38 protein-coding genes are annotated in these 49584 nt (G+C 66.8%); 29 read left to right on the top strand and 9 right to left on the bottom strand.

Annotated elements, in window-relative coordinates:
• The first annotated feature begins 182 nt into the window (after nt 1–182).
• The 8 genes from HNP98_RS17585 to HNP98_RS17550 all read left to right on the top strand — a co-directional run bounded on the left by HNP98_RS17585 (nt 183) and on the right by HNP98_RS17550 (nt 15218).
• Nucleotides 183–2177 carry a hypothetical protein gene (locus HNP98_RS17585; RefSeq protein ID WP_173811482.1) on the top strand — a complete coding sequence of 665 codons (1995 nt, stop codon included), beginning with the start codon at nt 183–185 and terminating at the stop codon, nt 2175–2177.
• 208 nt (nt 2178–2385) lie between these two features.
• Nucleotides 2386–5481: a T9SS-dependent choice-of-anchor J family protein gene (locus HNP98_RS17580; RefSeq protein ID WP_173811481.1), complete on the top strand. Its 3096-nt coding sequence runs from the start codon at nt 2386–2388 to the stop codon at nt 5479–5481.
• Between the two features lie 275 nt (nt 5482–5756).
• Entirely contained in the window at nt 5757–7409 is a 1653-nt protein-coding gene (locus tag HNP98_RS17575; protein WP_173811480.1) for a TldD/PmbA family protein, read from the top strand.
• A 100-nt stretch (nt 7410–7509) separates the two neighbouring features.
• Nucleotides 7510–8829: a TldD/PmbA family protein gene (locus HNP98_RS17570; protein WP_173811489.1), complete on the top strand. Its 1320-nt coding sequence runs from the start codon at nt 7510–7512 to the stop codon at nt 8827–8829.
• A 58-nt stretch (nt 8830–8887) separates the two neighbouring features.
• A complete protein-coding gene (locus tag HNP98_RS17565; RefSeq protein ID WP_173811479.1) occupies nt 8888–10540 on the top strand; it encodes a TldD/PmbA family protein in 1653 nt (550 codons plus the stop codon).
• Nucleotides 10541–10648: 108 nt separating this feature from the next.
• A complete protein-coding gene (locus tag HNP98_RS17560; protein ID WP_173811488.1) occupies nt 10649–11983 on the top strand; it encodes a TldD/PmbA family protein in 1335 nt (444 codons plus the stop codon).
• Nucleotides 11984–12136: 153 nt separating this feature from the next.
• Complete coding sequence (locus HNP98_RS17555; RefSeq protein ID WP_173811478.1) at nt 12137–13786, top strand: TldD/PmbA family protein; 1650 nt, start codon at nt 12137–12139, stop codon at nt 13784–13786.
• 106 nt (nt 13787–13892) lie between these two features.
• A complete protein-coding gene (locus HNP98_RS17550) occupies nt 13893–15218 on the top strand; it encodes a TldD/PmbA family protein (RefSeq protein WP_173811477.1) in 1326 nt (441 codons plus the stop codon).
• A gap of 164 nt (nt 15219–15382) precedes the next feature.
• Here HNP98_RS17550 and HNP98_RS17545 read toward each other — a convergent pair whose 3' ends face one another.
• Nucleotides 15383–16009: a porin family protein gene (locus HNP98_RS17545; RefSeq protein WP_173811476.1), complete on the bottom strand. Its 627-nt coding sequence runs from the start codon at nt 16007–16009 to the stop codon at nt 15383–15385.
• A gap of 137 nt (nt 16010–16146) precedes the next feature.
• Here HNP98_RS17545 and HNP98_RS17540 point away from each other — a divergent pair, with 137 nt between their 5' ends.
• From HNP98_RS17540 to HNP98_RS17515, 6 genes are all read left to right on the top strand, one after another.
• Nucleotides 16147–16767, top strand: coding sequence for a DUF4159 domain-containing protein (locus HNP98_RS17540; protein WP_173811475.1), 621 nt, complete (start codon nt 16147–16149; stop codon nt 16765–16767).
• Nucleotides 16768–16956: 189 nt separating this feature from the next.
• Complete coding sequence (locus HNP98_RS17535) at nt 16957–17934, top strand: AAA family ATPase (RefSeq protein ID WP_173811474.1); 978 nt, start codon at nt 16957–16959, stop codon at nt 17932–17934.
• A 122-nt stretch (nt 17935–18056) separates the two neighbouring features.
• Complete coding sequence (locus HNP98_RS17530) at nt 18057–18929, top strand: DUF58 domain-containing protein (protein ID WP_173811473.1); 873 nt, start codon at nt 18057–18059, stop codon at nt 18927–18929.
• Nucleotides 18930–19053: 124 nt separating this feature from the next.
• On the top strand, nt 19054–20583 hold the full coding sequence (locus HNP98_RS17525; protein WP_173811472.1) for a BatA domain-containing protein: 1530 nt from the start codon (nt 19054–19056) through the stop codon (nt 20581–20583).
• The gene (locus HNP98_RS17520; protein WP_173811471.1) at nt 20580–22874 is read left to right on the top strand and encodes a DUF4175 family protein; all 2295 of its coding nucleotides are present in this window, start codon (nt 20580–20582) and stop codon (nt 22872–22874) included. The genes HNP98_RS17525 and HNP98_RS17520 overlap by 4 nt, the downstream gene beginning before the upstream one ends.
• A gap of 4 nt (nt 22875–22878) precedes the next feature.
• Nucleotides 22879–24675, top strand: a complete 1797-nt coding sequence (locus HNP98_RS17515; RefSeq protein ID WP_173811470.1) for a hypothetical protein — start codon at nt 22879–22881, stop codon at nt 24673–24675.
• Between the two features lie 69 nt (nt 24676–24744).
• Here the strand turns inward: HNP98_RS17515 and HNP98_RS17510 are convergent, their stop codons facing one another.
• Complete coding sequence (locus tag HNP98_RS17510; RefSeq protein ID WP_173811469.1) at nt 24745–25992, bottom strand: hypothetical protein; 1248 nt, start codon at nt 25990–25992, stop codon at nt 24745–24747.
• Between the two features lie 301 nt (nt 25993–26293).
• On the opposite strand from HNP98_RS17510, the gene HNP98_RS17505 reads away from it, so the two are divergent.
• Both HNP98_RS17505 and HNP98_RS17500 read left to right on the top strand, forming a co-directional pair.
• Nucleotides 26294–26440: a hypothetical protein gene (locus HNP98_RS17505; RefSeq protein ID WP_173811468.1), complete on the top strand. Its 147-nt coding sequence runs from the start codon at nt 26294–26296 to the stop codon at nt 26438–26440.
• Complete coding sequence (locus tag HNP98_RS17500; protein WP_173811467.1) at nt 26437–27021, top strand: head GIN domain-containing protein; 585 nt, start codon at nt 26437–26439, stop codon at nt 27019–27021. The genes HNP98_RS17505 and HNP98_RS17500 overlap by 4 nt, the downstream gene beginning before the upstream one ends.
• A gap of 140 nt (nt 27022–27161) precedes the next feature.
• On the opposite strand, the gene HNP98_RS17495 is transcribed toward HNP98_RS17500, so the two are convergent.
• Nucleotides 27162–27557 (bottom strand): nuclear transport factor 2 family protein, encoded by a 396-nt coding sequence (locus tag HNP98_RS17495; RefSeq protein WP_173811466.1) that lies wholly within the window; start codon nt 27555–27557, stop codon nt 27162–27164.
• 90 nt (nt 27558–27647) lie between these two features.
• Here HNP98_RS17495 and purU point away from each other — a divergent pair, with 90 nt between their 5' ends.
• The 3 genes from purU (at nt 27648) to HNP98_RS17480 (ending at nt 30569) form a co-directional block, all read left to right on the top strand.
• Nucleotides 27648–28481: a formyltetrahydrofolate deformylase gene (purU, locus tag HNP98_RS17490; RefSeq protein ID WP_173811465.1), complete on the top strand. Its 834-nt coding sequence runs from the start codon at nt 27648–27650 to the stop codon at nt 28479–28481.
• A gap of 145 nt (nt 28482–28626) precedes the next feature.
• Nucleotides 28627–29967: a phenylacetate--CoA ligase family protein gene (locus HNP98_RS17485; RefSeq protein WP_173811464.1), complete on the top strand. Its 1341-nt coding sequence runs from the start codon at nt 28627–28629 to the stop codon at nt 29965–29967.
• Nucleotides 29964–30569: a TetR/AcrR family transcriptional regulator gene (locus HNP98_RS17480; protein WP_173811463.1), complete on the top strand. Its 606-nt coding sequence runs from the start codon at nt 29964–29966 to the stop codon at nt 30567–30569. Before HNP98_RS17485 ends, HNP98_RS17480 begins: the two co-directional genes overlap by 4 nt.
• Nucleotides 30570–30626: 57 nt before the next feature.
• On the opposite strand, the gene HNP98_RS17475 is transcribed toward HNP98_RS17480, so the two are convergent.
• The 3 genes from HNP98_RS17475 to HNP98_RS17465 all read right to left on the bottom strand — a co-directional run bounded on the left by HNP98_RS17475 (nt 30627) and on the right by HNP98_RS17465 (nt 35025).
• A complete protein-coding gene (locus HNP98_RS17475) occupies nt 30627–31919 on the bottom strand; it encodes an NCS2 family permease (protein WP_173811462.1) in 1293 nt (430 codons plus the stop codon).
• A gap of 151 nt (nt 31920–32070) precedes the next feature.
• Nucleotides 32071–33135, bottom strand: coding sequence for a purine nucleoside permease (locus HNP98_RS17470; protein ID WP_246275194.1), 1065 nt, complete (start codon nt 33133–33135; stop codon nt 32071–32073).
• Nucleotides 33136–33396: 261 nt separating this feature from the next.
• Nucleotides 33397–35025 carry a hypothetical protein gene (locus HNP98_RS17465; RefSeq protein WP_173811461.1) on the bottom strand — a complete coding sequence of 543 codons (1629 nt, stop codon included), beginning with the start codon at nt 35023–35025 and terminating at the stop codon, nt 33397–33399.
• Nucleotides 35026–35258: 233 nt separating this feature from the next.
• On the opposite strand from HNP98_RS17465, the gene paaE reads away from it, so the two are divergent.
• Both paaE and HNP98_RS17455 read left to right on the top strand, forming a co-directional pair.
• Nucleotides 35259–36338, top strand: a complete 1080-nt coding sequence (gene paaE / locus HNP98_RS17460) for a 1,2-phenylacetyl-CoA epoxidase subunit PaaE (RefSeq protein WP_173811460.1) — start codon at nt 35259–35261, stop codon at nt 36336–36338.
• Between the two features lie 68 nt (nt 36339–36406).
• Entirely contained in the window at nt 36407–38038 is a 1632-nt protein-coding gene (locus HNP98_RS17455) for a Na+/H+ antiporter (RefSeq protein WP_173811459.1), read from the top strand.
• 207 nt (nt 38039–38245) lie between these two features.
• On the opposite strand, the gene HNP98_RS17450 is transcribed toward HNP98_RS17455, so the two are convergent.
• Nucleotides 38246–39346 (bottom strand): alpha/beta fold hydrolase, encoded by a 1101-nt coding sequence (locus HNP98_RS17450; protein WP_173811458.1) that lies wholly within the window; start codon nt 39344–39346, stop codon nt 38246–38248.
• A 197-nt stretch (nt 39347–39543) separates the two neighbouring features.
• Here HNP98_RS17450 and HNP98_RS17445 point away from each other — a divergent pair, with 197 nt between their 5' ends.
• Entirely contained in the window at nt 39544–40611 is a 1068-nt protein-coding gene (locus HNP98_RS17445; RefSeq protein ID WP_173811457.1) for an AI-2E family transporter, read from the top strand.
• A 31-nt stretch (nt 40612–40642) separates the two neighbouring features.
• On the opposite strand, the gene HNP98_RS17440 is transcribed toward HNP98_RS17445, so the two are convergent.
• Nucleotides 40643–41296 (bottom strand): hypothetical protein, encoded by a 654-nt coding sequence (locus HNP98_RS17440; RefSeq protein WP_173811456.1) that lies wholly within the window; start codon nt 41294–41296, stop codon nt 40643–40645.
• Between the two features lie 131 nt (nt 41297–41427).
• Entirely contained in the window at nt 41428–42417 is a 990-nt protein-coding gene (locus HNP98_RS17435) for a DUF1028 domain-containing protein (RefSeq protein WP_173811455.1), read from the bottom strand.
• A gap of 130 nt (nt 42418–42547) precedes the next feature.
• Here HNP98_RS17435 and paaA point away from each other — a divergent pair, with 130 nt between their 5' ends.
• From paaA to paaZ, 7 genes are all read left to right on the top strand, one after another.
• On the top strand, nt 42548–43504 hold the full coding sequence (gene paaA / locus HNP98_RS17430; RefSeq protein WP_173811454.1) for a 1,2-phenylacetyl-CoA epoxidase subunit PaaA: 957 nt from the start codon (nt 42548–42550) through the stop codon (nt 43502–43504).
• A 156-nt stretch (nt 43505–43660) separates the two neighbouring features.
• Nucleotides 43661–43948 carry a 1,2-phenylacetyl-CoA epoxidase subunit PaaB gene (paaB, locus tag HNP98_RS17425; protein WP_173811453.1) on the top strand — a complete coding sequence of 96 codons (288 nt, stop codon included), beginning with the start codon at nt 43661–43663 and terminating at the stop codon, nt 43946–43948.
• A gap of 11 nt (nt 43949–43959) precedes the next feature.
• The gene (gene paaC / locus HNP98_RS17420) at nt 43960–44772 is read left to right on the top strand and encodes a 1,2-phenylacetyl-CoA epoxidase subunit PaaC (RefSeq protein WP_173811452.1); all 813 of its coding nucleotides are present in this window, start codon (nt 43960–43962) and stop codon (nt 44770–44772) included.
• A gap of 59 nt (nt 44773–44831) precedes the next feature.
• Complete coding sequence (gene paaD, locus HNP98_RS17415) at nt 44832–45368, top strand: 1,2-phenylacetyl-CoA epoxidase subunit PaaD (protein WP_173811451.1); 537 nt, start codon at nt 44832–44834, stop codon at nt 45366–45368.
• Between the two features lie 111 nt (nt 45369–45479).
• On the top strand, nt 45480–46670 hold the full coding sequence (locus HNP98_RS17410) for a 3-hydroxyacyl-CoA dehydrogenase NAD-binding domain-containing protein (protein ID WP_217425821.1): 1191 nt from the start codon (nt 45480–45482) through the stop codon (nt 46668–46670).
• Nucleotides 46648–47091 (top strand): hydroxyphenylacetyl-CoA thioesterase PaaI, encoded by a 444-nt coding sequence (gene paaI / locus HNP98_RS17405; RefSeq protein WP_173811450.1) that lies wholly within the window; start codon nt 46648–46650, stop codon nt 47089–47091. Before HNP98_RS17410 ends, paaI begins: the two co-directional genes overlap by 23 nt.
• 255 nt (nt 47092–47346) lie before the next feature.
• The gene (gene paaZ, locus HNP98_RS17400; protein ID WP_173811449.1) at nt 47347–49413 is read left to right on the top strand and encodes a phenylacetic acid degradation bifunctional protein PaaZ; all 2067 of its coding nucleotides are present in this window, start codon (nt 47347–47349) and stop codon (nt 49411–49413) included.
• Nucleotides 49414–49584 lie beyond the last annotated feature (171 nt).

The following is a 49584-nucleotide window of genomic DNA, read 5'->3' as shown; positions in this document are numbered from 1 at the left end:
TTACGCCGTTTATCCGGCGTCTTCTTGGTCTTTTCTGCACTCATGACTCAGGAAATATACGTCCTGCTTCTGTGCGCCTTGACTAGACCACCTCACAGCAAGGCATCTGCCACAACAGCAAACTGTACGTGTCGTTTGATTCACCCAATCGCGGGGCCAACGTGTCGCTGGGAATCCAAGATATGTTTGACCGCTTGCAAAATATTTGGATTGGAGCTGGCAGCGCACAAGATGTTATCAATAACAAACTGTTGCGCGAAGCCACTATGCAAATGACTATCTTCCACTACAACGAAAGGGCCAACGGCTATAGGCAGCAGTGGCAAGGTTGGCAGGCTTCAACCAATAGCTATCCATCTTTATTACGAAAGGTGGCTGTAGCTAATGGAAGCGGAAATGCTATTCCGCAAGCAGGCATGTCCCCGGGCATGCAATTACTTCACTCTGACAACGGATTATTTAGCGGCTATTTCCCTAGGCTTGTAACTGGTCTAAATTACGCTTATGCACTCCCTGGCGTTAGCAGCCGTGGGCATGACAATGTCATTATGCGCTATCGAAAGCCATATTCTATAACAAATAATTGGCACTATTACTATGCTGACCCAAGCTGGGGATACTACGATACGGCTCCTGGCTCAAGTACCCGGGTGGCGGGTGATGCACGTGACGAAAGCGATGGTGCTTTACGGGCCGATTGGGATACCAATACATTCATGGCTACCATCAGTGCATTAGATATCCAAGATGCTGGCTCTATTAATAGCCCAAATCTTGGTTATAATGTTAAGCAGCAAATTCCAGTAAATGACCGCCCAAACCGGGCAAAATATGCATTTGATGCTTATTTTGCAGCAGACAACGTGAATGAACCGCACGTACAAATTACCAATGCGCAAGGCTCTACGCAGGGCAATAATTCTTACAGTACCGACAACGGCAGTTGGATTCAAAACGAATTGCGCGAGTCGGCGCACCACATGCCCGCGGTGCTTGCCAACCAACGATACAACTACGGTAGTCCCTACCGGCACCTGCTGCCTTCTGTGCAAGTCAACAGCTGGGGCGAGCTTGACGTCAACATCTGGGCATTTCCGGTGAATGGGGGTACCGCGGCCACCCAGGGCAGTCCGTCCCAGGCCAACTTCGATGTATACACCTCCAACTGCGCCACGGTCGTTCAGGTCAACGACAACGGCGGCATGTACCTAGGCGACACGTCAGGGCACACCGCTTCGTTGGACATGTCGGCCAACAGCTTGCTAGACATCGGGGCCGGCGGGTATGTTGGTATTAACACGGGCTCGGTGATGCGCATCAAAAAGGGGGCGACTCTGGTGGTGCGCGACGGCGCGGAACTCTACGTGGGTGGCCAACTCATTGTGGAAGCCGGGGCCTACATCTGCGCGGCCAACCAATCCGGCAGTGGCTATGGTATCGTTGTCGGCAGCAACGGCACCTTCACCGTTGATCCATCGGCCAATTACGGGACAAACCCCGCGCTCAACCTCACGAATACGGATTGTACCGTACCGGCCCAGGACCCGCTGTACGTTAACATCACTAACCTTTCTTACCTCAACTACTGCACTTCTCCTTCCGGCCAAAGCAACTACGCGCAGTGGACGGCCGCCGCCACCGGCAGCACCGGCGTGTACGCGTACCAGTGGTACTTCGACGCCAGCGGCACGGGCAATAACTACGGAGGAGTGGTCAGCAACGGTACCACCTTTGGCACGTGCCTGAACGGTTACTCATTTTACGTACGAGTCAAAGTCGTTGTCACAAGCGGCACGCAAACGGCCAGCGCTGAGTACTACGCCCAGCCGCAGACCCGGACGGCCATGTACCCCAATCCCGCAGATACCTACGTGGACGTAGCCAACGAAGACCCCGATGCTTCGGCCAGCAAGGCAAATGCTTCAAACCAGTCACAAAGCTTTGCAACCAGTTCCGCCGTTGAGCCAACTAAAAGTTCTGCTTCTCCGCCGGTTACCGCTGCTATGCCGATGCAGGTGACGGTGTATAACGGGCAGGCGCAGATGGTATTCGATGCTGCGAACGTCACGGCACCAAGCGTACACCTGAACACGCAGGCCTGGCCAGAAGGGCTATATCAAGTGGTCGTCCGGCGCGGGCAAACCACGACGCGGCGTCAGCTCAGCATCCAGCATTAACCCGCCACAGGTAAAAGAATGGCTTCCAGAATCAATCCCCGCCTGCGCATTGCGGGCGGGTTTTTTGTGTTCCGGTCTAGCCGTCGCTTTGCAATCCGCCGGGCAATGTCCAATCTTTGGTCGGTATCGCAACACTGGCGTAACACTGCCCGGGTTTTAATTTGGTAATTTTGCTCCGCGAAAACTATTTTCTACCTCATTTTCTCTGATGAAGCACATTTTACTTTCCGGACTGGCCGCTTGCCTGGCCCTGCTCGCGCCCAGGGCCCACGCGCAGGCCACGCTGGGCACCAGCCCCTACACCGAGAGCTTCGACGGCCTCGCCACGGGCCTGCCCACGGGCTTCAGCGTGTACACCGGGGCCACGGCCACGGCCCTGGGCACGGCGGCCCCCGCGCCGGTGCTCACGCCCAGCGCTGAGGCTTCCACCGTGGCCACGTCCACCATCTGGACGGCTACGAACGGCAACTTTAAAAACTACGCCTCGGCCACGGGCCTGCACAGCAAGGCCACGGCCGCCGCACAGGCCGCCGCTCCCAACCGCGCCTTGGGCGTGCGCCAGACGGGCGCTTTTGGCGACGGCACCACCGCCACGGGCGCAGGCCCGGCCTTTGTGTTTCGAGTGGCCAACACCACCGGCAAAACTGATTTTGCCCTGAGCTTCAAGCTGCAATCGCTCGACAGCACCTCGGGCCGCACCACCACCTGGCGCGTGGACTACGGCACGGGCACCACGCCCACGGCCTTCACGCAGGTGGGCACCACCAGCACCACGGGCCCCGTGTTCTCCAGCACCACCGTGACGGCCAGCTTCGGCGGGGCCCTCGACAACCTGGCCGGGCCGGTCTGGATTCGCATCGTGGCCCCAACGGCCACCACGGGGGCGCAGAACCGCCCCAGCTCGGCCATCGACGACTTTGCGCTGAGCTGGAGCGCCAACGCCGCGGCCCCCTCGCTGGCCGTGGCCCCCGCCGCGCTGGATTTTGGCAAGCAGACCATCAACCAGCCCTCGGCCCCCCAGACCTACACCCTGACCGGGGCCAACCTGACGGGCCCGGTGATGGTGCGGGGCGGTAGCGTATCGAAAGATGGTATCACTTTCAGCGACAGCCTGACCTACACGGTGGCCGAACTGGCGCAGCCCCGGCAGGTGTACGTGCGCGTAACGCCCAACCGGCTGGGCCAGGTGGCCGGCGCTTCTACCAGTGAGATTACTAACCGCAGCGTGGGAGCCACCTCCCGGACCGTAACCGTAACGGTAACCGGCAACGACCCCACCCAGACGGTGTACGACTTCAACGCCTGCACGGGCAGCACCACGCTTTCGGACGGCTTCACGCAGTACAGCGTGGTGGGGGCCCAGGCCTGGGCCTGCACCACCTTCGGCCGTGACCCCGGCAACCCCGCCGGTACGGCGGCCTACCCCAACGCCGTGCAGATGAACGGCTACGCCAACGGGGCCAACGTTACCAACGAGGACTGGCTCATCTCGCCCGCCCTGAGCCTGAGCGGCACCACTTACCCGCTGCTCTCGTACTGGACGCGCACTGCCTTCAACGGCCCGCCGCTGCGGCTGCTGGTTTCGACCAACTACGCCGGCACGGGCAGCCCCAACGCCGCGGGCGTCACCTGGACCGACCTCAACGCCAGCTTCCCCGCCCAGGGCTCCGACGTGTGGACCCTCACCCCGAGCATCGACCTGAGCGCCTACAAAGCGGGCCCCGTGTACGTGGCCTTCGTGTACAATTCGACCACCGACGAAGGGGCCCGCTGGACCGTGGACGATGTGGTGCTGACCAACTCGGCCACGCCCTCGCCGCCCGCCGTGCGCCTCAGCGCTCAGAACCTGAGCTTCGGCTACCAGGCCGTGAACACCCCCGCCTACGCGGTGCTGAACCTGACCACCACTAACCTGACCGGCCCGCTCACCATCACCTCGCCCGGCCCCGCGTTTCAGCTCTCGAAGGACAGCGTGGCTTACAGCCCTTCGCTGACCTACAGCCAGGCCGAGGCCAGCAACCGCACGCTGGCCGTCCGGGTGCGCTTCCTGCCCACCCAGGCCGCCACTACTTACACCGCCGCGCCCACCGTGGCCACTTCCGGCGTGCCCACGCTGACGTTAAACCTGAGCGGTAATACTTACGACGTGGCCAATACCTTGGAAGTGGTGAACTGGAACATGGAGTGGTTCGGCTCCTCGGCCGCCGGCTTGGGCCCCAACGACAAAGATTTACAGTACACCAACGCCAGCAAAGTGCTTAAAGGCCTAAACGCCGACGTGTACGCCCTGCTGGAAGTAGTGGATACCGTGCGCCTGCGCAACTTGGTGGCTGCCATGCCCGGCTACGCCTACCGCGTGTCGTACTTCGGCTCCTACGCCGACGACAGCCTCGACGCCGACTACGCCGGGGCCCAGAAGCTGGCCTTCGTGTACCGCACCAGCGTGGTGCACAACGCCAAGTTCTCGTCGTTCTTCCGCTCGAAGGAGGCCCAGGCCCGCCCCGATTTCAGCTACTGGTCGTCGGGCCGCTTTCCCTACGTGATGCAGGCCGACGTGACGCTGAACGGCGTAACCAAGCCCGTGACGTTCGTGGCCATCCACGGCAAGGCCAACACCAGCCCCACGGCCACGTCCTACGCCCGCCGCAAAAGTGCCTCCGACGAGCTCAAGGCCAAGCTCGACGCCGACTACGCGGGCAAGGACTTCATGGTGCTCGGCGACATCAACGACGACCTTGACCAGACCATTACCGCCGGCATCACACCGCCCGTCACCTCGTACAGTGCCTTCACCAACGACTCCCTCAACTACCCCTCGCCCACCCTCCAAGAGCTGAGTTTGAAAGGCAAAAAATCGACGGTGTCCTACAACGACGTGATTGACCACGTGATTACTTCAAAGTCGCTCTACTCCTACTTCATCAAGGGCACGGCCGAGGTGCAAACCGGCATCGCCGGCACCATCGCCAACTACGGCAGCACCACCTCCGACCACTACCCGGTGCTGACGCGCTACGCCTTTGCGAGCACCGTGACGGGCACCAAGGCCCGCAGCACCGCCGCCCTGGCCCTCTACCCCAACCCCGCCGGCCAGACCGTGCGCCTCGACGTGCCCGAGGCCGGCTCCGGGCTGCGCCTGCTGGTGCACACCGCCACCGGCCAGCTCGTGCTCGACGGCCGCGGCACCGCCGCCCAGCTCAACCAGCAGCTCAACCAGCGCCTGGGCAGCCTGCAAGCCGGCGTGTACCTGCTGCAAGTAATCGGCGCCCAGCAGACTTACGTGAACCGCCTGCTGAAGCAGTAGCCGGCGGCGCAAGCCCTGCGCTTCTGTTAACCAAAATGCCCCGGCCAGCACTGGCCGGGGCATTTTTGTGTGGGCAAAGGCCGGCGGTGGCAGGCCCTGGGCGGCCCCGGGCAGGGCGGGCCACGGCGCTGGTTTTGCCCCCGCGGCCCGGCCGCCGTGCAACCCCGCCGCACCGGCCCGCACCTTTCAGGTGCTGCTGCCGAAAAAAAGCGGCAAGAAAATCGTATTTCCGTCCTACTTTGCGGCGGCGGCCTTCCTCACTCCTGCTTCATCCCGTGAAACGACGCAACTTTGTGGGCCTCACCGGCCTGGCCGCCGGGGCCCTGTTCCTCCCCGCTTTTCCTTCCCTGGGCGGCACGCCCGTGGACCCCGCCCGCCTGCTGGAGCCGGGCCTGGACGTGGCCCAGAAAAAGCGCCTGGCCGACGCCGGCCTGAACGCCGCCAGGGCCGCCGGCGCCAGCTACGCCGATGTACGCATCGGCCGCTACCTCAACCAAAGCATTTTTACGCGCGAAAAGCAGGTGCAAAACCTGGCCAGCGGCGAGAGCTTTGGGGCCGGCGTGCGGGTGCTGGCCGGCGGCACCTGGGGCTTCGCGGCCACCAACAACGTGAGCGAAGCCGGCCTGGCCAAAGCCGCCCAGCTGGCCGTGCAAACGGCCAAGGCCAACAGCAAAGTGCAGAAGGAACAGGTGCGCCTGGCCCCGCAAAAAGGCTACGGCGAGGTGAGCTGGAAAACACCCATCCAGCAAAACGCCTTCGAGGTGCCCATTGCCCAAAAAGTGGAACTGCTGCTGGCAGCCAACGCCGCGGCCCTGGCCAACGGCGCGTCGTTCGTGAACTCGTCGCTGTTCCAAATTAATGAGCAGAAGTATTTTGCGAGCACCGACGGCTCGTACATCGACCAGGACGTGCACCGCATCTGGCCCACGTTCTCGGTCACGGCCATCGACAAGGCCACCGGCAAGTTCCGCTCGCGCGACGCGCTGAGCGCCCCGATGGGCCTGGGCTACGAGTACCTCACGCCCAAGGCCGCCGACCAGGTGGCCGGGGCCGCCGGCACGGGCCTCGTCGGCTACCGCAACAGCTACGACATCCTCGCCGACGCGGCGTTGGCGGCCAAGCAGGTGAAGGAAAAGCTGACCGCCAAATCGGTGGTGCCCGGCAAGTACGACCTCGTACTCGAACCCAACCACCTGGGCCTCACCATCCACGAGAGCGTGGGCCACCCGCTGGAACTCGACCGCGTGCTGGGCTACGAGGCCAACTACGCCGGCACTAGCTTCGCCACCTTGGAGTGGAAAGCCAAGGGCCTGCCCTACGGCTCGAAAGTGGTGAACATTGTGGCCGACAAGCTGCAACCCGGTTCGCTCGGGGCCGTGGGCTACGACGACGAAGGCGTGAAAACCAAGCGCTGGGACCTCATCAAAGAAGGCCGGCTGGTGGACTACGAAAAGATTCGCGACCAAGCCCACATCGTCGGGCAAACCGAATCGGATGGCTGCTGCTACGCCGATTCCTGGGATTCGGTGCAGTTCCAGCGCATGCCCAACGTGAGCTTGCAGCCCGGCAAGGCCAAGCTGAGCGTGGACGAGCTCATCAAGAACGTGGACAAGGGCATCTACATCGCCGGGCGCGGCTCCTATTCCATCGACCAGCAGCGCTACAACTTCCAGTTCGGCGGCCAGGTGTTTTACGCCATCGAGAAGGGCAAAATCACCGAAATGCTGGAGGATGTGGCCTACCAGGCCAACACCCAGGAATTCTGGAACTCCTGCGCCGCCACCTGCGACGAATCCGACTACCGCCTGTTCGGCTCCTTTTTCGACGGCAAGGGCCAGCCGAGCCAGGCTTCAGCCGTGAGCCACGGCTCGGCCACCACGCGCTTTAACGGCGTGAACGTGATTAACACGGCCCGGAAAATTGGGTAATTTTTTTAGCTGTTAGCTTACAGCTGTTGGCTCTTAGCTTCTTCCCAGAGGCCTGGTCACCACCAAAAGCTAACCGCGATAAGCTAACCGCTCCAACGAAATAGCCATGCTCTCCAAAGACGACGCCCAAACCATCCTCAAGAAAGTCCTCAGCTTCAGCACCACCGACGAGTGCGAGGCCACGCTCAACGGCAGCACGGGCGGCAACGTGCGCTCGGCGCGCAACTCCATCAGCACCGCCGGCGCGGCCGAAAACGTGTCGTTGTCGGTGCAGGCACGCTTTGGCAAGCGCAGCGGCCTGGCCACCTGCAACGAGTTCGACGAGGCCAGCCTGCGCCGCTGCGTGCAGCGGGCCGAGGAAATTGCCCGCCTCGCCCCCGAGAGCCCCGAGTACGTACCTCTTCTAGGGCCCCAAACCTACCTCACGTCGCCCGGCTCGTTTGCGGCGCGCACGGCCGCCATCACCCCCGACTACCGGGCCGAGCAAATCGGGGCTAGCATGGCGCTCTGCGACCAGAAGAAACTCAGCTCCGCCGGCTTTTTCAACGACTCGGCCGGCTTCGTGGCCAAGCGCAACTCGAAGGGCCTGGAGGCTTACCAGCAGCGCAGCAGCGTGGATTTCTCCATTACCGTGCGCACGGCCGACGGCACCGGTTCGGGCTACGCCATTGCCAACTACACCGATTTGGCGAAGTTTGACGCCGCCCGCCTCACGCGGGTAGCGGCCGATAAAGCGGCCTCCTCGGTGAACGCCAAGGCCATCGAGCCGGGCAAGTACACCGTGATTTTGGAGCCCGCCGCGGCCGTTGATTTGCTGAGCAACATGATGGGCGCCATGGACGCCCGCAACGCCGACGAAGGCCGCAGCTTCCTCAGCAAGAAAGGCGGCGGCAACAAGAAGGGCGAAAAAGTCTTCGACGAGCGGGTCACCATCTTCTCCGACCCCACGAACCCCGACGTGCCCGACCTGACGTTCAGCGGCGACGGCCGGCCGCAGCAGCAGGTGACGTGGGTGGAAAAAGGCGTGGTGAAAAACCTCTACACCTCGCGCTTCTGGGCCCAGAAATCGGGCGTGCCCGACATCCCGCCGCCCGGTGGCTGGATAATGGCAGGCGGCACCCAAAGCACCGCCGACCTCATCAAAAGCACCGCCAAGGGCATCCTCGTCACGCGCCTCTACTACATCCGGGCCGTGGACCCGCAGACGCTGCTTTACACGGGCCTGACGCGCGACGGCACGTTTTACATCGAAAACGGGGCCATCAAGTTTCCGGTGAAAAACTTCCGCTTCAACGAGAGCCCGGTCATCATGCTCAACAACCTGGAGGCGCTGGGCAAGCCGGTCCGGTTGGGCGGCAACTTGGTGCCGCCCCTCAAAATCCGGGACTTCACCTTCACGAGTTTATCGGACGCAGTGTAATCGAAGCACCGAGCATAACAGCCTATAAAATAACTAAATACCCCCTTCTCTGCATACCATGAAAAGACGCAACTTTGTGGGACTGACCGGCCTGGCGGCCGGGGCCCTGTTTCTTCCCAGCTTCCCCAGCCTCGGCGGCGCCCTGGTGGACCCCGCCCGCCTGCTGGAGCCCGGTGCCGACACCGCCCAGAAAAAGCGCCTCGCTGATGCCGGCCTTAACGCTGCCAAAGCTGCCGGCGCCAGCTACGCCGACGTGCGCATTGGCCGCTACCTCAACCAGAGCGTGTTCACCCGCGAAAAGCAGGTACAGGGCATCGCCAGCACCGAGAGCTACGGCGTGGGCGTGCGCGTGATTGCCAACGGCACCTGGGGCTTCGCCTCCACCAACACCGTGACCGAGGCGGGCATTGCGAAGGCCGCGCAGCTGGCCGTGCAAATTGCCAAGGCCAATAGCAAAGTGCAGAAGGAAAAGGTGCAGCTGGCCCCGCAGGCCGGCTTCGGCGAGGTGAGCTGGAAGGCTCCGATTCAGCAGAACGCGTTTGAGGTGCCCATCAAGGACAAGGTGGATTTGCTGCTGGGCGTGAACGCGAAGGCCCTGGATTTGGGCGTGTCGTTCGTGAATTCGATTTTGTCGCAGGTGAACGAGCAGAAGTACTTTGCCAGCACCGACGGCTCGTACATCGACCAGGACATTCACCGCATTTACCCCTCGTTCAACGTCACGGCCATCGACCGGGCCAGCGGCAAGTTCCGCTCGCGGCAGGCCCTGAGCTCGCCCGTGGGCATGGGCTACGAGTACCTCACGCCCAAAGCGGCCGACAAAGTGGCCGGCCCCACGGGCTCCGACGTTGTGGGCTACAAGTACAGCTACGACATGTTGGAAGACGTGGCCGCCGCCGCCAAGCAGGTGAAGCAGAAACTGACCGCCAAGAGCGTGGTACCCGGCAAGTACGACCTTGTGCTCGACCCGCACCACCTGGGCCTCACCATCCACGAGAGCGTGGGCCACCCGCTGGAGCTGGACCGCGTGCTGGGCTACGAGGCCAACTACGCCGGCACCAGTTTCGCTACCCTGGAGTGGAAAGCCAAGGGCCTGCCCTACGGCTCGAAAGTGGTGAACATTGTGGCCGACAAAACGCAGCCGGGCACGCTGGGCGCGGTGGGCTACGACGACGAAGGCGTGAAAACCAAGCGCTGGGACCTCATCAAAGAAGGCCGGCTGGTGGACTACGAAAAGATTCGCGACCAGGCCCACATGGTGGGCCAGAAGGAATCGGACGGCTGCTGCTACTCGCAGTCGTGGCAGGACGTGCAGTTTCAGCGCATGCCCAACGTGAGCCTGCAGCCCGGCAAGGCCAAGCTGAGCGTGGACGAGCTGGTGAGCAAGGTGGACAAGGGCATCTACATTGCCGGCAACGGCTCCTTTTCCATCGACCAGCAGCGCTTCAACTTCCAGTTCGGCGGGCAGGTGTTTTACGCTATCGAGAAGGGCAAAATCACCGAAATGCTGGAGGACGTGGCCTACCAGGCCAACACCCAGGAATTCTGGAACTCCTGCGCCGCCACCTGCGACGAGAGCGACTTCCGCTTCTTCGGGGCTTTCAACGACGGCAAAGGGCAGCCCTCGCAAAGCTCGGCCGTGAGCCACGGCTCGGCCACCACGCGCTTTAACGGCGTGAACGTGATTAATACGGCCCGGAAAATTGGGTAATTTTTTTTAGCTGTTAGCTTACAGCTGTTGGCTCTTAGCTTCTTCCCAGGGGCCCGGCCACCACAACAAGCTAACAGCTAACCGCTATAAGCTAACCGCTCCAATAAAATAGCCATGCTCTCCAAAGACGACGCCCAAACCATCCTCAAGAAAGTCCTCAGCTTCAGCACCGCCGACGAGTGCGATGCCACGCTCAACGGCAACACGGGCGGCAACGTGCGCTCGGCGCGCAACTCCATCAGCACCGCCGGCGCGAACGATAATATTTCTCTCGCTGTGGAAAGCCGCTTCGGCAAGCGCAGCGGCGTGGCCACCTGCAACGAATTCGACGAGGCCACCCTGCGCCGCTGCGTGCAGCGGGCCGAGGAAATTGCCCGCCTCGCCCCCGAAAGCCCCGAGTACATGCCCCTGCTGGGGCCCCAAACCTACCTCGACGGCGGCCGCGCCTTTGCCGCCGCCACGGCCGCCATCACCCCCGACTACCGGGCCGCGCAAATCGGGGCCAGCATGGCCCTCTGCGACCAGAAAAAGCTCAGCTCCGCCGCATTCTTGAACGACTCGGTGGGCTTCGTGGCCAAGCGCAACTCCAAAGGGCTGGAGGCTTACCAGCAGGTTTCCAACGTCACGTTCTCGGTGACGGTGCGCACGCCGGACGGCACCGGCTCGGGCTACGCCTCGGGCGACTACATCGACGCGGCGAAGATGGACGCGGCCCGCTTCACGAAGATTGCCGCCGACAAAGCCGCGTCGTCTGTGAAAGCCCGCGCCATTGAGCCCGGCAAGTACACCGTGATTCTGGAGCCCAACGCGCTGCTGTCCAACGTGGATACTTCGCTGCTCGGCGCGCTCATGCAGAGCCTCGATGCCCGCAACGCCGACGAAGGCCGCAGCTTCCTCAGCAAAAAAGGCGGCGGCAACCGCAAGGGCGAAAAGCTGTTTGACGAGCGGGTAACCATTTATTCCGACCCGCTGAACCCGGACATCAGCGACCTGACGTTCAGCGGCGACGGGCGCCCGCAGCAGCGCACCACCTGGATTGAAAAGGGCGTGGTGAAGAACCTCTACTCCACCCGCTTCTGGGCCCAGAAGGCCGGTATTCCCGACCTGCCCCGCCCCAACGGCTGGGTGATGGAAGGCGGCACCCAAAGCACCGCCGACCTCATCAAAAGCACCGCCAAGGGCATCCTCGTCACCCGCCTGTGGTACATCCGCCCCGTCGATCCGCAAACGCTGCTGTTCACCGGCCTGACGCGCGACGGAACCTTCTACATCGAAAACGGGGCCATCAAGTTTCCGGTGAAAAACTTCCGCTTCAACGAGAGCCCGGTCATCATGCTGAATAACCTGGAGGCCATCGGCAAGCCCGTGCGCCTGAACGGCAACCTGGTGCCGCCGCTGAAAATCCGCGACTTCACCTTCACCAGTTTGTCCGACGCGGTGTAGCGGCGCGACGTCGATTTCGCACCGAGTTAAAACAAACTTGGCAGATTTTCAAAGAGTTAGAACCTTCTCTGTGAAAATCTGCCAAGCTCGTTTTAACTCGGTGCGAAATTTTTATTTATGAAATAGTACATTTTCTATCTTTTCTTTACCGACATGAAAAGACGTGACTTTGTGGGCCTCACCGGCCTCGCCGCCGGGGCCCTGTTTTTGCCCAGCTTGCCCGGCTTCGGCCACCCGCTGGTGGACCCCGCCCGCCTGCTGGAACCGGGGGCCGACGTGGCCCTGAAAAAGCGCCTGGCCGACGCGGCCCTGAACGCCGCCAAAACCGCCGGGGCCGACTACGCCGACGTGCGCATCGGCCGCTCGCTGAACCAGTACGTGTTTGCCCGCGAGAAGCAGGTGCAGAACATCGTGAGCACCGAGAGCTACGGCGTGGGCATCCGGGTGCTGGTGGCGGGCTGCTGGGGCTTCGCCTCCACCAGCGTGGTGACGGAGGCCAACCTGGCCGCCACCGCCCGCGAGGCCGTGAGCATAGCAAAGGCCAACAAAATGGTATCGAAGGAGCCCGTGCAGCTGGCCGCGCAGACGGGCTACGGGGAGGTGAGCTGGAAAACGCCCATCCAGCAGAGCGCCTTCGAGGTGCCCATCAAGCAGAAGGTGGACCTGCTGCTGGCCGCCAACGCCGCCGCCCTCGACGCCGGGGCCAGCTACATCAGCTCGGCCCTGTTTCAGGTGAACGAGCAGAAGTACTTCGCCAGCACCGACGGCTCGTACATCGACCAAGACATCCACCGCCTGTGGCCCACGTTCTCGGCCACGGCCGTGGACACGAAGACCGGCAAGTTCCGCAGCCGCGAGGCGCTGAGCGCGCCGGTCGGGCTGGGGTTCGAGTACCTCACGCCCAGCGCGGCCGAGCAGGTGCGGGGGCCCCAGGGCACCGACACGGTGGGCTACAAGCTGCGCTACGACATGCTGGCCGATGCCGCAATGGCCGGCAAGCAGGCCAAGGCCAAACTGACCATGAAATCGGTGACCCCGGGCAAGTACGATTTGGTGCTCGACCCCGGCCACCTGGGCCTCACGATTCACGAGTCCGTGGGCCACCCCACGGAGCTGGACCGCGTGCTGGGCTACGAGGCCAACTTCGCGGGCACCAGCTTCGCCACGCTGGAGTGGAAGGCCAAAAACCTGCCCTACGGCTCGAAGGTGGTCAACATCGTGGCTGACAAGCTCCAGCCCGGCTCGGTGGGCAACGTGGGCTACGACGACGAGGGCGTGAAAACCCGCGAGTGGGACCTCATCAAGGAAGGCAAGCTGGTGAACTACCAGAAAATCCGGGACCAGGCCCACATCGTGGGCCAGAAGGAGTCGGACGGCTGCGCCTACGCGCAGTCGTGGGAAGACGTGCAGTTCCAGCGCATGCCCAACGTGAGTCTGAAGCCCGGCACCGCCAAAATGAGCCCCGACGAGCTGGTGAAGGGCGTGGAAAAAGGCATTTACATCGCCGGGGCCGGCTCGTTTTCCATCGACCAGCAGCGGTTCAACTTCCAGTTTGGCGGGCAGCTGTTTTTCGCCATCGAGAAGGGCAAAATCACGGAGCCGCTGGAAGACGTGGCCTACCAGTCGAACACCCAGGAGTTTTGGGGGGCCTGCGCGGGCTCGTGCGATGCCTCGGACTACCGCTTGTTCGGGACGTTTTTCGACGGCAAGGGCCAGCCCAGCCAGGTGTCGTCGGTGAGCCACGGCTCGGCCACCACGCGCTTCAACGGCGCAAACGTGATTAATACAGCGCGGAAAGTTTGATTTCTTAAGCTGTTAGCTATTAGCCGTTAGCTGTTAGCTTCCGTTGAGGAGGCACGACAGCAAAAAAGCTAACAGCCAACAGCTAACCGCTAACAGCTCAAAAAAAATGGCTATTCTCTCCCAACCCGAGGCCCAGGCCTTGCTGAAAAAAGTGCTCGGCTACAGCACCGCCGACGAGTGCGCCGCGTCGCTGGACGGGCGCACCACGGGCAACATCCGCTACGCCCGCAACAGCGTGAGCACGGCGGGCTCGCAGAATTCCGTGTCGCTGGCCGTGGAAAGCCGTTTCGGCAAGCGCAGCGGCGTGGCCACCTGCAACGAGTTCGACGAGGCCACCCTGCGCCGCTGCGTGCAGCGGGCCGAGGAAATTGCCCGCCTTGCCCCCGAAAGCCCCGAGTACGTGCCCCTGCTGGGGCCCCAAACGTACCTGAGTCCGCCTTCGGCGGCCCCCACGGTGCTCACCGCCGCCGCCCGCGCCCAGGCCGCCGCCGACAGCATGGCCGTGTGCGCCGCCCGCAACCTCACCGCCGCCGGCTTTCTCGACGGCGGCACCCGCTTCACGGCGCTGCGCAACTCCAAGGGCCTCGAAGCCTACCAGCAGTCCACCAACACCGACTTCTCGGTGACGGTGCGCACCGCCGACGGGCGCGGCTCGGGCTACGCCATTGCCGACGTGACGGACCCCACCAAGCTCAACGCCAAAGCCCTGACGCAGCGCGCCGCCGACAAAGCCGCCGCCTCGGTGAACGCCAAGGCCATCGAGCCCGGCAAGTACACCGTGATTCTGGAGCCCGCCGCGCTCGTGGACAGCGGCGACCTCTCGCTGCTCGGCGGCCTGATGTACGGGCTGGACGCCCGCTCGGCCGACGAGGGCCGCAGCTTCATGACCAAGAAGGGCGGCGGCAACCGCAAGGGCGAGAAGCTCTTCGACGAGCGCATCACCATCTACTCCGACCCCCTGAACGCCGAGGTGCCCGGCAACGCCTTCGACGGCAACGGCCTGCCCACCCAGCGCCTGGGCTGGATCGAAAAGGGCGTGGTGAAGCAGCTGTACTACTCGCGCTTCTGGGCCGAGAAAAACAAGGTGACCGCCACGCCCTTCCCCAGCGGCTTCGTGATGAGCGGCGGCACCCAAAGCACCGCCGACCTCATCAAGAGCACCGCCAAGGGCATCCTCATCACCCGCCTCTGGTACATCCGCGAAGTGGACCCGCAAACGCTGCTCTACACCGGCCTGACGCGCGACGGCACGTTCTACATCGAGAACGGGGCCATCAAGTTCCCCATCAAGAACATGCGCTTCAACGAGAGCCCCATCATCATGCTGAATAACCTGGAAGCCATCGGCCGGCCCGTGCGCCTGGCCGGCTGCCTGGTGCCCCCGCTCAAAATCCGCGACTTCACCTTCACCAGCCTCTCGGACGCTATTTAGGTGAAGGGGGTGAATAAGGGTGTCCCAGAACGTCATGCCGAGCGCAGCCGGGGCATCTCGCGTGCAACAGTAAATCAATTGATTTGATCAGTTCAGCACGCGAGATGCCCCGGCTGCGCTCGGCATGACCGCCCGGGACGCACCCGCTCATCCCCCACATGCACTCATTTTCCGAACTGGATGGCGGCGTAGGCCTGGAATACACGGTTTTGCAGGCGCGGGTCGTTCGTGCCGGTCAGGGTTTTGGCGTCGTTGATGTCGTTGAGGCCGGCCACGAAGCGGCCCCCCAGCGTGAGGCTGCCAAACTTGAGGCCCGCCCCGGCGGCGAGGCTGAAGTCGGCCCGCTTGTACTGGTCGGTGGCAGTCTGGTTGTCGGCCTGGCCGGTGCTGGGGTTGCCGTTGGTGCCGGTCACTTGCACCTTGCCGTTCTGGGTGGCGTTGACGAGCACCCCGAACTGCGGGCCGGCCTCCACGAACACGGGGCCCAGGGTGACCTTGGCCAGCACCGGCAGCGCGAAGTAGTGCAGCTTGGTGTCGTAGTCGGAATAGGCGTCTTTCAGGTTGCCGCCCTGGAGCGAGTACTGGATTTCGGGCTGGATGGACAGGGGCCCGACGAGCTTGATTTGGTAAAAGACGCCGACGTGGTAGAACGTTTTGTAGGACGACGACTGGCCGTCGGAGCCCGAGATTTCGGCCGCGTTCACGCCGGCTTTCACGCCGAACTGGGCCTGGGCTTTGGGGGCAAAAGCTACCGCCAGCGCGGCGGCGAGGGGAAAGGCTAGTAGTTTCATGGCGAAGGATATAAAAATAATTTGGGGTGATTACGTAAACGAAGCGTCGCGGGCGGTCTAAAATTGTCCTTCTGAGCGGTGCCGTTTCAAAAAGTTTAAGTCCCCGACCCCGGTTGGCCCGTTCTTTACCCGCGTTTATGCCCGTTCCCTTCACGTTTGTGCGCCTCAGCTACCACTCCGGCGACTGGGACGCGGTGGACGAGCGGATGCCCGCCAACCTGCTGCACTCGCTGGTGCAGTACACCAAAGTGCCCGTCGAGCCCAAGGAAAAAGTAGTGGCCCTCGACAGCCCCGCGCTGTTCGGCTACCCGTTCTGCTACCTGAGCGGGCACCGGCTGGTGCAGTTTTCGGCGGCCGAGAAGAAGAACTTCACGCAGTACGTGCGCAACGGCGGCTTCGTGTTCGTGGACGACTGCAACCACGACATCGACGGCCTGTTTGCCCGCTCGTTTGAGGAGCAGATGCGCGGGTGCTTCGGGCCCCAGGCCCTGAAGAAAATTCCCAAAACCCATCCCATCTACTCGCAGTTTTTCCAGTTCAAGGAAGGGCCCCCGAACACGGGCTTCGAGCTGAACGGCTGGGGCGACGACCTGGTGCACGACTATCTAAAGGGCATCGAAATTAAGGGCCGGCTGGGGGTGCTGTATTCCAATAAAGACTACGGCTGCGAGTGGGACTACGACTTCCGCAACAAGCGCTTTTTGGCGGAGGATAACACCAAGTTTGGGGTCAACATTTTGCTGTACGCCTTGTCCTGAGCTTTTTAGACTTGTTCCCGAAGAAAACGCCTCACAAAAGGCCGTCATGCCAAGCGCAGCCGAGGCATCTCGCCCGCTGACTAATCATGATTACTGCTGCACGCGAGATGCCTCGGCTGCGCTCGGCATGACGGCCTGACTGATTCCAACACTAAAAGCTAATAGCTAATAGCCAACAGCTCAAAAAAAATGACCGAACAAGACGTTAACACGTTGCTGGCCAAGCTGCCGGTATTGAAAGCCGAAATTGGCAAAGTCATCGTGGGGCAGTCGGCGGTGCTCGACGAGGTGCTGGTGGCGCTGCTGGCCGGCGGCCACGCCCTGCTGGAAGGGGTGCCCGGCCTGGCCAAAACCCTGCTCGTGCGCACGCTGGCGTCGGCCACCGATTTGCCGTTCCGCCGCATCCAGTTCACGCCCGATTTGATGCCCACCGACATCCTCGGCACCGAGGTGCTGGAGGAAGACCACGGCACGGGCCACCGCTCGTTCAAGTTCAACCCGGGGCCCATTTTCGCCAGCCTGGTGCTGGCCGACGAAATCAACCGCACGCCGCCCAAAACCCAGGCCGCCCTGCTAGAGGCCATGCAGGAGGGCCACGTGACCTACGCCGGCCAGGAGCACGCGCTGCCCAAGCCGTTTTTCCTGCTGGCCACCCAAAACCCCATCGAGCAGAGCGGCACCTACCCGCTGCCCGAGGCCCAGCTCGACCGCTTCCTGCTGTACGTGCGCATCGGCTACCCCACCGAGCAGGAGGAAATGGCCGTGCTCAGCGGCACCACCGGCACCGCCGGGGCCCAGGTACGGCCCGTGCTGGGCGGCGACGACGTGCGCCAGCTCCAGCAGCTGGTGCGCCAGGTGGGCCTCAGCCCCGAGCTGCTCAGCTTCGTGAACCGGCTGGTGCGGGCCACCCGCCCGGCCACGTCGGCGGTGAAGTTCATTCAGGACTACGGCCGCTGGGGCGCGGGGCCCCGGGCGGGCCAGGCGCTCATCCTCTGCGCCAAGGCGCGGGCCCTGCTGCAAGGCCGCTTCGCCGCCACCCTGGACGATATCAGGGCCCTGGCCCCGCCCGTGCTGCGCCACCGGGTGCTGCTGAACTTCAACGCCGAAGCCGAGAACCTGACGCCCGACGACGCGGTGGCGGCGCTGCTGCAAGCGGTGCAGGTGTAGCGCAAGGTTTGCGTGCTGTGTAGGCAATACAGGCCGTCATGCTGAGCTTGCCGAAGCATGACGGCCTGAGGGCTCTAAATCCAACAACTAGTAACTGACAACTAGCAACGAACAACTAGAAAATGCTCAGCCCCGAACTCCTGCACGCCCTGCGCAACCTGCCGCTGGCCGCCAAGCGGGCAGCCGAGGGGTTCCTCGCGGGGGCCCACGCCAGCCGGCGGCACGGCGTGGGCATGGAGTTCAGCCAGTACCGGCCCTACCAGCCCGGCGACGACCTACGGCGGCTCGACTGGCGCCTGGCGGCCCGCTCGGACCGCTACTACCTGCGCGAATCGGAGGTGGACACCAGCCTGACCGTGCACCTGCTGCTGGACGCCAGCGCCAGCATGAACCACCGCGACGCCAACGGCCTCACCAAGCTCGACTACGGCCGGCTGCTGCTGGGGGCCCTGGCCTACCTGGCCCAAAACCAGGGCGACGCCGTGGGCCTGACCATCCTCCGCCCCAGCGGCTTGCGCCACCTGCCGCCCCGGGCCGACAGCCGCCAGCTGCCGCGCCTCTACCACGCCCTCGAAACGGCCGAAGCCGCCGGCACCTTCCCCGACGCGGCCGCGCTGGCCCCCCTCACCGCCCGCCGCCAGCGGGCCCTGACGGTGTGCGTGAGCGACTTGTACGAGGACGACGGCGAAATAAACCGCCTGCTCAAGCGCCTGCGGGCCGTGAGCGGCGACGTGCTGCTGCTGCACCTGGTGGCCGATAATGAACTGAATTTCAACTACCGTGGCGCCGTGACGCTGCGCGACCTCGAAACCGGCCAAACCCTGCAAATCGACGCCGACCAGCAGCGCGCCGCCTACCAAGCCCAGCTGCAAGCCTGGCTGACGAATACCGCCCAAGCCGCCCGCCGCCAGGGCTTCGACTACCACTTGCTGAACACCGCCGCACCGCTCGATGGGGCCCTGCGCGAGTTTTTGCGAAAACGCGCCAGCTCGTGAAGCCTTGGCGAAACTTACTTTTCACTTGGCGAAACCTTGCGCGAAATGCATTTCGCGCAGGGTTTCGCCAAGTGAAAAGTAAGTTTCGCCAAGGAAATTTTTGACCGAAATTCATCCCTGCCTTTTGCTCACCCTCACCTCTCCTTCTGCGCTGCTGGCTTTGCTGGGCCTCCTGGTGCCGCTGGCCATCTACCTCTGGAACCGGCGGCCGGGGCCCGAGGTGGCGGTGGGCAGCCTGCGCTGGCTGGCCGCCGGGGCCAACCGCCGCCTGCGCAACCTGAAGCCCGAGCAGCTGGCGCTGCTGCTGCTGCGGGCCGCCGTGCTGGGGGCCCTGGCGGTAGCGGTGGCCGGGCCAGCGTGGCGGCAGGTGCGGCCCGCCGGCCGCGGCCAGGTGCTGGTGGGCCCCGAGCTGGCGGGCACCCCGGCGCTGGCGGCGGCGCGGCCGGGGCTCGACTCGCTGCGCCGCCGCGGTTATGCATTTCGCTGGCTGGCCCCGGGCCTGCCGGCGGCGAGCCCCGATTCGCTGGGCCGCTACGGGGGCCCGGCGGCAGGTAATTTTGCCTGGGCGCGGGTGCGGCAAGCGGCCGACTCATTTCCCGGGCAGCCGCTGCGCGTGGTAGTGGCCAGCACGTTGCGTGGGTTGCAGGGCCCCCACCCGCCGCTGCCGGCCGCGGTGCGCTGGCAGCTGCTGCCCCCCGGGACCCCGGCAGCGGCGTGGCTGGCCGAAGCCGCGGCTTCGGCCGATAGCCTGCGCCTGCTGGTGGGCCGCAGCACCGCCACCCAAACCACTTTCCGGCCCGTGGCCGTGGCCGTGGCCCGGCCGGCTGGCGGCGGGCCGCTGCGCGTGCCCGGCCTGGGGCCCCTGCGCTACCTCACCGCCGCCGACGGCACCGATCGGCTACGGCCGGACTCCGCTGCGCCGGGCCCCGGCCTTGCCGTGGCGGGGCCCCTGCGCGCCGTGCTGTACGCCACGCCCGGCCACGCCGAGGAGGCCCGCTACCTGCGGGCGGCGCTGCAGGCGGCCGCCCTGGGGCTGGCCGCGCCGTTGCAGCTGACTACCGCTACGGTCGCGCCGGCTTCAGCGACGGGCGTCAATTGGCTGTTTTGGCTGTCTGATGCGCCCGTACCGGCCGCCTGGCGGGCCGCGGCGGCGCGGGGCGCGCACGTATGGCAAGCCGCTGCGGGCCCCGGCGCGGCCGATACCGCGCAGCTGGTGGCTCCGGCCGCCGAAGCCGCCGCGGTGGCGCTGTTTCGGCGCACCAGGCTGCCCGCAACGGTGGGCGCGCCGCTGTGGACCGATGCGCGGGGGCGGGCCGTGCTGACTCGGCAGGCCGTGGGGCAAGGCGCTTTTTACTACTTGGCCACCCGCCTGCAACCCGCCTGGAGCGAGCTGGCCGACAGCCCGGCCCTGCCCGCCCTGCTGCTGGAAGTGCTGCGGCCCGCCCGGGCCGCCGCTGCGTTTGACGCCCACGACCAGCGGGCTTTTGATGCGGCCCAGCTTCCGGCGGGGCCCGCGGCGGCCGTGCGGGCGCGGCCCGCCACGGCCTACACTTTCGCTGATTTGCGGCCGTGGCTGGTACTGCTGGCACTGCTGTTGTTTGCCGCGGAGCGCGGGCTGGCCCGGCGCACCGCCGCCTTATCCCCTACTGTATGATGCCAGCCGTTCTCCCTTCCGACGCGCCCCCCCGGGCCGGGGCCCCGCGGCAGCTGGCCGCCGTGGGCCGCCGCTACGCGCTGCGCCGGGCGGCGGCGGCGCTGCTGCCGGTGCTGGCCGGGGCCCTGTTGCTGGCAGGCCTGGCCCGGCACTGGCCCGGGGCCATCCCGGCGCTAGTAGGACTGGGTATCATGGCGTTGGGTCTAGCCGCGTGGCGCGGTTGGCCGCTGGGGGCCCTGCCCGCCCCCGCCGTGGCCCGCCGGCTCGACCGCCGCTTTCCGCAACTCGAAGACAGCACCGGCCTGCTCCTGCTTTCGCCCTCCGGCCTGAGCTTACTTGAACGGTTCCAGCAGCAGCGCGTAGCCAGCCGGCTGGCGCAATTGGTTGACGGCGAGGCGGAACTACTACCCGTAGATTTCCGCCGACCGGGCTTGCTGGCCCTGGCGCTGCTGGCGGCCGGGGCGGGCGCCTGGGCCTGGCCGGCGGCGGGGCCCCGGGCGGTGGCCCCGGCGGCTGTGGCGGTGCACTTCAACGCGCGGCCCACCAAATCGGGGGCCCCCGCCCCGGCCCGCATCCTCGAAACCCGGCTGCTGGTGACGCCCCCGGCCTACACCCGGCGGGCGGCGTTTGCGCCGGCGCAGGCCTCGTTTCAGTGCCCGCAGGGGGCGCGGGTGCGCTGGGTGGTGCGCGTGAGCCGGCCCGCGGCGGCCGGGGCTCCGCAGCTGGAAATCGGCGGGCGGCGGGTGGCCTTCCGGCCGGTGGCGGGCGCGGCCAACACGTTTGCCACGGAGCAGGTTTTGAACGCTTCGGCGCTGTACCGGCTGCGGTTTGCGGGCACCGTGTCCGACGACTATGCCATTGACGTGCTGGCCGACCAGGCCCCGGCGGTGCGCATCCTCACGCCCAGGGCCTACACGCTGGTGCCCGCCCACGGGGCCCGGGCCGAGGTGCCGGTGCGGGCCCTGCTGCGCGACGACTACGGGTTGAGCAACGCCGAGCTGGTCGTCACGGTGGCCCAGGGCGCGGGCGAAGCGGTAAAATTCCGCGAGGTGCGGCGCGACCTCGGCGGGGCCCTGGGGGCCCAGCCGGCGCAGGCCACGGTGGGCAGCCTGCTCAACTTAAAGCAGTTGGGCCTGACGTATGGCGACGAGCTGTACTTCTACATTTCGGCCCGCGACAACGCCGGCCACGCCGCCCGCTCCGACGCCTACCTCGTGCAGTGGCAGGACACCGCCCGCGCCGCCGGCGTGTCGGGCCTGATGGGGGGCCCCAAGGTGGCCCCGGCGTACTTCCGCAGCCAGCGCCAGCTCATCATCGACACCGAGAAGCTGTTGGCCGAACGCAAAAAACTTACCCCCAGCGAATTAACCGCCCGTGCCAACGAGCTCGGGGCCGACCAGCAGGCGCTGCGCCTGCGCTACGGCAAGTTTATGGGCGAGGAACTGGAGCCCGGCATAGGCGTGACGGCGGGGCCCGAAACCGAAGCTCGGCCCGCGCCCCGCGCCGAGTCGCACTCACCCATCGCGGAAGACGACGAGGCGCCCGTGCCCGCCGCCACGCCCGCGGGCCACGACGACCACGACCACGAGGCCAGCGCGTCGACCGACCGCAACGCCTCGCCCACGGCCGAAACCGATGCCCTGATGCAGCCCTACATCCACAAGCACGACGACGCCGAAACCGCGGATTTCCTGGAGCCGGCTGTGAAAACCAAGCTGCGCGCCGTGCTCGACCAGATGTGGGCCGCCGAGCTGCGCCTGCGCACCGGCCAGCCCGCCGCCGCCCTGCCCTACGAGTACCGGGCCCTGCGCCTGCTCAAGCAGGTGCAGCAGCAAACCCGGGCTTTCGTCAAGAAAGCCGGCTTTGCGCCCCCGGCCGCGCCCGAGCCCGGCCTGCGCCTCAGCGGCGACCTGAAGGGGGCCGCCGCGCCGCGCTTGCTGGCGCAGGTGGCCGCCCCCGCCGCCCAGCCCGCCGTGCGCGGGGCCCTGGCCTGGCTGGCCGCCGTCGCGGCCGGGCAGCCCGCCCGCCCCGCCGACGCCCGCCGGCTGGAACCCGCCGGGGCCGTACTGGCCCAGGCCGCCGTGCAGCACCCGGGGGCCTACCTCGCCGCGCTGCGCGACCTGCGCCGCCTGCTGGCCGACGTGCGCGCCGCCCGCCCGCCCTGCCCCGACTGCCGCCGCACGGTGGCCCGCGCCCTCACCGCCCTGCTCCCGCCGCCCACCCCCACCGAGGCCCCCGCCCCGGCCCCCGACCGCCTGGCCCGGCGCTATTTCCAAAACTTAAGCCGTTGATTACTTGGCCATTTATTCTTTGTTGATTCAGTACGGCCTGGCCGCCGCGTGCCTGCTGCTGGGCCTCGGGCTGGCGGTGGCCGCCTGGCGGCGGCCGCGCCACCACCAGCGCGGGGCCCGGGTGCTGGCCGGGGCCCTGGCGGCGGCGGCCCTGTGGCTCGCGGCCTACCCGCCCCTACGCGCCGTGCCCGCCGCCCGCGCCGAAGCCATTGTGCTGACGCCGGGCTACCGGCCCGATACGCTGGCCCAGCTGCTGCGCCGGCTCGGGGCGGGCACGCCCGTGTGGCGCTACGCCGGGGCCCCGGGCCCGGCCCGCGCCCGGCCGCTGGGCAGCCTGCTGGCGCTGGCCGAGCAACGCCCCGCCCTGCGCCGCGTGCACGTGCTGGGCCAGGGCCTGCCCGCCGCCGAACTGCCCCAGCTGGGCCCCGTGGCGCTGCAAATACACGCCCCGCCGGCCTTTGCCGGTTTTGAAACGGCTACCTGGTCCCCGCGCTTGCGGCTAGGCGAGTCGCTGACGGTGGAAGGCACCGCGGCCACGCCCGCCGGGGCCCCGGCCTGGGTAAGCCTGCAAGCCGACGGCGGCGGGCGCGACTCGGTGCGGGTGCCGGCCGGCGGCGGGGCGTTTCGGCTGCGCTACCGGCCCCGGGCGGCCGGGCTGGCCCTGTACCGGCTGGTGCTGCGCCCGCCCGGCCAGCCCGCCCGCGCCGAGCCGGTGCCGCTGGAAGTAGCCGCCGCCCCGCACCCGCCGGTGCTGCTGCTGAGCGCCGCGCCGGCGTTCGAGTTCAAGTTTTTGAAGAACCACCTCGCCGGGCAGCCCCGCGCCGTGGCCGTGCGCACGGGCGTGAGCCGGGGTCTGGTGCAAACCGAGTTCCTCAACCAGCCCGCCCAGGCCCTCGACCGCCTCACGCCCGCCTTACTGGCCCGCTACGCCGTGGTGGTGGCCGACGCGGGCACGCTGGCCGGCTTGCCGGGGGCCGAAGGCCAGGCCCTGCGCGGGGCCCTGCAAGCCGGCCGCCTGGGCCTGGTGGTGCTGGCCGACGCCGCGCCGTTGCCCGCCGCCACCCCGGGCCGGGCCGCTTTTGCCGTGGTGCCGCGCCCCGCGGCGGCCACGCCCCAGCCCCTCGCCTGGGCCGATGCGCCGTCCGCCGTCCGGGCTCCGCTGCCCGCCGCGCTGCGCCCCAGCGCCGCGCTGCAACCGTTGGTCCGGGGCCCCGGCGCGGCCCTGGTGGCCGCCCGCTGCCGGTTTGGGCTGGGCGCGGTGGTGGTGTCGGTGGTGCCCGAAACCTTTCGCTGGGCCCTGGCCGGGCAAGACGCGGCCTACGCCTCGTTCTGGAGCCGGCTGCTGGCGGCGGCTACGCCGCCGGCCCCGGCCGCCGCCACCTGGCGCGTGGCCACGGCCTGGCCCCGGGCCCACAACCCCGCGGCGTTGCAGCTGGCGGCGGGGGCCTTCCCGGCCGCGCCGCCCGCCGTGCGGGCGCTGGCCGGGGGCCCCGCCGTGGCCCTGCCCCTGCGCCAGGACCCGCGCCTGCCCGAGTGGAGCACGGCCGTGTTCTGGCCCGCTGCGGCCGGGTGGCACCAGGTGCGGGGCCCCGGCAAAACCGATTTTTCCTTCTACGTTTTTGGCCCCGACGACTGGCCGGGCCCCGAGGCCGCGCAGCGCCGGCTGGCCGCCGCGCAGCACGCCAGCGCCACCGCCCCGCCTACCGCGCCCAGCGAGGTGCGGGAGCCCTGGCCGGCGGGCTGGTTTTTCGGGCTGTTCCTGCTCGCGGCGGGGTACCTGTGGCTGGAGGAAAAGCTGTAAAATCTGGTTGTCAGTTACTCGTTATCAGCTGTCAGCCAAACTATTACTACCCAACCAACAACCGACAACTTAGTACGTACGGCTGGCCGTGGTTTCGGGGATGACGACCAGGTAATCATAGTCCAGCAAAACGCGCTGCATCTGTTGGCTCGCCACCAGCTTGCCGGCCCCGAGGGCCCGGCGAGCGGGGCGCAGGTCCACCACGTTCCAGGCGGGGCCGGGGGTTTGGCCGAAGTAGGGCTGGAGGTAGGCGTTATCGGCGGCGGTGTAGGCGGCCACGTTTTGGCTACGGTTCACTTGGTTCGAGCCGCGGGCTTGGGTGCCTTGCTTGCCCACAATCATGATGTGGAGCGACTGTTTATCCTGGGCTTCGGCCAGGCTCAGGGCCAGGTTGCCCACGTCGTAAAACTCGCCGAAGGAGGCGATGCTCAGGCCCCGCCCGAGGTGGTTGGCCCCAAACTTAAACAGCATTTTGGGCAGCGGCTGCCCCGCCGAGCCGGGCCGTTCTGGCTTGATGTTAAGCAGGTTGCGACGCATCAAATTTAGGCGTGCCTGGTGGGCCGAGAGGCCGTTGGGCAGCGGGGCGCGGGTTTCGTAGGTGCGGTAAATCTGGTAGCTGGTCACGTAGTCCTGCACCATTTGCCGCACGGCGGGGCCCTCTTGGCGGGTGACGGCCACCAGGCTATCGACGGCGCTGGGCCGCTGCTCGGACATGCTGAACCGGTCCTTGCCCTCGCGCTCGAAGACCTGCCCTTGGGCCTGGTACTTGGCGGCTTGTTGCTGCAAGCAGGCCCGGGCGGGCCTGCCGTTGGCTTGCTCGGCCAACCGGGCGTAAAAGCGGGCCGCCGTTGTAATAAATACTTGGTCGAGGCCCACCAGCTGCACGTGCTGGGCCCGCAGCGTGCGTATTAATTCAAACTCTTCGGCCAGGCTGTAGAAACACAGCGCCTCGGGGTACTGCTGCAAGTAGGCCGTAGGGGGCCCCGGCTGCGCCGCCAGCATCGTCAGGTCCCGGGCCACGTAGGGGTCGATTTCGGCCACGAACACCGCCGGTTGCAGTACTTGGGCCACGGCGGCCGTGAAGCCCGGAATCTGGGCCAGGCCGTGGTCTTCGCCCACCAGCACGAACTGGCTTTGCTGGATGCTCAGCCGCAGCTCGTCCCAGCCCAGGCCGGAGAACTGGGCCCCGGCGGCCACCAGCGGCAGCTGGTGCTGCCGGATGAGGCACGTGAGGGTGCTGTCCTGGGCCCGGGCGGGGCCGGCCAGCAGGCCCATCAGCAACACGAAGAAGAGCGCGAGGGCCCGGGGGTGGGGCATTGGCGAAAAGCGGGCAAACGGCATGAGGGAGGGGCGGTGAAGGCGTTGGTGCGGCGAAGGTGCGGCGCCCCCCGGCCGCGCCACAAAATATTATCCCAACCCCCCCAAACTCTATACGAATTCTTTGCAGCCCGCCGCGACGCCCGGGCCGGGGCACCGGCACCCGGCCCGGGCGGATTGCTCCCGGGAGTCCGGGGGTTGGGATAATAAATTGCCATCCGCCGCCCGGCGGGGCTAGCTTTACCCGGGCAGCAAAACCACCCGTTGCCCCGGCTCCACCTCACCCACTAACGCTTTGTTTATGAAAGTCTTTAGCTTCTTACTCCCCGCCTTGCTTCTGGGCAGCGGCCCGGCCGCCGTGCGGCCCGCCGCCCCCGCGCCCACCGCCCAGGAGGTGCGCGACGGGGCCCCTTTCGCGCAGGTGGGCTGGCCGCTTCGGTGGCCGTGACGGTGCGGCAGGGCAGCCCGCAGCAAGTGGTGGTGGAAGGCGCGCCCGACGACCTGGCCCAGTTGCAAACCACCGTGGCCGACGGCCGGCTCACCGTCGACACCAAATCGGGCGCCGACTGGAAAGCGTTTTTAGGCAGCCACCCCAGCCTGGGCAAGGTGACGGTGCGCATCACCATGCCCACCATCAACGCGCTGAGCGTGAGCAGCTCCGGCTCCCTCAAAGCAGCGACTGTGCGGGCCGATAACCTGGCCCTGGGCGTGAGCAGCTCGGGGCACGTCGGCATCGGCCAGCTGCAAGCCGCCGAGCTGCACCCGGCCCTGTCGAGTTCGGGCAGCATCCGGGTGGGCGGCGGCACCTGCCCGCGCCAGGAGGTGGCCATCAGCGGCTCGGGCTCGGTGGAAGCCGCCGGCTTGCAGTCGGAAGCCGGCGAGGCCCGCATCAGCAGCTCGGGCAACTGCCGCCTTCGCGCCAGCCAGACGCTGGACGCGCACCTCAGCGGCCCGGGCGGCGTGTACGTGCTGGGCAACCCCAAAATCACGAGCCGCACCAGCGGCAGCGCCCGGGTGCGGCCGGGGTGATTATCAGTTAACAGTGAGCAGTACATAATTAGGTCGTCATGCTGAACGCAGTGAAGCATCTCTACTGCTTCGTTGAACGATTGGGATACTGCTGCGGGAGAGATGCTTCACTGCGTTCAGCATGGCGGCCTGACTGCTCATTACTCACTGCTCATTGTTAACTGTTTCTGCGCGTGCCAGAGCACCAGCTGCCAACCCGTGGGGTTTTTGATGTACACCACCGCGTACTTGAGGTGCGTGGTGAGGGGCTGGCCGTCGGGGCCGGGGCCCAGGTCGATGCGCACGGTGCCGTTGACGACGGCGGTGCGCTCGTCGTTGTAGGGGCGCACGGTGAGGGCATCGATGTCCACGCGGTCGTAGCGGCTTTGGCCGGCGCGGATGCTGGCGAGGTAGCTCGTTTTGCTGTCCTGGTGGCCGTTGGCGTGGGTGTAGACGAGGTCGTCGGCGAAGATTTTCTCCAGCACGGCGTAATCCTTGGTTATTTGCGCGGCGAAGCGCTGGCGTTCGAGTTGTTCAACTTCCTGAATGGCACTCATCGAAGGGAGGGAAAATGGCAAAGCGCCCGGCCCCCGTGGCCGGCGCGCCCGCAAAGAAACCACCGCCCGGCCCCCGCTTCGCCCCCGCCCATGCCCAACCTGCTGCTCATCCAATCGCCCGACGAGCCCGGGCTGATCTACAAAATCACCGCCGTGCTCTTCGCCCACGGCCTCAACATCCTGCGCAACGACGAGTTTGTGGAGCCCGAGGGCAACGTGTTCTTCATGCGCACCGAGTTTGCCGGCAACCCCGACGCCGGGGCCTTGCGCGGGGCCCTGGCCGCCGCCCTGCCGCCCACGGCCCGCGTGCGCCTCGCCGACCCGCGCCCGCGCGACGTTGTGGTGCTCGTCACCAAAGAGCACCACTGCCTGAGCGAGCTGCTGGTGCGCCACGCCTTCGGCGAACTGAACGCCACCATTCGGGCCGTGGTGGGCAACCACGAGGTGCTGGCCGACCTCACCGGCCGGTTCGGGATTCCGTTCCATTACCTGCCGCACGCGGGCCGCAGCCGCGCCGCCCACGAGGCCGAGGTGCTGGCCGTACTGGCCGATTACCGGCCCGACTACGTGGTGCTGGCCAAGTACATGCGCATCCTCTCGCCCGGGTTCGTGGCTCCCTACGCCAACCGGCTCGTCAACATCCACCACTCGTTTTTGCCGGCTTTTGTGGGGGCCAGCCCCTACGCCCAGGCCCACGCGCGGGGCGTAAAAATCATTGGGGCCACCGCCCACTTCGTCAACGAGCAGCTCGACCAGGGCCCCATCATCGCCCAGAGCGTCATCCCCATCGACCACACCCAGAGCGCCCGCGAAATGGCCCAGGCCGGGCGCGACGTGGAAAAAATCGTGCTGGCCCGGGCCCTGCAGCTCGTGTTCGACGAAAAGGTGTTCGTGCACCGCAACAAGACCGTTATTTTCGATTAAAAGCAGTGGTGCCGGCCGGCAACCACTCAGAACACGAAGCTGAGCAGGCCGTTGTGCCAAGCCTCTTGAAGGGTCTGAAAAGCGACCCAAGGGTAACGAACATTAGTTAGTTTTCAGTAACTTTGTTTGGTCCCACCCCGCCCCGATGCTCTTCAACCCTGCGCTAGAACGGCTGCCCCTGGCCCGGCTGCGGGCCCTGCAAAACGAGCGCCTGCGGGCGCAGGTGGCCTACGTGCAGGCCCGGGTGCCGTTCTACCGGCGGCGGTTGGCCGCGGCAGGCCTCGGCGCAGCCACGTTTCGCGGGCTGGAGGACTTGCCGAAGCTGGGCTTCACCCGCAAGGCGGATTTCCGCGACCACTACCCCTTCGGCCTGTTTGCGGTGCCCGAAGCCGAGGTGGCGCGGCTGCACTGCTCCAGCGGCACCACGGGCAAGGCCACGGTGGTGGGCTACACGGCCGGCGACCTCGAAGTTTTTGCCGAAGTGGTGGCCCGCTCGCTGGCCGCCGCCGGCTGCCGGCCGGGCATGAAGCTGCAAAACGCCTACGGCTACGGCCTGTTCACGGGCGGGCTGGGCATCCACTACGGGGCCGAAAAGCTGGGGCTGACCGTGATTCCCGTCTCGGGCGGCAGCACCGACCGGCAGCTGCAGCTGCTGCAAGACTTCCGGCCCGAAATCCTCTGCGCCACGCCCTCCTACGCCCAGGTGCTGGCCGAGGAAATGCCGCGGCGCGGCCTGGCCCCAGGCGCCGTCAACCTGCGCTACGCCGTGCTGGGCGCAGAGCCCTGGTCGGAGGCCGTGCGCGGGCAGGTGCAGGACGGGCTGGGCGTGCGGGCCACCAACATCTACGGGCTGAGCGAAATCCTGGGGCCCGGCATCGCGCAGGAAGACGTGGACGAGCGCGGCACCGGCAGCTACCTCTGGGAAGACCACTTCTACCCCGAAATCGTGGACCGCGACACCGGCGAGCCGCTGCCCTACGGCCAGCCGGGCGTGCTGGTGCTCAGCACCCTCACCAAGCAGGCCCTGCCCATTTTGCGCTACTGGACCGGCGACATCACCAGCCTTTCCTACGACCATTCCGCGAAGCGCACCCACGTGAAGATGGGGCCCATCCGCGGACGGGCCGACGACATGCTCATCATCCGGGGCGTGAATTTCTTCCCCACCCAGGTCGAGGACCTGCTCGGCGGCCTGCCCGGCACCAGCCCCAGCTACCAGGTGGTGGCCACCCGGCGCGGGCCCCTCGACGAGGTGGAGGTGCGCGTGGAAGTGGCCGCGGCCCTGCTCCGCGGGCTGGGCCTGGCGGCCCTCACCGACGAGCTGGTGCAGCAGCACGACGCCCTGCAACGCCTGCAAGGCGCGTTGGCCCAGAAAATAAAGGACAACATCGGCCTCAGCGTGCGGGTGAGCCTGCGGGCCCCCGGCCAGCTGCCGCGCAGCGAAGGCGGCAAGCTGAGCCGGGTACAGGATTTGCGCACCCCGTGACCAGCGCCCCCAGCATTATGGTGAAGACAAAGAAGTTATCGAAGCGCGAGCTGATTCTGACCGAGGCCGCGAAGCTCTTCAAGGACCGGGGCTACGGTGGCACGTCCATGCGCGACCTGGCCGGGCAGGTGGGCATGGAGGCGGCCAGCATGTACAACCACATCAAGGCCAAGGACGAAATTCTGGCCAGCATCTGCTTCCGGATTTCGGGCCTCTACATCTCGCAGCTGGGCGAAATTTCGGCCACCGAGGCCAGCTACGGCGACAAAATCAAGGCCCTCATCCGCCTGCACATCCGCCTGATGGTAGAGGACGGCCCCGCCGTGTCCGTGGCCAACCACGACTGGAAGTACCTGCCCGAGCCCAAGCTGGGCGAGTTCAAGCAGGCCCGCAAAACCTACGAAAAAGGCTTCGCGGCCCTCATTGAAGCCGGCATCGCGGCCGGCGAGTTTCAGCCCGTGAACGTGTCGGTGGCCCTGTTCACCATCCTCTCGGCCGTGCGCTGGATTGAGCTGTGGTTCCGGCCCGGCCGCGAGCTGTCGGCCGAAGAGCTGGAGGCCAACATCATCACCGTGCTACTCAACGGCCTGGAGCGGAAGTAGCGGCGCGCGGACGCCAGATGAGCATGTCGGCCCGGTTGGCCTGCTCCCCGCGGGCCGCTACAGCAGCAGGCTCACCAGCGAGAGCCCCAGGATGATGCCCAGCACCGGGCTGATGTCGCGCACGCGGCCCAGCAGCACCCGCAGCAGGCCCCAGGCCAGCAGCCCGCAGGCCAGGCCCGTGGCGATGGAAAAGCTGAACGGCATCAGGAACACGGTGAGCAGCGCGGGCACGAACTCCTCGAACTTGTCGAAGTCGAGGCGACGGATTTCGCCGACCATCAGCAGGCCCACCAGCACCAGGGCGGGGGCCGTGGCGTAGGCCGGCACCACGCTGATGAGCGGAATGACGGCCAGCGACCCCACGAACAGCAGCGCCGTGACCACCGCCGTGAGGCCCGTGCGGCCCCCGGCCGCGATGCCCGTGGCCGACTCGATGTAGGCCGTGCTGGGCGAGGTGCCCAGCAGGCTGCTGGCAATGGCGGCCACCGCGTCGAGGTTCAGCATCCGGTTCAGGCCCCGGATTTTGCCGTCGGGTTGCCCCAGGCCGGCCGCGCCGGCGCAGGCCACCAGGGTGCCCAGCGAGTCGAAGAGGCTGACGTAGAACAGGGCGAAGACGGGCCCCAGCAGGCTCCAGCGCAGGGCCCCCAAAATATCCAGCCGAAACGCCACCGGCGCCAGGCTGACGCGGCTGGAAAACACCGCCGCCGGCGCGGCCACCAGCCCGGCCGCCGCCGCCGCCAGCGTGGTGCCCACAATGCCGAGCAGGATGGCGCCCGGCACCCGCCGGACGTGCAGCGCCAGCGTACCAAACAGCCCCGCCACGCTGATAACCACCGGCGGCGTGAACTTGCCCAGCGCCACCAGCGTGGCCGGGCTGGCCACCACCAGGCCCATGTTGCGCAGCCCAATCAGCAGCAAAAACGCCCCGATGCCCACCGGTATGGCCGCCACAATAACCGGCGGAATGGCGGCCACCAGCCGCTCCCGGGCCCCCACTAGGCTCAGCACCAGGAACAACACGCCCGCCCAAAACCCGATGCCCAGCGCCACCGGCCACGGCACGCCGTTGGTGAGCACGAGGGTGTAGCTGAAAAACGCCGTCAGGCCCAGGCCCGGGGCCACCGCCACCGGCACGTTGGCCCCAAAGCCCATCAGGGCCGTGGAAAAGGCCGTGACCAGGCACGTGGCGGCAATCAGGGCCGGCTTGTCGAGGCCGGCGGCGCTGAGCGTGGCCGGCACCACAAACACGATGTAGGCCATCGTGAGGTAGGTGGTGGCGCCGGCCGCCACTTCGGTGCGCACCGTGGTATCATGGTCGCGCAGGTGGAACAGTTTTTCGAGGAGCGGCATGGGGCAGATTTCGAGATGGAGTTGGGGGCCCGGGGCGGTACAGGGCCCCGTAGAACGGAGTGGCACTCCGTTTTCCGCGCGGCCCTGTAGAACGGAGTGGCACTCCGTTTTCCGCGCGCCCGGCAACGGAGTGCCACTCCGTTCTACAGCCCTACTTGGGCAGCTGGTCGCGGCAGGTGGCCCAGTTGTCCACCAGGCTGTTCACCACTTTGGCGCCGGTCAGGTAGGCGGCTTCGAGGGCGGGCAGGTAGGCCGAGTGGCCTTTGTCCTGGCCGTGTTCCTCGTTGGCCAGGCTCTGGATGGCGGTGCTGCCGGGGTGCTGCATGGTGAAGTTGCTCGCCGCGCGCAGCACCAGGAAGCGCTGAAAATCAACCTTGCCGGCCTTGGCCAGAAACTCCAGCGACTGGCCCGTGCCGGTGTCTTCCATGGCCGACGTCACGAAGTTGCCCTGGCCCTGGGTCCAGTATTTTACCCAGTCGTTGGCCCACTGGGTGGCGTACTGGCCGTGCCAGTAGGTCATGGCGGCCAGGTGGTCGCCGAGCATCACGCGGGGCGGCTGCTGGGCGGCGGGCGTGGCGGTGTAGGCCGCGCGCAGCTCCCGGATTTTGTCGTTGTCGGGTAGCTTGAGGTCCTTGGTCAGGCCGTAGGCCCAGTGCACCAGGGCGGGGTTGAGGTGCAGGGCGTTGTTGTACTCGCCCTCGCGCATGGGCTGCTGGTAGGGCTGGGTTTTGCTGAGCGGCAGGTAGCCGGTGCTCCAGCCGGCGGGCATTTCGCGGGGGTCGATTTCGTGGGCCAGGTCGCCATCCACCAGCCACTCGGCCCACACCGCCGAGCCCGTGCTGCCGTCGGCGGGGTCGATGCCGGCGATGCCCGCCACCAGCCAGTAGGCGTGCGAGAGGTCGAAGCGCGGGTCCATGCCCAGGGCCATAATGGAGGCCGCCGACCGCGCCGTACCCATGCCCGTGCAGATGCCCAGCACCTGCTTATCCGCATTGTAGCGCAGGGCGCGGTAGCCCTGCGGGAAGGCGATGGTTTGCTTCAGCGGCAGCCGCTCCACCCAGTACTGGAACTCGCCGGGCGTGTCGCCGGTATCGGCCCCGCGCTCAAACATCGTCACCACCACCACCCGCACCGGCAGGGGTTGGGCCGCCCGCGCGGGGGCCCCAGCCAGGGCCCCCACCAGCAGCAGTATCAGGGTAGAAATGCGTTTCATCATGAGTAGGAGCGGTTGGTTATGTATTGAGTTTAAGCAAAGCGCTTTTCAGCCCCAACGGGGCAGCCCGTCGGTAGGAAAGGGTGATTGACGCACGATAAAGCCCCAGCGGGGCGACCCGAGGAAAACACGACCGTCTGGGTCGCCCCGCTGGGGCTTTTAGTTACTATTGCTATTGGTTGCTACCGACGGGCCGCCCCGCTGGGGCTACCATAAGCAATTTTTGCTTGAATCATAATCCATTGACAGTCAATACAGAATTACCTACTCCCGGTTGAGCCGGGCCACGAAGGCGTCCCACTTGGGCTGCCAGGCGGCGCGGGCGGCTTTCTTTTCAGCGGAGCTTAGGAAGCTGTAGTCGAGGCCGTTGAGGGACAGTTTTTTCAGGGCGCGCAGGTCTAGTTCCCAGGCCAGGGTGATGGCCCAGTAGTCGGGCGTCACGCCCACGTAGTCGAAGATGCCGGGGTCGTCGGAGCTGATGGAAATCTGGAGGCCGTGCCGCAGCCAGGCGTGGGCCGGGTGCAGGCGCAGGTCGCCGATGTAGCCCAGGATCTGGTTGCTGAGCGGGCTCACTTCCACGCAGATGTTTTCGCGGCGCACCAGCTCCTCGGCTGCCGGGAAGAACGACAGGTTGAAGCCGTGGCCGATGCGGCGGCTGTGCAGCAGGGCCGCGTCGTAGAGGTTGGCGGTGTGGCGCCAGGTGCTCTCACCGTCGTGCAGGCACAGCGGCAGGTCGGTGCCGTAGGCGGCGGCCAGCGAGTCGCGGGCCAGCCACACGGCCCGGAAGTAGTCGGTGGGGTGGCCGGCGTCTTCGTGCGCCACCAAGTCGTAGGCGGCCACCAGGCCCGGGTAGCGGCGGCGCAGCTGGTAGGCCTGCGCCAGGTCGGTGCGGATGGCGGCCGCAGCACGGAAGCGCAAGTTGGTGTAAATGAGCCGGAACGTGAAGGCCGGCTCGCGCCCGGCCCGCACCTGCTGCTGCGCCTGCCGCAGGTAGCGGATGATGGAATCGGCGGGAAACGCGCCGGCCGGGTGGCGCAAATCGTAGAGGCTGCCGTTCAGCGACGAGCGCAGCTCAACGTGCTGCACGCCATCGGCGGCCAGCGAGTCGAACATGGCCGCGTACATATCGCGGAACACGGGCTGGTAGCTGGTGAAGCCGTTCATGCGCTGGAAGCACTGCTCGAAAGCCCGCCACACGTCGGCCGAGTCGCGCCCGGTGCGGGCGTCGAACGTCAGCAAGTGGTGCAGCTTCTGCGGAAACTGGGGCACCGTGTTGTTCAGGGCCCCCGCGGCGTAGAAGCCGGCGGGCACTTCGCCGGCCCGGAAAAACCGCATTTGCCCCTGGAGGTACTGCGTGCTGCGGGGGCCCCAGTACACGTAGCAGTTGGGCTCGCGCAGGGCCCGCTGCACCAGCCACCACGGGCTGGCGCCGGCGTTGGGGTGCAGGTGGTGCACGCCGCCCTTGGGCAGGGCCAGCAGCAGCCGGTAGAGGCGCGTGGCGTACATCTGGCGGCGCGCCAGGAAGAAGTTGTGGGCCGGCGGGAAGTAGTTCACCGAATCGTAATGCGCCACCAGCCGCTGCCGCAGCTGCACCAGCTTGCGGTTGGCGCGCTGCTCGGCGGGCGTCAGCACGATGGCCGCGTCGAACGCCCGGGCGCTGTCGGCGCGCACCAGCGCCTGGCGCCGCCGCTCGTAGGCCGCGCTGCTTTTGCTGGCCGGTTGCGCTGGGGCCCCCGCCGGGTGCGCGCCGGGGCCCCCGGCGCAGCCGGCCAGCAGCCCGGCCAGCAGCCCGGCCAGCAGCCCGGCCAGCAGCCCGGCCAGCAGCCCGGGGCCGCGGTACCTTTGGGGCCCCGGGCCCCGCCCCAACCAAGCCCGTCCCGCCTGTACCATCATTATTCTGCCAAGGGTGTTCGGCGCTAAAGTAGCAGGCGCGGGCGGCGCGGCCCAACAAGCCGGGCCGCCAGGGCCCCGGGAACTGGGCATAGCAGCGCGAACTTTGTGGTTCGCGGCCCGCGCTTCGTCCGGCCGATTACCGTTGGGCGGCCGTTTAAAAGCGCGGACTACAAAGTCCGCGCTACAGTTCGCGCTACGATTTACTACCTCTTTTTTTGGCTGCCCTCCCACCCATGAGCCGATTCCATTCCCTCGCCGTCAAAAGCATCACCCGCGAAACGCCCGACTGCGTGAGCGTCTCCTTCGAGGTGCCCGCCGAGCTGCGCGACGCCTTCCGCTACGCGCCGGGCCAGTACCTCACGCTGCGCCGCACCCACGGCGGCGAGGAGCTGCGCCGCTCCTATTCGCTGTGCAGCAGCCCGTTGGACGACGAGTGGCGCGTGGCCATCAAGCGGGTGCCGGGCGGACGGTTCTCCAGCCTGGTGGTGGGCGGCGGCGGCCTGCGCCCCGGCGACTTACTGGATGTGATGCCGCCGCAGGGCCGCTTCACGCCGCCCGCCCTGCACCCCGCAAACGCCAAGCGGTACGTGCTCTTCGCGGCGGGCAGCGGCATCACGCCCGTGTTTTCCATCGCCAAAACCGTACTCCTCACCGAACCGAATAGCCAGGTGTACCTGGTGTACGGCAACCGCGGCCGCAACTCCATCATCTTCAAGGAAGGCATTGAGGCCCTGAAGAATAAGTTCCTGAACCGCCTGAGCGTGTACCACGTGCTGAGCCGCGAGCAAGGCGACGCCGACCTCCTGTTCGGCCGCATCGACCGCGAAAAAACCGCGCAATTCTTGCAGAAGATCGTGCCCGCAGGCCGCATCGACGAGTGCTTCATTTGCGGGCCCGAGGAGATGATTACGGGCGTGCGGGAGGCGCTGGCCGAGGCCGGCGTGGCCCCGGAAAAAGTCCACTTCGAGCTATTCGCCACCGGGGCCCCCAAAGCCGCCCCGGGCCCCGCCCGCCCCGCCGGCACCGACGACCAGAAAAGCCAGGTAAGCGTGCAGCTCGACGGCCGCGCCTACCGCCTCGACATGTCGTTTTACGGCGACACGATTCTCGACGCCGCCCTGGCCGCCGGGGCCGACGCGCCCTACTCCTGCAAAAACGGCATGTGCAGCACCTGCCGCGCCCGCATCACGGAAGGCACCGCGGCCATGGACGTAAACTACTCGCTATCAGCCGATGAAATAGCCCGCGGCTACGTGCTCACGTGCCAGGCCCGCCCCACCGCGGCCCAGGTGGCGGTGGATTTTGACCAGTAGGGCGGCGGGGCCAGTGGCGGGGCCCGGTTTGGGCGGCAGCGACCTAGCTTTACCGCATTCCGCTCGTTATGAATAGCTTCGAAACCATCCTGGTCTTACTGGCCCTGCTTGCGGGCCTGTCGGTGCTATTCCAGCGGAGCCGGCTGCCGCAGGCGGTGCTGCTGGTGGCGGCGGGCCTGGCGCTGGGCTTCGTGCCCGGCCTGCCCCCCATCAAGCTGGAGCCCGACGTGGTATTCCTGCTGATTTTGCCGCCCCTGCTCTACTACGCGGGCTTCAACCTCACCTGGCAGGATTTCAACCACTACCGCCGGCCCATTCTGCTGCTGGCCGTGGGGCTGGTGGCGTTCACGACGGTGGCCGTGGCCGTGGTGGCGCACTACTTTTTGCCGGGCTTTGGCTGGCCGCTGGCGTTTGTGCTGGGGGCCATCGTGTCGCCGCCCGACGCCGTGGCGGCCAGCAGCGCCACGCAGGGCCTGGGCCTGCCCAAGGGCGTGAGCGTGACGCTGGAAGGCGAGGGCCTGGTGAACGACGCCACCGCCCTCATTGCCTACCGCTACGCCGTGGCGGCCGTGGTCAGCGGCGGGTTTGTGGCGTGGCGGGCGGGCGCGCAATTCGTGCTGGTGGCCGGCGGCGGCGTGGCCCTCGGGCTGGCGGCCGGCTACGGCACGGCGTGGCTGCAAGCCCGGGTGCGCGAGGCCACGACGGCCACGGCCATTTCGCTGCTGCTGCCGTTTCTGGTGTACCTGCTGGCCGAGCACGTGGGGGCCTCGGGGGTGCTGGCGGTGGTGTTCATGGGCCTGGTGATGTCGCGGCGGGCCCCGGAGGTGTACTCGGGGCCCACGCGCCTGCAAAACGCCAGCTTCTGGCGCGTGGTCAACTTCCTGCTGAACGGCTTCGTGTTCATCCTCATCGGGTTGCAGCTGCCGGCCGTGCTGCGCGGCCTGCCGCCCGGCCGCCTGCCCGCGCTGTGCGGCTACGGGCTGCTCATCAGCGCCGTGGCCGTCGTCATCCGCATCGTGTGGATTTTCCCGGTCGCGGCACTCGTCACCTTTTTCCGCCGCTCGGCCGGCGATGCGGCCCCACCGCTTATTAGCTGGCGCGAGCTGCTGGTGACGTCGTGGGCCGGTATGCGCGGGGTGGTGTCGCTGGCCACGGCCCTGGCCCTGCCCCTGGCGCTGGCCGACGGCCGCGCCTTCCCGCAGCGCAACGTGCTGCTGTTCCTCACCTTCGCCGTCATTCTGGTGACGCTGCTAGTGCAGGGCCTCACGCTGCCGTGGCTGGTGCGCCGCCTGGGCGTGCACGGCGAAACGGCCGCCGCCGACCGCCACGAGCAGGCCCTGCGCCTGGAGCTGGCCACCGATTCGCTGGCGTTTCTGCACGGCACCCTGGCCGCCTGCACCGCTCCTGAGGTGCTGGCCCCGCTGGAGCAGCGCCTCGCCCAACAAATTGGCCTGCTGCGAGCCAACGCCGCCGATGAGGCGGCCCCCGGCGCAGCCGAACCGGGCCCCGGGCAGCGCCGGCACCAGCAAGTGCTGCGCACCGGTTTGGCCCTGGTGCAGCACCAGCTCGGCCTGCTCGTGCAGCACCACAAGCAGGGCCACGCCGAGGTCGAAACCATCCGCAAGCTCCAGCGCGAGCTGGATTTGGCCGAGCTGGACTTGCAAACGCAGTTGGATGAAGGCGACGCGGCGGGCAGCTGAGTGGTTTACCGGCCAGGGTACCGCAGCGCGAACTTGGTAGTTCGCGCCGCTGCCCGGTAATCGGCAGCACGAAGCGAAAGCCGCGAACTACAAAGTTCGCGCTACCGATTCGTAGCCATGCACGAATCCGAGCACTGCGCTAAAGGCCCCCGCCGCACTGGCAGGGCGTCCGGCCACAGGGCCAGGCAGGGCCCTGGGCCCTACACCTTACTGCTTGCCGGCCAGGAACTGGCCGATGTTATCGTTGAGGAACTTGGCGTCGGCGGGGTTGCTGGCAGCCCCGGCGGTGTGGCCCCACAGCGAGGGAATGGGCCGCAGCGTGACGCCGGGAATGAAGGCGGCCTCGTAGCGGGCGTCGCCCACGGGAAAGTACAAATCCGTTTCCGAGGGCATGTACAAAATGGGCGCTTTGATGCTGCGCAGGGCCTTTTCCACGTCGCCACCGAAGCCGGGGGTGGTGCCCACGTCGTGGGTTTCCCAGGTGCGCATTTGCAGGATGAGGTCGTTGGCGTCGGCCCCGGGGATGAAGTCGGTGCGGAAGCCGCTGAGCACCTGGGCGAAGGTGGTGCCGGGCGGCGAATACGTGCGCCACAGCTCCTTGCGCCACCACTCCTGCGAAAACAGCCAGCCCGTCCACACCGTGCCGAAGGCTTCAAGGCCCTTTTTGGGCGGCGCGGTGTAGTCGCCGTTGTTGAAAGCAGCGTCGGCGGTGAGGGCGGCAATCTGGCCTTCGAGGCGCACCACGCCGTGCGGGTAGTTTTTGGCCGTGCCCGAGGTGGCCACCAGGCGGTCGGCAAACGTGGGGTAGCTCACGGCCCACTGAAACGCCTGCTGGGCCCCCATCGAAAAGCCAATAATGGCGCGCAGGTGGGTTATCCGCAGCTCCTTGGTCAGCAGCTCGTGCACGGCCGCCACGTTGTCGCGGATGGTCATGACGGGGAAGCGGGGCCCGTGGAACGGCTCGGGCGTGTTGCTGGGCGACGACGACTTGCCGTTGCCGAACAGCTCGGTCGTGACCAGAAACAGCTTGGTGGTGTCCAGGCACTTGCCGAGGCCGATGAGCCATTCGTAGCCGTGGTGGTCGGCCAGGTAGTGCGAGGGCAGCAGGATGGCGTTGTCGCGCCGGGCGTTGAGGTGGCCGTAGGTGCCGTAGCCCACGCGGGCCTGGGGCAGCACCGCCCCGCCCTCGGTGCGGAAATTCGTCAGCGTGAAAAAGTGGTGCGGCACCCGGTCGGCGGGCTTGGCCGGGGCCTGGGCCCGGGCGATGGTGAAACCGAGCAGCAGGCAGAGGGTAAGCAGTGGGCGCATAGGGCGGATTAGTTGGTTGCGAACGGGGGCCGGGCGGCTTGTCTTTACCCGGCGCTTTTGCCGCCGCTGCGCGGCCCAAAACCAGGGCAAAGGCAGCAGCGGCGCGTAGTTTTCGACGCGTTGGCGCGGTTGCTCGTAAAGGTAGCCGGCCCGGTGCCTTTGCCGGAGGCCCCACGCCCGTTTTATTCTCCGCTTTGATGGACCAGCCTACTGCTTCAACTTCTGCCTCGACGAGTGTTTACGTGCGGCGCGTGGGCATTGCCGTGGGCATCGTGCTGGCCGTTTTGTTCGTGCTGGGACTGCTGGGCACGGCCTTCAGCGTGTTCTTGCGGCTGCTGGCGGCGCTGCTCATCGCGCTGCCGCTGCGGGCGGGGGCCGCGTGGGTGCACCGCCGCACGCGGCTGCCCGAGGGCCTGGCGCTGCTGCTCGTGGCGCTGCTGGTGGTGGGGGCCCTGGGGGGCATGGGCTACCTGTTTTCTACCCGCCTGAGCGAGCAGCTCAGCGGCTTGCAGCAGGAGCTGCCCCAGGCCGTGCGCGACGTGCAGGCCCGCGTGGGCGGCACCCGCTGGGGCCAGTGGCTGGCCGGCGAAAACCTCGACTACCGCCGGCTGATGGGCGGCTCCTCGGAGTGGCTGGGCCGCGCCACGGGCGTGTTTTCCACCACGCTCAGCGTCCTGGCCGACGGCTACGTCATCCTCTTTCTGGCCGTGTTCCTGGCCGTGCAGCCCAAGCTCTACCGCAGCGGCCTGGTGCTGCTGGTGCCCCAAAGCCACCGGGCCCGCGCCCACGAAGTACTCGACAAAATCAGCGACACGCTGGTGAAATGGGTGGTGGGCCGGCTGGTGTCGATGGCCGTGGTGGGGGTGCTCACGGTGGTGGGCCTGGGGCTGCTGGGCATGCCGATGGCGGCGGTGCTGGGCCTGTTCGCCGGCCTGGTCACGTTCATCCCCAACATCGGCCCGGTGGTGTCGATGGTACCGGCCCTGCTGCTGGCCTTCCTCAACGGGGGGCCCCACATGGCCCTGTACGTGCTGCTGCTGTACCTGGGCACCCAAACGCTGGAGAGCGCGGCCGTGTCGCCGGTGGTGCAGCAGCGGCTCATCGCGCTGCCGCCGGCCCTCGTGCTGGTGGGGCAGCTCGTCATCGGCGCGTTCACGGGCCTGCTGGGCCTCACGCTGGCCACGCCCATCATCGCCATGGCCGTGGTGCTGGTGAAAATGCTCTACGTGCAGGACGTGCTGGGCGACGACGCAGTGCAGGTGTAGCCGGGGCCCCGGTTGGCACAACCGGGGTCACTCATTGCCGGGCGTACGTCGCCCGCAAGCTGCCCTGCTTGTACACCGCCCCGCTGAGCAGCGAAAACCACAGCAGGAACAGCACGAACGTGATTTTCTGGACGACGGGCAGGGCCTCGATGAAGTGCTGGCTGTAGTACACGTAGTTGTTGACGCCCAGCAGCAGCAGGCACAGGGCCCCGAGCCCCAGCAGGCCGAGCCGCCGGGTTCGGTACAGGCCCGCGAAGGCGGCCCCGAGCGCCACCACCCCGAGCAGGCAGGCGATAGTTATCATCAAGTCGTGCTGCTCGCCGGAGAGAAAGCCCGCGGCCACCATCGAGAGAATGCCCGCCGACCGCACGAGGCCCGCGACGCGGGCCCCAAACTGGAAGAGCGGCGGCAGGCAATACCAAAACAGCATGAGCGACAGGCAGAGCACGCCCATCGCCAGCAGGGCCACGGGCTGCGCGGGGTTGGGCTGCCCGTTGATGGCCACCGCCGTCAGCAGGTTGCACCAGTAGTTGTGCAGCCAGCTGAAGCCGGGCGCGGTTTTGTCGGCCGGCGAGCCGCCCGGGTACAGGGCAGCGGCCACGCCGTACAGCACCGCGAACAGGCCCATGCCGCCCGCCGGCAGCAGCCGCCACCACGGGCCGGGCGGGCGTTTTTCGTTGAGCATGGCGCAGGCAAAGCAGGGGAAATGACAGCCGCTAGCCAACCGGCCAGCGCGGCCCACATACGGCAAGCCCGGCCGTACCGGTTCCCCGGGCGGCAAAAAACCGGGCGCGGGCGGCCGGCGCACCGGGGCCCCTACTTCAGCGCCAGAATCTGCTTTAGCTCCGCGTCCGACACCGTAAGCAGGCCCACTTTAGGCAGGCGCTCGGTGAGGATGCGCCAATTGGGTTCCTGCTGGAAAATGGGCTTGAGCAGGGCCAGGGCGGCGGGCACTTGCTGCTTGTTGGCCAGCGTGATGGCGTGCCAGTACTTCATTTCCAGGTTCTGGGGGAACATTTTTTCGGCCGCCTGGTACTCCTGGATGGCGGCGGGCATGTCGTTTTTCTCCACGGCCAGGTCGCCGGCGTTCATGTGGTCGTAGGCGCGGGTGAGCTTCAGCAGGCGGCGCAGCTCCACAAGGGGCTTGTCGGCGTCCTCCACGCGCAGGTCCACGAGGCGGTCGGCCCAGGGGCCCTCGGTGGCCGTGCCGCGCACCACCAGCAGGGCCGCCGACTGCCGGCCGCGGATGTCGCCGCCCGCGGCCTGGGCCGCGTCGAGGGCCGCCAGGGCCCGCTCGGCCAGCGGCAGGGCGGCGCTGGCTTCGTAGGCCTTGGCCATCGCGCCCCACACCGTGTTGTTCAGCATCATGTTGGCCTGCACCGAGAACTGCGCGCCCTGCTGGTGGCCGGCCATGTCGACGCACTTCTTGCCGGTGTGCGTCGCCACCCGGCCCTGGTTGTCGAGGATGGCCACCTGGCGCACGTCGCGGCCCTCGTCGGCGGCCAGCAGCTCGTCGAGCGCCTGCTGGGCGGTTTTGCCGCTTTTCAGCAGGGCCAGGCCGCGCAGGCCGAACGACTTGTTGGTGAACGATTGGGTGGCCACCACGCCCACGCCGGCCTCGCCCCAGCTCACGCTGGTGCCCACCGAAAACCAGTGGCTTTGCACGGCCACGGCCATCTCGCCGGTCTTGGCGTCGCGGGCCACGATGCTGAAAGTGTGGGCCAGCGGGTCGGTGGTGGAATAAACCTGGGCAGCGGCGGGCAGCGCCAGCAGGGCCAGCGCGAAAAGGAGTAGCTTGTGCAGCATTGGGCGGAATGAGGAAAAAATGGTACTGGGCCGCGTGGCGGCCGCGGCCCAAGTTACGGCCGCCGCCGGGGCCCCAAGATTTTTTCGCTACTTTTACAAACTAACGCTTGTTAGCCCACGTTATTAGTCCATGGAAACGCCCGCCCAAGACCTCTCCCGCGACGACCAGTTCCAGGCCCGCATCGACGCCGACGTGCGCATCGAGCCCAAGGACTGGATGCCCGACGCCTACCGCAAAACCCTGATCCGGCAGATTTCGCAGCACGCGCACTCCGAAATTGTGGGCATGCTGCCCGAAGGCAACTGGATAACCCGTGCCCCCAGCCTCAAGCGCAAGGCCATTTTGCTGGCCAAGGTGCAGGACGAGGCCGGCCACGGCCTCTACCTCTACAGCGCCGCCGAAACCCTGGGCGCGAGCCGCGACCAGATGCTGGCCGACCTGCACAGCGGCAAGGCCAAGTACAGCAGCATCTTCAACTACCCCACCCTGAGCTGGGCCGACATGGGCTGCGTGGGCTGGCTCGTGGACGGCGCCGCCATCCTCAACCAGGTGCCGCTGTGCCGCACCAGCTACGGGCCCTACGCCCGGGCCATGGTGCGCGTGTGCAAGGAAGAGAGCTTCCACCAGCGCCAGGGCTTCGAGATTATGCAGACGCTGTGCGCCGGGGCTCCCGCCCAAAAGGAAATGGCCCAGGAGGCCCTCAACCGCTGGTGGTGGCCCACGCTGATGATGTTCGGCCCGAAGGATTCGGAATCGCCCAACACGGAGCAGAGCATGAAGTGGCGCATCAAGCGCTTCACCAACGACGAGCTGCGCCAGAAATTCGTGGACATGATGGTGCCCCAGGCCGAATTCCTGGGCCTGACCGTGCCCGACTCCAACGTGCGCTGGAACGAGGCCCGCCAAGCCTACGACTTCGGCGAAGTCGATTGGAACGAGTTCTGGAGCGTGGTGAAGGGCAACGGCCTCTGCAACCACGACCGCCTCCAGGCCCGCGTGCAAGCCCACGAGGAAGGCGCCTGGGTGCGCGAAGCGGCCCTGGCCCACGCCGCCAAACGTGCCGCGCGGGAGGCCGTGGCGGCATAGGTTTTTAAGTTTGTAGAATAGAAAAAAGAACGTCATGCCGAGCGTAGCCGAGGCATCTCGCCTGCTGAACTAACTCAATCGATTGGTTTACTGCTGCACGCGAGATGCCTCGGCTGCGCTCGGCATGACGGCCTGGGGCCCCAATAACAAAGCATTATGTCCTCATCCGAATGGCCCCTGTGGGAGGTTTTCATCCGCAGCAAGCAAGGGCTCGACCACAAGCACGTGGGCAGCCTGCACGCCGCCGACGCCACGATGGCCGTGCAAAACGCCCGCGACGTGTACACGCGCCGCCTGGAGGGCGTGAGCATCTGGGTGGTCGAGTCGACGCATATCCACGCCTCCAACCCCGACGAGGCGGCCGAATTCTTCGACCCGGCGGCCGACAAAGTATACCGGCACCCCACGTTTTACGACGTGCCGGACGCTATTAAACACATGTAAAGTTGACGGTTATGGACCACCCCGCTGATTTACAACCCGCTCCCGCCGCCATTGCCCACGCGCCCACCGTGCGGCAGCAGCTGTTTGAGTTCGTGCTGCAACTGGCCGATACCAGCCTCGTGCTGGGCCACCGCCTAAGCGAGTGGTGCGGCCACGGGCCCGTGCTGGAGCAGGACTTGGCGATGGCCAACATCGCCTTAGACCTGCTGGGCGAAACCCGCAGCCTCTACCAATACGCCGCCGAGCTGGAGGGCCAGGGCCGCACCGAGGACGACCTCGCCTACCTGCGCCCCGCCACCGCCTACCGCAACCCCTTACTGGTGGAGCAGCCCAACGGCGACTTCGCCCACACCGTGGTGCGCCAGTTCCTGTTCGACAACTTCCACTACCACTTGCTACTGGCGCTGAAAACCAGCCCCGACGCGCCCCTGGCCGCCATCGCCGAGAAGTCGGTGAAGGAGGCGGCCTACCATTTAAAGTGGAGTTCGGAGTGGATAATTCGCCTCGGCGACGGCACCGCCGAAAGCCGCCAGCGGCTAGACAAGGCCCTGGCTACCCTCTGGCGCTACGCCGCCGAGCTGACCATGCCCACCGCCACCGAAGCCGCCCTGCAAGACCTCGGCCTCGTGCCCGACTACAGGGGCATGAAGCCGGCCATGGACGCCCACACCGCCCGCGTGCTGGCCGAAGCCACCGTGCCCGCGCCCCAAATCGCGCCCTTCGCCCAAAAAGGCGGCAAGGCCGGCCAGCACTCCGAGCACCTGGGCTACCTGCTCGCCGAGCTGCAATACATGCAGCGTACCTACCCCGGCCTGACGTGGTAAGTATTTTAAGCTGTTAGCTCATAGCTATTAGCTGTTAGCTTTTTATCAAAGCTTCGACCATGATCAATCCGACAGCCAGTAGCCAAGAGCTAACAGCTAACAGCTGTGAGCTGACAGCTAAAATATGGCAGCTGCTGGAGGAGGTAACGGACCCCGAAGTGCCCGTGCTCAGCATCCTCGACCTGGGCATTGTGCGGACGGTGAAGGTCGAGGGCGAACAGGTGACGGTGACCATCACGCCCACCTACTCGGGCTGCCCGGCCATGAACACCATCGCCACCGACATCCGCCTGCGCCTGCTGGCCGAGGGCATCACCCAGCTCACCGTCCACAACCAGCTCAGCCCGGCCTGGACGACGGACTGGATGAGCGCCGCCGGCCGCGCCAAGCTCACCGCCTACGGCATCGCCCCGCCCGTGGACGGCACCGCGACCGGCCACGTGCTCAACTTGTTCGGCAAAGCCACGGCCGTGGCCTGCCCGCTGTGCGGCTCGGCCCACACGCAGCTTGTCAACCAGTTCGGCTCCACGGCCTGCAAGGCCCTCTACCAGTGCCAGGACTGCCGCGAGCCGTTCGATTATTTCAAGTGCCACTGAGTCAATTGGTATTTATTAGGTAACATTTAACAACTTGCCGGGCCGCCTTCGCCAGCGCCAGTAATTGTAAAAAATGGGCCCTGTTAACTATTGCCTGCTAATTGCTCAATAATGAATGACCACATGACCATCGGAATCATCGGCAGCGGGGCCATGGGCGCGGGCATTGCCCAGGTACTGGCCGTGGCGGGCCACCCCGTCCGGCTGCTCGACCAGCACGCCGGGGCCCTCGAAAAAGCGGTGGCCGGCATCGAAGCCAACCTGCGCCGGCTGGTGGAAAAAGGCCAGCTCACGCCCGACGCCGCCGGCCTGGCCGCCGCCCGCCTGGGCCCCACCACGTACCTGCCCGACTTCGCCGACTGCGAGCTGGTCATCGAAGCCGTGGCCGAAGACCTGGCCGTGAAGCAGCAGCTGTTCCGCGAGGTGGAGCCGGTGGTGGCTCCCGAGTGCATCCTGGCCAGCAACACGTCGTCGCTCTCGCTGGCGGCCATCGCGGCGGCGTGCCAGCGGCCCGAGCGCTTCGTCGGCCTCCATTTCTTCAACCCCGCGCCGCTCATGCGGCTGGTCGAGATTATTCCGGCGGTGCAAACCCGGGCCGGCCTGGCCGACGAGCTGCGGGCCCTGGTGACGCGCTGGGGCAAGCAGCCCGTGGTGGCGCAAGACACGCCCGGCTTCATCGTGAACCGCGTGGCGCGGCCCTTCTACGGCGAGGCGCTGCGCATTATGGAAGAAGGCCTGGCCGACGCGCCCACCATAGACTGGGCCCTGACCAAGCTCGGCGGCTTCCGTATGGGCCCCTTCGCGCTGATGGACTTCATCGGCCACGACGTGAACTACCGCGTCACGGAAGCGGTGTTCGCCGGCTTCTATTTCGACCCGCGCTACCGGCCGTCCATCGCCCAGAAGCGCCTACTTGAAGCCGGCTACCTGGGCCGGAAATCGGGGCGCGGCTTTTATAATTACGCCGCGGGGGCCCAGGTGCCCGCCCCCCGCCAGGACGAGGCTCTGGGCCACCTCATCCTGTACCGGGTGCTGGCCATGCTCATCAACGAGGCGGCCGAGGCCCTGGCCCTGGGCGTGGCGTCGCGGGCCGACCTGGAACTGGCCATGACCCAGGGTGTGAACTACCCCCACGGCCTGCTGGCCTGGGCCGACGCCCTGGGCCCGCCCCGCGTGCTGGCCTGGCTCGACGCCCTCTACGACGAGTACCACGAGGACCGCTACCGGGCCAGCCCGCTGCTGCGCAAGCTGGCCCGCACCAACCAGTTATTCATTCCGCATGAGCGAGTTGCCCAGGCCTGACGCGGCCACGGCCACGGCCGAAACCGTGAAAAACCTGCTGCTGGCCCACGACGCCTTCAGCCGCTGGCTGGGGGTGGAAGTGGCCGAGGTGGGCCCCGGCTACGCCCGCCTCACGCTGGCCGTGCGCCCCGAGATGCTCAACGGCTTCGGGGCCCTGCACGGCGGCGTTACGTTCGCGGCCGCCGACACCGCCTTTGGCCTGGCCTGCAACACCCACGGCCGCCAAGCCGTGGGCCTGAGCGCCACGATAGACTACCTCGAAGCCGGCCGCCCCGGCGACCGCCTCACCGTGGAAGCCCGCGAGGAAAGCCTGAAGCACAAAATCGGCGTGTACCAGGTGCGCGTCAGCAACCAGCACGGCGCGGTGCTGGCCCTGTTCAAAGGCACGGCCTACCGCACCAGCCAGGAAATACCGCTGTAGATGGTGTTACCTGGTTGTTCTGCAATTCGGCCCGTCATGCCGAGCGCAGCCGAGGCATCTCGCGTGCAGCAGCAATCTAGTCGTTGCAACGAAGCACGCGAGATGCCTCGGCTGCGCTCGGCAGGACGGACTAAATGACTAGAGCGGTTTCTAAGCCGCCGCGCCTTGCCCTGTTATTCGTGAATGAGGGACGGGGCAAGCCCCTGCCCGCACCAATTAACGAACCGCCCCAGCCCACCATTTCAATCCTTCCCCATGCCCACCCAACTCCTCGAAAACTACACCCTCGGCCGCTGGCTGCCCGGCGGGGGCCCCCAGCAAGAATTGCTCGATGCCAGCACCGGCGAACTCATCGCCCTGGCCAATACCGAAGGCGTGGACTACGAAGCGGTTTTGGCCTATGGCCGCCGCGTGGGCAACCCGGCGCTGCGCCGCATGACGTTTCACGAGCGGGGGCGGATGCTGAAGGCGCTGGCTTTTTATTTGCAGGAGCGGAAAGAGCAGTTTTACGAGCTGAGCTACCGTTCGGGGGCCACCCGGGCCGACTCGTGGGTGGACATTGAGGGCGGCATCGGCAACCTGTTTGCCAACGCCTCGCTGCGGCGCAAATTTCCGGATAAGCCGTTTTACGTGGAGGGCGAACCGGTGGGCCTGAGTAAGGGCGGCACCTTCGTGGCCCAGCACCTGCTGGTGCCCAAGGAGGGCGTGGCCGTGCACATCAACGCCTACAACTTCCCCATTTGGGGCATGCTGGAGAAAATTGCCGTGAACCTGCTGGCCGGCATGCCCGCCGTGGTGAAGCCCGCCGTGCCCACGGCCTACCTCACCGAGGCCGTGGTGCGCGAAATCGTGGCCTCCGGCATCCTGCCCGCCGGGGCCCTGCAACTCGTCTCGGGCTCGGGCCAGGGCATTCTCGACCACCTCACCTACCAGGACGTGGTGACCTTCACCGGCTCGGCCGCCACCGGCCGGCTGCTGCGGGCCCACCCGCGCATCATCGAGGAAGCCGTGCCCTTTACGATGGAGGCCGACTCGCTGAACGCCGCCGTGCTGGGGCCCGACGCGAAGCCGGGCACCGCGGAGTTCGACCTGTTCATCAAGGAAGTGCGCAAGGAAATGACGGGCAAGTGCGGGCAGAAGTGCACCGCCATCCGCCGCGCCATTGTGCCCGCCGCGCTGCTGGAGGACGTGCAGATTGCCCTGGGCAAGGCCCTGGCCCAGACCACCATCGGCCACCCGCGGGCCGAGGGCGTGCGCATGGGGGCCCTGGCCGGCCGCGCCCAGGCCGCGCAGTTCCGCGCCCGGGTGCGGGAGCTAGCCCGCCACTCGCCCATCGTGTACGGCACCCTGGACGACGTGGAGATCCGGGGCCAGGACCTGGGGGCCCACACCGGCAAGGGCGCGTTTGCCTCGCCCATCGTGCTGCGCAACGACGAGCCGTTTCGCCACCTCGCCAGCCACGAAATCGAAGCCTTCGGGCCAGTGGTGACGCTCATGCCCTACCACGACTTGGGCGAGGCCGTGCAGCTGGCCAACCTCGGCAAAGGCTCGCTGGTGTGCTCGCTGGCCACCGCCGACGCCGGCGTGGCCACCGAATTTGTGCTGGGCGCGGCCACCCACCACGGCCGCATTCTGGTCCTCAACGACGAGATGGCCAAGGAGAGCACCGGCCACGGGGCCCCGCTGCCGCAGCTCATCCACGGGGGCCCCGGGCGGGCCGGCGGCGGCCAGGAAATGGGCGGCATCCGCGGCGTGGAGCACTTTATGCAGCGCGTGGCTTTGCAGGGCTCGCCGAGCATGCTCACCGCCATCACGCAGGTGTACCAGGTAGGGGCCCGCAAAATCGAGAAGGACAAGCACCCCTTTCAGCACTACTTCGAGGAGTTGGAAATCGGGCAGACCTACACCACCCACCGCCACACCGTGACGGAGGCCGACATTACGAATTTCGCCCAGGTGTCGGGCGATAATTTCTACGCCCACGTGGACGCCACGTCGCTCGCAGGCACGCCCTTCACCGGGCGCGTGGCCCACGGCTACTACGTCCTCAGCAAGGCCGCCGGCATGTTCGTGGACCCGCGCAAGGGCCCCGTGCTACTCAACTACGGCCTCGACGAGTGCCGCTTCACCAAGCCCGTGTACCCGGGCATGACCATCGGCGTGCAGCTCACGGTGAAGGAAAAAACCGCCCAGGACCGGCGCGACGACCAGGACATTGCCAAAGGCATCGTGCGCTGGCTGGTGGACGTGACCGACGAAACCGGCGAAACCGTGGCCGTGGCCACGATTCTGACGATGGTGAAGCTGCGGGCCCAGGGGTAAGCGCCGGGGGCGGGCGTAGTGTGTTCCCGCTTTTCGGCATATTCTTGGCTGGATCAGGCTGCATACCCTGCCAAACTTCACTGAATATTCCCAATCTGCTGTATATTATTATTGGCTCAACTGGCCCAGTCCCTTAGAGGCAGACTCTTGTTTTTGCCAAACGTTTTGCCT

Origin of the sequence: Hymenobacter caeli, from assembly GCF_013294115.1 — a bacterium.
GTDB classification, from domain to species: Bacteria; Bacteroidota; Bacteroidia; order Cytophagales; family Hymenobacteraceae; genus Hymenobacter; species Hymenobacter caeli.
The sequence above is the reverse complement of the archived record's forward strand: the minus strand, read 5'-3'. Positions and strand labels throughout refer to the sequence as shown.

Bases quoted from the DNA above. Each gene is read 5' to 3' on its own strand.
- HNP98_RS17585 (WP_173811482.1), top strand. From the start codon at position 183: ATGTTTGACCGCTTGCAAAATATTTGGATTGGAGCTGGCAGCGCACAA.
- HNP98_RS17580 (WP_173811481.1), top strand. From the start codon at position 2,386: ATGAAGCACATTTTACTTTCCGGACTGGCCGCTTGCCTGGCCCTGCTC.
- HNP98_RS17565 (WP_173811479.1), top strand. From the start codon at position 8,888: ATGAAAAGACGCAACTTTGTGGGACTGACCGGCCTGGCGGCCGGGGCC.
- HNP98_RS17555 (WP_173811478.1), top strand. From the start codon at position 12,137: ATGAAAAGACGTGACTTTGTGGGCCTCACCGGCCTCGCCGCCGGGGCC.
- HNP98_RS17550 (WP_173811477.1), top strand. From the start codon at position 13,893: ATGGCTATTCTCTCCCAACCCGAGGCCCAGGCCTTGCTGAAAAAAGTG.
- HNP98_RS17545 (WP_173811476.1), bottom strand. From the start codon at position 16,009: ATGAAACTACTAGCCTTTCCCCTCGCCGCCGCGCTGGCGGTAGCTTTT.
- HNP98_RS17540 (WP_173811475.1), top strand. From the start codon at position 16,147: ATGCCCGTTCCCTTCACGTTTGTGCGCCTCAGCTACCACTCCGGCGAC.
- HNP98_RS17535 (WP_173811474.1), top strand. From the start codon at position 16,957: ATGACCGAACAAGACGTTAACACGTTGCTGGCCAAGCTGCCGGTATTG.
- HNP98_RS17530 (WP_173811473.1), top strand. From the start codon at position 18,057: ATGCTCAGCCCCGAACTCCTGCACGCCCTGCGCAACCTGCCGCTGGCC.
- HNP98_RS17520 (WP_173811471.1), top strand. From the start codon at position 20,580: ATGATGCCAGCCGTTCTCCCTTCCGACGCGCCCCCCCGGGCCGGGGCC.
- HNP98_RS17510 (WP_173811469.1), bottom strand. From the start codon at position 25,992: ATGCCCCACCCCCGGGCCCTCGCGCTCTTCTTCGTGTTGCTGATGGGC.
- HNP98_RS17505 (WP_173811468.1), top strand. From the start codon at position 26,294: ATGAAAGTCTTTAGCTTCTTACTCCCCGCCTTGCTTCTGGGCAGCGGC.
- HNP98_RS17495 (WP_173811466.1), bottom strand. From the start codon at position 27,557: ATGAGTGCCATTCAGGAAGTTGAACAACTCGAACGCCAGCGCTTCGCC.
- purU (WP_173811465.1), top strand. From the start codon at position 27,648: ATGCCCAACCTGCTGCTCATCCAATCGCCCGACGAGCCCGGGCTGATC.
- HNP98_RS17485 (WP_173811464.1), top strand. From the start codon at position 28,627: ATGCTCTTCAACCCTGCGCTAGAACGGCTGCCCCTGGCCCGGCTGCGG.
- HNP98_RS17475 (WP_173811462.1), bottom strand. From the start codon at position 31,919: ATGCCGCTCCTCGAAAAACTGTTCCACCTGCGCGACCATGATACCACG.
- HNP98_RS17470 (WP_246275194.1), bottom strand. From the start codon at position 33,135: ATGATGAAACGCATTTCTACCCTGATACTGCTGCTGGTGGGGGCCCTG.
- HNP98_RS17465 (WP_173811461.1), bottom strand. From the start codon at position 35,025: ATGATGGTACAGGCGGGACGGGCTTGGTTGGGGCGGGGCCCGGGGCCC.
- paaE (WP_173811460.1), top strand. From the start codon at position 35,259: ATGAGCCGATTCCATTCCCTCGCCGTCAAAAGCATCACCCGCGAAACG.
- HNP98_RS17455 (WP_173811459.1), top strand. From the start codon at position 36,407: ATGAATAGCTTCGAAACCATCCTGGTCTTACTGGCCCTGCTTGCGGGC.
- HNP98_RS17450 (WP_173811458.1), bottom strand. From the start codon at position 39,346: ATGCGCCCACTGCTTACCCTCTGCCTGCTGCTCGGTTTCACCATCGCC.
- HNP98_RS17445 (WP_173811457.1), top strand. From the start codon at position 39,544: ATGGACCAGCCTACTGCTTCAACTTCTGCCTCGACGAGTGTTTACGTG.
- HNP98_RS17440 (WP_173811456.1), bottom strand. From the start codon at position 41,296: ATGCTCAACGAAAAACGCCCGCCCGGCCCGTGGTGGCGGCTGCTGCCG.
- HNP98_RS17435 (WP_173811455.1), bottom strand. From the start codon at position 42,417: ATGCTGCACAAGCTACTCCTTTTCGCGCTGGCCCTGCTGGCGCTGCCC.
- paaA (WP_173811454.1), top strand. From the start codon at position 42,548: ATGGAAACGCCCGCCCAAGACCTCTCCCGCGACGACCAGTTCCAGGCC.
- paaB (WP_173811453.1), top strand. From the start codon at position 43,661: ATGTCCTCATCCGAATGGCCCCTGTGGGAGGTTTTCATCCGCAGCAAG.
- paaC (WP_173811452.1), top strand. From the start codon at position 43,960: ATGGACCACCCCGCTGATTTACAACCCGCTCCCGCCGCCATTGCCCAC.
- paaD (WP_173811451.1), top strand. From the start codon at position 44,832: ATGATCAATCCGACAGCCAGTAGCCAAGAGCTAACAGCTAACAGCTGT.
- HNP98_RS17410 (WP_217425821.1), top strand. From the start codon at position 45,480: ATGAATGACCACATGACCATCGGAATCATCGGCAGCGGGGCCATGGGC.
- paaI (WP_173811450.1), top strand. From the start codon at position 46,648: ATGAGCGAGTTGCCCAGGCCTGACGCGGCCACGGCCACGGCCGAAACC.
- paaZ (WP_173811449.1), top strand. From the start codon at position 47,347: ATGCCCACCCAACTCCTCGAAAACTACACCCTCGGCCGCTGGCTGCCC.